Source organism: Mycolicibacterium alvei (assembly GCF_010727325.1).
Taxonomy (GTDB): domain Bacteria; phylum Actinomycetota; class Actinomycetes; order Mycobacteriales; family Mycobacteriaceae; genus Mycobacterium; species Mycobacterium alvei.
Genome location: NZ_AP022565.1, coordinates 3712728 through 3770398, shown reverse-complemented (window position 1 = coordinate 3770398; position 57671 = coordinate 3712728). Strand labels below are relative to the sequence as shown.

Genomic DNA, 57671 nt, shown 5'->3' with positions numbered 1-57671 from the left:
GTCAGACTCGACCAGCCCGCAGCTGGCGATGATGTCATCTACCGGCGTCGGGAGCCGCTCGGCTATATCGGCCCTACGCAGCACCAACTGCGCGATGTCGCGGATCTCGTTGAGGTTATCCAGCGGTTCAATCATGGTCCCTCTTGCGTATTCATGTGCGTTGATCTCGAAGGTGAGCGATAAACGCAGCGACGGCCTTGCGTTCCGCCTCGCTGAGGTCTGAGCTGCTCAAGGCGTGGTCGAATGTGGTGGCAGCGAGTAAGCCGCCCGCTTCGGGCACCACGTATCCGGCCAACTCCATGAGCGCCGAATAGGGCATCTCGAGCACCGCCGCGAGGCGGTGAAGCACGTTCGGATTCGGCTGTTGCACCTCACCTCCCTCGAGTTTCTGCAGATACGCGACCGAGATCTTCGCCGGCTCAGCGATCGCCTTCAACGACAGCCCACGAATCCGTCGGACCTCTCGTAGTTGGTCGCCTAGCGCGTTGCCCATCTCAACCACCTTCCATATATACCAGAGTGGTGGTAGTCCACCACAGTGTTGACAAGACCCGCAGATTTCCACTACGGTGCACTTCTGACACCAGGGTAGACGGTATCGCCCCGCGAAGAAAGGCCACGACAATGACCGCGCAAGACACCCGGATACGATTCACGCTCGACAACCGCCAGTTCACGACCATCGATGGCGACCAGGAAGCGGCCGCCCTGCTACGACTGGCCGGGCGCGACGCATCCCACTTCGACCTCGCCCGCGTTGATGACGAGGGTGACGAGGCATTCTTCCGCGACAGCGACATCGTGCGGATCCACCCCGGCGACGTTTTCGTCAGTCGCCCACTCGTGCCTTTTACGATCGACGGCCTGGGGTACACGACCCACGACGAAGGCCAAGAGGTTGCCGCGTTGCTGCAACTGGCCGGCGTCGACCCCGACAAGCACTACCTGGCCCGGGTTGGCGAAGCCACGCACCTCGATCCCGCGGAGCTGGTCAAGATCCACGCTGGCGACGAGTTCGTCACCGTGCGCCGCGACAGCCCGGTGGCATAACGGTGAGCGTCGATCGCCACGGTCCCGACCGGTTCCTGGCGGACCTCGCGGCCGCGGGAGTGCCAGGACACCGGGAGGGACCGGCCATCGTCTACACCGTCGCGCCGGCGACTGGATCGCTGGCCGGGAGTCAGATCGACACCGCCGTCAGCCTCAGCGAGTTGCAGTCGTGGCCCACCGTGGTCCCGCACTGGCTGCATTTCCGCGAGGCAATTGCCTTCCCTCACACCAACACCGACACCACGGACTGCCTGCCCGGCTGGCTGCGGCACTCGCGTGACGCCGGGCAATGGGACACCTCCGCCCCACCTGCCCGGGCTTGGCTAGCCCACGTTCGGGGGGCGCTCAGCGTGGCGACAAAGCAGAATCAGGAGTAGGCCATGAGATATTCGGTGGCGATGACCGAGGCGGTCGCCGAACAAGCGCGCCAACACCTGTTACGGCCAGATGGACAAGAGGATGTCTGCCTGGCGACGTACACCGTCTCTACGGGCAAGCACCGCACGACGTACTTGGTCACCTCGCTGGTGCTACCCAGAGCCGACGATCGCCTGATCCACGGCAACGCCTCATTCACCGGTCGCTACCTGCTGCGCGGTGCCGCACACGCCGCCAACCAAGACTGTGGTCTGGCCATGTTGCACTCACATCCGGGAGGAACGGGCTGGCAGCGCCTCAGTTCCACCGACTACGACACCGAACTCAGTTATGCCCACATCGCCCACCAATACACCGGAGGCCCGCTGCTCGGGATGACACTGGCTGGCGCAGACGGCACGTGGTCAGCGCGGATCTGGCATCCGGGCGGGACATCGCCGCAGTGGGCTGAGGCTGTCCGCGTCGTCGGCCCCATGCTGAAGATGTCCTGGAACGACGACCTTCGACCGCCGCCACCCCGAACGGCAGCGCAGGTTCGCACGGTGTCCGCGTGGCCAGCATCCCAGGACTCCATTGCCCGGCTGCGTGTACTGGTCGTGGGGGTGGGCAGCGTCGGACTGGACGTAGCCCAAAGGCTTGCCGCCACCGGCATCACCGACATCGGCGTCATGGACCACGACGTCGTCAAAGAACTCAACCGAGACCGGATGATCGGCGCGACCCGGTTAGACGCGCGGCGACGCCGACGCAAAGTCAATGTCGCCTATCGTCAGATGCACATAGCGACAACAGCGCAACGACCACAGTTCAAGCGCTACCCAATGAGCATCTGCACCACCGAGGGGCTAGCTCACGCACTGGACTACGACATCATTGTCTCGTGCGTGGACCGCCCATGGCCGCGCGCAGTCCTCAATACACTTGCTTACGCTGACCTGATCCCGGTGATCGACGGTGGCCTCACACTGGCAGTCTTCCCCGACGGGCACATGCGCTCGGGAAGTTGGCGCGCGCATACCCTGGTTCCAGGACGGTCATGCATGCAGTGCACCCGCCAGCTCGACCCGACCGACATTCAGCTCGATCGTCGAGGTCTACTTGATGATCCGCACTACATCGAGCAGTCTGGCCGCGAACCCGTCTCCGGGGCACCGAATGTGGCCGCCTACTCCGCCGCGGTCAGCGCAGCCCTGCTCACCCAGTTCGTCAGCCTGACTGCGCACCCCGGCCGCCGAGGAGTCCCGGCACCACTGAGATACCTACTCTCAACCCACAGCCTGCAGGCCCTAACGGACACTACCGGCGAGTTCTGTCAGTACGAATTGGACACGGCAATCGGTGACGGCCGAACCCCGTTAGTACTACCCGAAGCACCCCAACCCGATGGCTCGAGGTGGCCTGTTTTCGGCTTCCGCTGGCACCGGGTCGACGTGGGCTCGTTTCCATCGGCCGCAATACGATGGCTTCACTCAGTCATCGGTGGAACCTCGAGCAGGTCGCCACAGGACAGGTAGGTCCATCATTTTGCCTCGCCGGCGGGGTTTCGCGGCGATCTTGATTGCCTGTGGGCTGAAAGGAACTCGACACCGCTGAGTCTGAAGAAGTCGCCTATGACGCCCGTTTCCGTCAGTCGTTGTCAAGTTTTGTCGCCTAGGATCGGATGATGGACGGTATGCGGCGGGTGAATCATCTGCAGGACCTGTCGGCTTCCGAGCGTGGTTACGCGTCGGGCCGGCCGTCCGATCCGCACGATGACTTGGGTCTGCGGGGACTCATCGTGCGCGACCCCTATGCGACCCAGCTTCTTACTGGCGAGAAGATATGGGAAATCCGGGGTAGGCCCACTCAGATCCGGGGGCCAGTGGTTATCGCCAAAGCTGGCACCGGGCAGGTGTACGGTGTCGCGAACTTGGTTCGTGTCCTGGGTCCGTTGGAACTTGACGATTTGGTGACTGCTGAGGAACTGCCGGCCGACGAGCGGGACGAATTCCGCCGTGAAGGCCTGCCATACGACAAGACTTACGCGTATGTGTTCACCAAGCCGCGTCGGTTCTCGAGGCCGCTGGACTACCAGCATCCAAATGGGGCTGTCACGTGGGTGCGGCTTGGGCAGTTCGACCTGGACGATGTGACCTATGATTCGTCTGCCTTTGGGGGCGCACAGCGCGCTGTGGGCTGAGTTCCTTCAGTTGTTGCTGCATGATCTTGAGCCGCTTGGCTTCTCGGTTACCGATGATGGCGATTGCTTGGTCGTTAACGTGTCGGTGCCGACCGAGGTTGACCGTGCTCGAGCATTTTGGGATGACGCCCATCAGCGTCAGCACGCTGGCCTGCTTACTGAGCAGGCGACCGCGATCGGCGAGTTTGAAGCCAATCACCCGGATGTGTTCGTCCGGACTGATCTGTTTTGTCGCCGATTCCTGAAAAGTAGACCGCCGAGGGTCCCGCAATGTTGACCCATCTGGTGGTCTTTTGGAGGGATGCTATCGGTGGAGGATTGGGCAGAGATTCGGCGGTTGCATCGAGCTGAGGGGGTGCCGATCCGCGAGGTCGCCCGCCGGCTGGGGATCTCGCGGAATACGGTGCGGGCAGCCTTGGCGTCGCAGGGGCCGCCACGGTACGAACGCCAACGGCGTGGCTCGGTGGCCGATGCCTATGAGCCGCAGATCCGCGTGTTGTTGGCCGAATGGCCCAAAATGCCTGCGCCGGTGATTGCCGAGCGGATCGGCTGGCCATATTCGATTTCGCCGTTGAAGAAGAAGTTGCAGCAGATCCGCCCCGAGTATGTCGGTATCGACCCGGTCGACCGGTTTGTGTACCGCCCCGGTGAGATCGCCCAATGCGATCTGTGGTTTCCCGCACCCAAGATCCCTGTCGGCGACGGGCAAGAGCGGATGTTGCCGGTGTTGGTGATGGTGTCAGGGTTCTCGCGGTCAATCGCAGCAGTGATGTTGCCGTCACGGCAGGGCGGCGACATTTTGTCCGGGATGTGGGCGCTGATTCGCCGATGGGGTCGGGTCCCGAAGACCTTGGTCTGGGATCGAGAAGCGGCTATTGGCGGAACGGGGCGAGTCTCGGCGGCGGCCACCGCGTTCGCCGGCACTCTGGCTACCCGCATCCAGTTGGCTCCACCGCGCGACCCCGAATACAAGGGCATGGTGGAACGGGCCAACGGATACTTGGAGACCTCATTTCTCCCGGGACGACGCTTCGCATCACCGGCTGATTTCAACACCCAGCTTTCAGAGTGGTTGGTAAGAGCCAACACTCGCACGGTGCGCTCCATCGGGGCCCGACCGGTCGATCTGCTGGAAACTGACTGCCAAGCGATGCTCGAACTGCCTCCGGTGGATCCGCCGATCGGGTTGACACATCGCATTCGGTTGTCGCGGGACTACTACGTGCGCGTGGACTCGGTGGACTACTCCGTTGACCCGCGGCTGATCGGCAGGTTCGTCGATGTTGCCGCCTCGCCGGAGGAGGTAATGGTGCGCTGCGACGGTCAGCTGGTGGGTCGTCACCGGCGATGCTGGGCCACCCACGCCACCATCACCGATGCAGCACACGTCAGCATCGCAGCCGGGCTGCGCAGCGCCCTGGCGGATCAGCGCCGCCGATGGTCCACCGCGACCCGCCGTCATCATGACGGTCACCCGGTGGCATTACGTGCTCTTCCGGACTATGACGCTCTGTTCGGCGTTGACTTCGACTCCACCCCAACAACAGTGAGGAATAGTTCATGAGCACGGCTACCAGATCCGCCAAGCAGCCGCCGCCCGGTAACAGTGCAGCATCGGCTGCTGATATTTCACCGTCGATCTCGCTGCCAGCCGACGGGTTGCCCGCCCAGTTGGCTTATCTCACAAGGGTGTTGAAAACGCCGACGATCGGACGCTGCTGGGAATCTTTGGCGGCGCAAGCCCGTGACGACAATTGGTGCCACGAAGAGTATTTGGCGGCACTACTGCAACGTCAGGTTGCCGACCGGGAGTCGGCCGGCACGATCATGCGGATCCGAACCGCCCACTTCCCGCAAGTCAAGACCCTGGAAGACTTCAACCTCGATCACTTGCCGTCGCTGCGTCGAGACGTGTTGGCGCACCTGGCGACGGGCATGTTCGTGCCGAAGGCAGAGAACGTCATCCTGCTCGGTCCCCCAGGTATCGGCAAGACCCATATCGCGATCGGACTAGGAGTCAAGGCCGCCCACGCCGGCTACAGCGTGCTCTTCGATACCGCTTCAAACTGGATCGCTCGACTCTCCGAAGCCCATCATGCAAACCGGTTGGAGAGCGAACTGAAGAAGATCCGCCGATACAAGCTGATCATCATCGACGAAGTCGGCTACATTCCGTTCGACCAGGACGCGGCCAACTTGTTCTTTCAGCTGATCGCTTCCAGGTATGAGATCGGCTCGATCATGGTGACGTCAAACTTACCGTTCGGGCGTTGGGGAGAGACATTTTCCGATGATGTCGTGGCTGCAGCGATGATCGACCGACTTGTGCATCACGCCGAAGTCCTCACCCTCACTGGCGACTCCTACCGGACCCGGGCACGACGCGAATTACTCGCCAAGGGTCGTGGCAGCGACTAGACCATCGATACTCCAAGACCCGCGCGAGTCCGGTGATCCAAACCCTGGGGGCCAGTTACCTCGGCGACGATAGTGATCCGCCCCGGCGTGTCTGGAGAGTTCTTCCGTTGGGAAGGATGGGCACGTGGGATCGAAGTCATCGAGGCGGTATCCAGACGAGCTGAAGGTGCGGGCGGTGCAGATGGTGGCCGATCTGCGCAGCGAGACAGTTTCGGAGTGGGAGGCGATGGGCCGGGTTGCTGACCTGCTGGGCGTCGGTACTGCCGAAACGGTGCGCAAATGGGTTCGCCAGGCTGAGATCGACGCCGGCTCTCGGGCGGGGCAGACCAGCGAGGAATCCGAGGTCCTGCGCAAGCTGCGCCGGGAGAATGCCGAACTCAAGCGGGCCAACGCGATCTTGAAGGCGGCCTCGGTTTTCTTCGCCGCCGAGCTCGACCGGCCCTCTCAGTAGTCGTGGAGTTCATCAGCGCCCACCAGCACATGCGGGTGGGCGTTGATGGTCTCGGGGTGTCGAGTCGATGTGCGCTGTGCTTTCCGAGTACGGCGTCACGATCGCCCCGTCGACGTATTACGCCCACCGCGCCCGTCAGGGCCCCTCGAAAGCCGACTGGGCCGATGCGCAGGTGATCGATGCGATCTGGCAGCTTCGCCAATCGCAGAGTCTGTACCGAGTCCTGGGCGCTCGTAAAACATGGATTGTATTGCGCACCAATGGTATCGACGTATCGCGCTGTGTCGTGGAACGGGTCATGCGGGAGATGGGTTGGCGGGGTGCGTGCAAGCGCCGGCGGGTGCGCACCACCGTCGCCGATCCGGCAGCGACGCGAGCCCCGGATCGGGTCCGGCGTAATTTCGTCGCCGGTGCGCCTGACCGATTGTGGGTGGCCGATTTCACCTACTGCCGGACTCGTGCCGGCTGGGCCTACACGGCGTTCGTCACCGATGTCTATGCCCGCAAGATCGTGGGTTGGAAGGTGGCTACCGAGATGACCCAGAAGCTGGTGACCGATGCGATCGACCACGCTATCGACACCAGAAAGCGTTCGGGTGCAGCATCTTTGGATTCACTTATCCACCACAGCGACGCGGGCTCGCAATACACCGCGGTCGCGTTCACCGAACGTCTGGCCGCTGAGGGGATCCTGCCTTCAGTCGGATCCGTCGGGGATAGTTTCGATAATGCTCTGGCCGAATCGGTGAACAGCAGCTACAAGACCGAACTCATCGACCGCCAGCCGCTCTATCCCGGTGCCACCGAACTGGCGCTGGGGACCGCCGAATGGGTGGCCTTCTACAACCGTCAGCGACCCAACGGCTACTGCCAGGACCTGACCCCCGATCGGGCCGAAGCGCTCTACTACCATCGCCAACGGCACCCTCATGCCGAGGAGGCACTCAGATAAGAGAACCTCCCGACATGCCGGGGCGGATCAATAGTGCTCTTGTGAGTGCATTTGAGCTTGTCTTGTTGAGCTTCGTTGCGGGGCTGGGGGTCGCAGTCCTAACAGCTCCCGTGGGCGTGTCCGGAGCAGTATTCCTCCTGCCGATCCAGCTCACTGTCTTGCAAGTCCCCAGTCCCGCAGTCACGCCGACCAACCTGCTGTTTAACATCGTGGCGATCCCTGGGGCACTCCTTCGTTATCGCACCCATGCACCCTTGCGCAGCGCGTTGACCACAGTGCTGCTGATCGGCACCCTGCCCGGCGTCGTTATCGGCGCTTTGGTCCGGGTCTTCCTGATCCCCGGCCCCCAGGTGTTTCGTCTAGTGGTCGCTGGATTCCTCCTGCTCCTGGGCATCTGGCTCTGTCTTCAGCGAAACCGAAACGCAACGACACCATCACATCGGCCTTTGTCCCGCGGCTCTACCGTGGCGGTAGCGCTCGGCGTGGGCGTCATCGGCGGAATCTACGGCATCGGCGGCGGATCACTGCTCAGCCCAATTCTGGTGGGCCGCGGGTTACCGATCGCCACCGTGGCACCCGCCACGCTCGTCTCCACATTCATCACGTCAATCGCCGGCGCGATCACCTACGTCATCCTGGCAATCACCACCACAGGACACCACATCGCACCCAACTGGACGATCGGCCTCATCGCCGGCGCCGGCGGCCTCGTAGGCGGCTACCTGGGCGCACGGATGCAACCACACCTACCCGAACGCGCACTCCGATGGGGTCTAGGTGTACTGGCCATCGCAACCGCAACTCTCTACGCCATTCAAGCCCTGCAATAACCCCGACGGGTCAGTTCTTCGGGAACCCCAGAGGGTCAAAATTCGCGAACCGTTGACATGTTTCAGCCCAGCGCCATCCAGCCGACGCTGGAGATTGTTGATTTCGCCGACAGTCGGCATCGGGCGATCGTCGACTATCTGGCTGTAAGCCAGTCGGTCACTTCGCGTAGGCGCGTCGGACGACGGATGGGTCTGTTGGTCTGGGATGACGGCCAGACTGGGCATCGGCCGCTTATCGGTGCTGCAGTGCTGGCGAGTGCTCGGTACTCGCAACGATTGCGTGATCGCCACCTCGGTTGGCGTACGCATTATCCGAAGACGAGTGCGCACTTCGATGAGGATGCGACGTCGATCCGTGAGGCTGGTCTGGCCCGGATAATGCAACTGTCGATTGCCTGCGCGATGCGGCCGTACGATGTGCTGTCCGGGGCGTGGCTTATCGCGGCGGCGCCTTTCACTGAAGTTGGACAGCGTGCGTTCGAGCTGGCGTGCAAGAAGCAGGATGACCCTGACCTGGCTGCTGTCGTGACCACGACGGGTAAAGGCCCGAGCGGCTTCCCGTTTCGCAACCATCGCCTGGGCCAACTATCGCGTCACAGGTTCAGTGCCGATACCGGTGCAAACGGCAACCTGTACACCCACATCCATCCCGCATCCGAATCGGACACATTGTTCGCGTCCTTCGAAGGCCTGGTGAGCGCGAAGACCGTCGACCTGGCATGCGCACTGCTGCAGAATGAACGTCCCGACCGGTTCGCTACCGCCAAGGACGTGCGGCGTTACGCGGTCACCTACGGGCTGCAGCGCACCGGCCACACTCGGCGCCTGTTTCATGGCAATGAGATGGGTGTTCACATCGGCATGCTCGGTGGTGAAACGCGAGATCACCTGACCCAAGGCACATCTCGGCGCGACCGACCGCGGCTGGATTGGGATGACGTCGTGAAGATTTGGACTGGCAAGTTTCTGCCGCCGTCGGACGGATCGGACGAGACCGCGACTGCGGACACCAAGAACGATCACGCTCTGGCGCGTCGGAAACGGCTCGCCAGGGCGCACAAGTACCCGCAGGAGCAGGTGCCGCTGTCGTTCTATATCACCCCTGCCGGCGGCTAGCCCGTCTGTCGTTGGGCGGCCTTGGCTTTAGCCGCCTTTGCCGAATTTGAACTGTCCGCTCCAGGCCCACCATCCGACACCGACCAATACCGCGGCGCCCACGGCGCATAGGGCGAAAATGGTTGGCTGAAGGTGGAATTCCTTGAGGCAGCCGGCGATGGTGCCGATGCCGGCGATGCAGAGAATGCCGACCACCCACCGCCAGGCGGGCTTGCGTACCGCGAATGTGAGCGTGCATGTGGACCCTGGCGGGTACTTTGATTCCCAGTTTGGGGGTTGGGTTTCGAGCAACATCCGTGGGTACCGTGTGGCGGGGCTTCCGCTAGTTGCGACTGTGAAGCGGTGTGCGACATTGCCTTCCGGACGCAGGACGGAAGGCGCTGGTGACAGCTTAATCGACCCGTCTTCGTCTTCGACCGGGGTGAACGCCACGGTGGCACCCGCGGGGAACCGCTGTGTTGGGCCTGGTGTGTGGGTCTGAATCGAGACCTCGTATTTGCCCAGTTCAGCGATTCGATAATCGCGCTGGAAGGCATCTGGATCGCCGACGATGTTCGTTCTGCGACTGCGCAGTGACAATGTGTCGTTGTCGGAGGAGCGCGCTGCAATGCGGCGGACCGACCTGACCCGCCAGAACACGTCGTCGCTGAACTGCGTGTCTCGTTCGTGAAAACGGTCAATGACTGCGGCCCATCGGTCCTGGCTGTCGCTGACCAACGCGTTGCGCGTTGCCGCCAAATCCTCTGGCAGCGTCGCGATCCACGAGAATTGGGTGGCGCGATCGCCGAACGGCAGCGCGTTCTCTTGTTCCAGCGCGGCCACTAATGCTTGCACCGCATCGCTTCTCGGGTCGATGAACCCGCGCAGTTCGAGGTGGAACTTGAACACATCCCGTTGAGGTTCAGCACCCCTGGCACTGGATACCGACACGATGCGAGCGGATCGGGTGGGAATGAACGTGTCTATCGTCGACCGCAGCATTTCGGTCGGATCACTGTCGCCCTTGCGGAATCCTCGTCGCTCGCCGTACATCAGCAGCACGTCGACAGGGGCTGCGTTACGGTCGCCGGCGAGCTCGTCGAGGACTTGGGCTGCGGCTGAGGTCGTGAGGCGGCGTTCGTAGTCGTAGGGCAGCACGGCGCCGGCGGGGGAGGCCAGCACGCGGTGGACGTCGGCGTAGAACTCGGTTTGGGTTGACGTGTCGAAGACGACCAGTAGCGGGTGCTGCGGGTCGGTGGCGCTGTTCGGCATGGCGTTCCCCGGGCAGTTGGCGGTGGGCCATCAAACTCTATGCCTCATGCCATGTTGGTCTGTGTCGAGACGGTGTTTGGCGAGTCGGCGCATAGCGGGCCGCGAACTGAGCGTCGCCTGTTTGTTACGGAACCCAGCGGCGCAGTAGCAGGCACACAACGACAGGGCACCCAGGCGTGTCGCTGGAGATTGTCAAAGTTGCTTGCAAAAGGCCCTTCGCCACAGCTGAAGACGCTTGATTCGCGAGCCATTGCACCCCACACCCAGAGTTCAACACTCCACCAAAGCTCATCGTTATGCGTATGGCGACGGTCAGGCAACCAGCGGCGACGCACAGATCGGCTCAACGTCCGTGGCCTGGACCCCGAGGCGTGGCATACCTCACATGTAATTATCTAACTATATATCCTATTCTGAACGCAGTTGCGCCGCCTTGGTTCGCCGTCGGCGGACCCTACCCTGAGATCGAGGTTGACCATCGTGAGTGATGTCGTTTCCATCGGCACGTACCTTCCGCCGTGGACAACCGCGGTGGGGAACAACATTCGTCGGGCAAAGGGCCCCGACGAGGATGCGGTGACCATGGCTGTGGCCGCCGGGCGTGCAGCCGACCCGACCGCGTCGGCGCGGCTCGTGGTCCTTGTCTCGCGCGACTTCCCACTGTTGGAGGGTGGTAACGGCGCGGTCCTCCTGGCCGGGTTGTCGCTGCCTGCCGACGTTCCGGTCACCGAGGTGCTCGGTGGGGCACCGGCTGTGCTCGACCAGATCACGTCGGCCCCCGCCGGCACGCTTGTCATCGCCGCCGATGACACCGAGACCGTCGCCTCCGCCGCTGCGGCACTGACCGGAGACCAAGGTTCTGGTGCGGCGCTGATCCCGCTCGGTCGGCAGACACGCAGCTTGCCGACGACGGCGCGGGGGCGGGACGGAAAGCATCACGTATATGCCGATGCACGGTTGCAGCGCGAGATCGGCGTGAAGTCGACCCTGGCCCAATTGCGGCTCGACGCGACGCAATCGGTCGCCGCGGTCGCTGGAGTCAAGGCGGGACAACTCGAGGCAGGCTTGGACACGAGCGCCGCGGCCGACGATGCAACAGTATCGGGGGCAGCACTGATTCGCGTTTTGGCAGCAGCCATCGAGAATGGCACTTCGGGTTTGGTGTTGGCTGTCGAGCAGTCCTGCATCACGGCCGCCAGACTAGAGTTGGGTGCCGCTCAGCCGGCGATAACGCGGGATGAGGCGGTGACCGGCGAACTGCCTCGATTCTCGACGGCTGACGGTGTGGGCATTCCGATCTCGCTGGCGGCCTATGCGCGCGCGTTCGAGCCCAAGCTGCGATGGGAGGCCGCGGTATTCGACGAGCGGCCCGGCATCGACTCCGCGCCGCAGTTCCCTCCGCGCGCCCGTGTCGACGACAACGGCATGCTCGCCACCGATTACCGGCTCGTGCCGCTGCCGCGCACCGGCACCGTTTACACCCACACCACGGTGCGAATCCCGGTACCTGACTTGCCTGGCCCGTATTCGCTGGCGGTCATCCAGCTCGACAAGAGCCCGGTCCGAGTGCTGCTCAAGGTGACTGGAGTTCCGGCCGGAGAAGCCACCGTCGGTCAGGCCGGTTCGGTGGTGCTGCGAAAGATCGCCTCCCGCAGCGGAATTCCGGACTACGGCTACGCATTCTGGCCCAACAGGGTCGCAGCCCACCCAAAATCAGCCCTCGATGTGCAAGGAGAATTGGTGTGAGGAACGTCGCCATCGTGGGAGCCGGGATGACTCCGTTCGGTGAGCATTTCGATCTGGGGATCAAGGATCTGATCCCGATGGCGTACGCCGAGTGCGTCGCCAATGTCGATAAGGGCATCAGCAAGTCTGAGTTGCAGGCCGCGTGGTTCGGCGAGTTGACCACGACCGATGGTTCGCCTGCGGCGATTCTGGCCGACACTCTCGATCTCACCGGCATCCCGGTGACCAGGGTCGAGAATGCTTGTGCCACCGGAAATGATGCGATCCGCAATGGCGTGCTGGCGATTGCGTCGGGTGCCTACGACGTGGTGCTGGTGGTGGGTGCGGACAAGGTTCGCGAGACCGCGACGAACGCGACGTTCTGGGAGTGGGCGGGGCTCACGCGTGACACCGCGTGGGACTACCCCCTGGGCTTGGTCGCCCCGGCTAACTTTGCGTTGCATGTCACCCGGTATCTGCACGAGTCGCCGGCCACCAAGGAGCACTTGGCGATGGTGGCGGTCAAGAATCACTTCCATGCTCTAAACAACCCGAAAGCGCAGCTGCGTTTTGAGATCACCGTCGAGCAGGTGTTGGCCGCGCCGATCATCGTGGAACCGTTCGGCCTGTATGACTGCACGCCGCAGAGCGACGGCGCCGCCGCGGTCATTCTCGCCGCCGAGGACGTCGTCGATCGGTACACCGACCGCCCGGTGTGGGTGCGCGGCGTCGGGTTGGGCATGGACCGGGTGATGCATCAGCACAAGTCGGACATGACGAGTTTTCCCCCGACGGTGCGCGCCGCCAAGGCCGCGATGAGCATGGCTGGTCTGACACCGCGCGATATCGATGTCGCCGAGGTGCACGACTGCTTTACTGGGGTCGAATTGATCAGTTATGAAGACTTGGGGTTCGCGAGCCGCTTCGAGGCTTACAAGCTGGTCGAGGGTCGCGAACATTATGTCGGCGGCTCCATCCCGATCAATCCGAGCGGCGGGTTGAAGGCCAAGGGGCACCCGCCGGGCGCCACGGGTGTGGCGCAGTGCTACGAGTTGTTCAACCAGTTACGGGGCGACGCCGAAAACCAGGTCGATGGGGCACGGGTGGGATTGACACACAACATCGGTGGGCCGACCGCGGTGTCCGCGGTGACAATTCTCTCCAGCGACAAGAACTGACGTTGAGGACTCGGCGATGAAGGTCGGCGTGTACTTCGACATGCGCAACCCGCCCGCGTGGCGTCAGAACTGGAGCCAGCTCTACGGGTTCACGTTGGAGATGTGCCAGGAAGCCGAACATCTCGGCATTGACTCTGTGTGGACCAGTGAGCATCACTTGTTCGAGGACGGCTACCTCACACAGCCATTGACGATGCTTGCGGCGATGGGTGCGGTCACCCGGAAGGTGCGACTGGGCACCGCCGTTCTGCTTGCGCCGCTGCGCTCGGCGATTCAGATCGCCGAGGAAGCGACCATCGTCGACGTGATCACCGGTGGGCGGCTCGATCTCGGTCTCGGCGCGGGATACCGCCATCCAGAGTACGAACTGTTCGGGGTAGACATCTCCCGGCGCTACACCACAACAGACCGTCGGGTCACAGAGTTACGTGAGATCTTCTCCGATGACCGGCATGTGCCGGCACCGGTCCAGGGTCGCATCCCGATCTATCTCGGTTATCAGGGACCGAAAGGCGCCAGACGGGCCGGGAAGCTCGGGGCCGGTCTGCTGAGCGCAAACGGCGCTCTGTGGCCGCACTACCGGGAGGGACTCGCCGCAGGCGGCCACGATCCTTCGGTGGGTCGCATGAAGGGTTCCTTCTCGGGTTGGGTGACCGAGGACCCCGAGGCCGACTGGCCGGTGGTGAAGGAACACCTGCAATATCAGCTCGACTCTTACCGGCGGTACATGGTCGAGGGCACCGACATGCCACTACCCCGGCCGGTCGACCCCGACCGCATCCGCAGGGAATCCGACTTGGGCAAAGTGCTCGGCGCGTTCGTCCACAACACCCCCGAGGTCGTCGCCGAGTCGGTGCGACACTACGTCGGGAACGCACCCGTCGAGGAGATCTTCCTGTGGTCATCCATCGCAGGAATGCCAGAGCAGCTGGTGGCCGACCACATCCGACTGATCGCCACCAAACTCAGGCCACTCCTCGCCTGACCAGTGGCCAGCAGCCAAGAAGTTACCCGCACGCTGATTGCCGGCCGTCATCCACGAGCCCACCGCGACCGCCGCGCACTCCTGCAGCGAACCCACGACGACTTGCATAGCAAACGTGCTGGCGGTACGTGCCTTGCTAGCGTCGGGTTCGACCCGTCGACGATGCCGACTACTGCAGTGCGGATTTACCGCGGGCAGATGCGCACCCTCGCGGATATCTCCGAGAAGAAGCGGACCTTCAGGTCGACTGTGATGGTCGCTCGCCAGCCTGTCGGCCGGAAGCGGTTCTCGACCGAATCTTGCCTTTGATCCGAGGTCAGAAGTCCAGCGCGCCCAGGATGATCGCGTCCGCATCCTCGACGGGTTTGAGGCAATGCCGCCGTCCGCGGTGGGTAGCTCTGCTCAGTGCGTTGACGCACGCTCAGAACACATACCGTGCGATCAGGTCCGCGACTGCGGCGGGCTTGTCCGATCCGTCGATTTCGATGGTGTGGCGCACGGTCAGATTCACTATGTTGTCGGCGGCTTTGGCGGCGTCGATCAATTCAGAGCGGATGCGGATCCGGCTGTCCGCGGTGACCGCGGCGACGAAGCGGACTTTGTTCAGCCCGTAGTTGACGCCCATCTTCGCGTTCTGCACAACGTAGTTGTCCTTGCTCATTTTCGGGATCAGCGATAGGAGCAGAAAGCCGTGGGCAACCGTAGCGCCGTAGGGACTGTCGGATGCTGCGCGGTCCGCATCGAGGTGTATCCATTGGTGGTCTTCGGTGACGTCGGCGAAGGTGTCAATGCGCGCCTGGTCGATCTCCTTCCAACCGCTCACTCCGAGTTCGTGACCCACCAGCCGCAACGCATCATCGATGGACGTGATCACCTTCATGGTTGCCTCTTCTCTCCTCCATGCGACGCGGATTTTCGCGTGCCGATGGTCCGATATGGCCGGGGCCCGCTTCAGGGCGCCCGAATCTGCTAGAGCGCGAACAGCTCGGTGATCAGGGTGCGTCGCTGGTCCCAGTCCGCCAAACGCAAATCAGCGCAACCCTTGTCGGTCACGACGACGTCGACGTCGAAAGCCGCCGTCGATGCCGGCCGGCTCAACTGGTCCACCAACGGTGACCGCCCGCTGAAGGTGGACGGAACGGCGATGATGGACAGACCGCCGCGGCTCAGTCGACCCGCCCGGCAGTAGTCGGGGTGCCCACCGATGCCGCCGACGACCTTGTCGCCCGCCCCCTCGACGTTGACCTGCCCGGTGGGGTCGATTTCGATGGCGGTGTTGACCGTGATCAGCGGGTCACCGTGGCTGAGGCGGGTCAGGTCGTGGGTGTGCGCGACGCCCCGCAGGATGGGGCGTCCATCGGCCCACTCGTACAGAACACCGCTGCCCAGCAGATAAGTGGCCGAGGGTTCGCCGACGAGCAGGCCGCCGCGGTCGAGATCGACCACGGCGTCAGTGAGCAGACCGGTATCCAGGCGCAGTGGGACTCGCGCGCGACGGAGCAGAGCAGTGCCAAGCTGGCCCGGCCCGTACTGCAGCCGCGCCCCCGCGGGCACGAATCTGAGCACCTGGTCGGCGAGCGCGTCATGCACCGGTTTAGGTTCCTTCTGCAGGAACTGGAAGGGGCCATCAGTGCTACGTCCGATGATCCGCACCCGATCGGGATTCAGCGGTGACTCAGCGCTGGCAGCCGGGGCTTTGCTGTCAATAACCGCCAGCACCGGGATGCCCGCGTCGAAGAGTTCCCTCTGCCAGGACACCTCGGTACTGAACAAGAGCTGGTCGCCGCGCTGCACCAGCCGGGTGATCAATACGTCGGGCCGCAGCGGGCCGAGCAGCAGCGCCGGCTGAGCAGCGAGGCTGGTGGGCAGGAAACGCGCTGACGGGCTGCGTAGCACCGTACGCACGCCCCAGCCCGGCATCAACGCCACCACCTCGGCGAACGCATCCGGCACGAGGCCATCCCAGGGAGCGGCCAGCCAGCTCAGCACAAGCCGCATCCCACCGATATCGCGTGCCACCGCGCTCAGCGCTACACCGAAATCGGTACCGTCATCGAGTGTGCGCAGCTGGCCGACCCCGTCGCCGACGGCCACCGTGAAACCGGCACCGCCCGCCTTCGAGCGTGCTGCTTTGTTCAGCTCCGTGCGCAGTGCCGCGGCAAAGTCCCCGCGGTGATGGGTTGGTGTCACTTCAGCGCCTCAAGGGACACGCGCGCTGCCGCACAAAAGAGGTTGGGGCCGGATCGTTCCCGTGGTGTGACGCGTGGCGATCGCGATCGCCCGTAGATGATGGTGATGGCAGTTCCTGTCGAATTCAGCTGCGGTGCGTCGGTTTTTGTCAGGCCACCTCGATCACCATTGCTGCGCCCATTCCGCCTCCGGCGCACATCGACAGGACGCCGATGCCGCCGCCGCGGCGGCGCAATTCGTAGATCGCCGAGGTGACCATCCGGGCTCCGGTCGCGGCGATCGGGTGGCCCAGGCTGATGCCCGAGCCATAGACGTTGACGAGGTCTTCGTCCAGGCCCAGTTCGCGGGCGCACGCCACGGCTTGTGCGGCGAACGCCTCGTTAATCTCGAACAGTGCGACGTCCTCGATCTTTCGCCCGGCCAGCTCCAGCGCCTTCGGGATCGCCGTGATTGGCCCGCTGCCGGTGCGGTTGGGCGCCACCCCAACTGCGCTCCAGGACAGCACATTGGCTAGGACATCGTTGTGCGTCGTCGGCGCCGCCAGTGCCACGACGGCGGCCGCGTCGTTGATGCCCGAGGAGTTGCCGGCGGTCACGGTGAAGCCCTCGATCTCGGGGTGGAGCACTTTCAGGCCCGACAGCGTCTCCAGCGTGCTGTCGCGGCGGGGGTGCTCGTCCTGAGCGAAAGTCACGGTGCTGCCGTCGGCCTGCGGGACCTCGATCGGCACGATCTCCTCCACGAAGGACCCTGCGTCGATAGCCGCGATGGCGCGCTGGTGGGAGCGCAGCGCCCACTGGTCTTGCGCTTCCCGCGAGATTCCGAACTGGACCGCGCAGTTGTGGGCCACAGTGATCGACATGTCCATAGCGGGCGCATCGGGGGTCGGCGGATGGGACAGGGAGAACCATGGCTCGACCCAGTCGTCAGCGTCCTTGCCTGTGGTGAACGGCTTGCGTTTGCGCGACATCGGCGCAGTCGAGGCCGATTCGGCCCCACCGGCCAGGATCGCCCGGCTCATTCCCGCGGCGATCTGTCCGGCGGCGAGCGCGATCGCGGTGAGGCTTGATGCGCACTGGCGGTTTACGGCGAGTCCCGGCAGCGCGGTCAATCCGAGATCGACCGCGACGTATCGAGCGATGTCACCGCCGCCCTGCATGACCTCTGCCAGGACCAGGTCGTCGAAATCGGAGGCTCCCAAACCAGACCGTTCGATGGCCGCGGCCGTAACCGGCTTGGCAAGGTCCTTGGACTCGACGTTGGCCAGCGTGCCCCTGCGGGCGGTGCCGATCGCGGTGCGCGCGGCAGCGACGATCGTTGCGCGGCTGGTGGTTTTGGACATTTTCGAACTCCGATGGTTGTGTGGGTCAGGTTGACAAGATGGTGACCGCGGCTGTGCCGGGGGCGCCGTACAGCTGCGCATAGCCGACCCGCGGCGCGTGCACCTGACGTGCACCCGCACGTCCGCGCAATTGAGTCACCAGTTCGTATATTTGGCGCAACCCTGATGCGCCGACAGGTTCTCCGTTGGCGAGCAGGCCGCCGTCGGTGTTGACGGGCAGACGACCGCCGATCTCGGTCTCGCCCGCGGTGATCAGCGCCTCCTGATCGCCATCGGCGCAAAAGCCATTCTCGGCCAGATGAATGACTTCCGAGCCAGCGTCGGTGTCTTGCAGCTGGATCACGTCGACATCCTCGGGACCGATCCCTGCTTCCTCGAAGGCGGCGCGGGCCGCGAAGACCGTAGGACTCGGTGCCGGCGTGAGTGAGATCGATGGGCTCAGCACCTCCAGTGCGCCCGCACGCCGCGAGAACAGCTGCGAAGCCCGCAGATAAATCGGGTGCTTCGTGTACTTGTGGGCCTGGTCGGCTCGGCACAGCACCGCGGCCGCCGCACCCTCGTCAGGTCCGCAGTACATGTATTGGCGCAGTGGATAATTCAATATCGGCGAGGCCAAGATCTCCTCCTCGCCAATGGGTTTACGCCGCCACGCCGAGGGGTTGGCCGCGCCGTTGCGGAATGCCTTCGCCGCGACCCGGGCCAGGGTTTCGTGACTGATCCCGTAGTCGTGCATGTAGCGGTTGATCTTCATTCCGAAGAAGTGGGTGGTCAAGAACAGCCCTGCTTCGCCATACCAGTCGGGCAGACCGGACACGGAAGGATGGTCGGAGAATGCGCCACGGGGATGCTTGTCCAGGCCAATCGCAATCGTCAGGTCGTGGTCGCCCACCCGAATGGCGTTGGCCGCCATGGCCAGTGACGTACCGCCGGTGGCACATCCGGTGAACACTGCTCGAGCGGGTATACCGGTCATGCCGAGCAGTGCGGTGACCGCCTCGGGGTTCTTGACCTCCATACTGCCCGCGTAGAGCGCTTGAATATCGGTCCAGGCCACCCCGGCATCGGTGAGGGCGTCATAGACGGCCTCTTCGCCCATCTGCAGTGCAGACTTGCCGGGGTAACGGCCAAACGGGTGCAGCCCCACCCCGACTATTGCGACCTCACTTGCGGCCATTGTGGACCCCTTCCGTGGCGTCGTCGCCGTCCGCCGGCGCGAACGCGAAGATCATGGTTTGATCGCCGTCGGCGTTCTTGCCGAACGGCACGATCCGAAGCTCCATGGCTTGCCCGATTCGCAGCTTCTCGGGGTCGCTCTCGGTGAGCCGGGCTTCGACCCGCAGCGCCCCTGGCAGCTCCACATAGCCGATCGCGAACGGCGTGAACGTCGTCGCGTCGTCATCACCGGCGTACGGCGGCTCGGGGGGCCGGAACTGCTGGGTCGTGAACGTCCACAACGTGCCACGTCGTGGCAGCTCCACTGGCTCGAGCGCTTCACGTCGATCGCCGACAATACGATGTGAGCGGTACGGGAAGACGATCTGTCCATCGGAGGATCTCCCGCCTATCAGAGCAGGATCCTCCGACGGCCAGGTGAACAATCCTTCAGCTAGCGGAACCTGTTGGTTCACAGTGAATATCCTCTCGGTGCAATTGGGTTCAGCACGCTCGGTGTCGTCGTCGGCATGGACGTCGAGCGCGTCGTCTGTGTGCGGTGAGCTGTTCCACGCCATCCGAGGTCTGGTACGCGCCTTGCCATCTCACCCCAGGTGAAGTCCAACATCGGGTCAAGAAGTCCGGTCATTGCAGCACTCTGCGCGCAGCCTTCACCGCGACGGTGTGGATGTGAAGAACGACAAGGGGCGTTCGACGAATTCGAACAACACCCCATCCGGCGAGGGCAAGAAGGCGATGTAGAGGCCGTCGATCTTGGTGCCCGGCAGTGGGCACCACACCGGATCACCCTGCACGGCAATCCAATCCGGAAGAAGTGCCAGCGCGCGGGCGACGTTTTCCACCCGCAACGCGCAGCGGTACAGTCCTTGGCTGTTGCCGCCTTCAGCCCTTGGATGGCGGGCAGTGTCTGGATGCTCGACCACGGTCAGGGTGAACTGTGCGCCGTCCTCGGGTAGCGCCAGCCGAGCCAGCACGCAATCCGCGATCTGCGCAGTGCCGCCCGGGGCGAGCTGCTCGCCTGAGATGGCGACCCGTCGAGGTGCGTCAACGATAGCGAACCCGATCTCGGTGAGGAAGGCGACCGTCTTCTCCACATCGATGGCTGCGATGCGGATGCCGCCGAACAACCCACCCTGGTGAGGGCCAGCCACGGGAGGTGTCTGGGTGAGCTCGATCACCGCGCCGTCGGGATCCAGGGCGAGCACTGACTCGGCGCCGGAGATGAGCCCTTCGATCGGGTCAGAAACCCGCACCCCGGCAGCACGCAGATCCGCAGTGACCGCGGCGAGATCGGTGACGGTCAGCAACGTCGAGCGGATGCCGGGCCGGGCCGGATCGGTGTTGGTGTCGCGCCGCAGTGGTGGGGTGCTCCACTCGATAGCTTCCAGGGCACAGCTGCGGCGGCCCCCGCGACCGTCGTAGAGGAACGCGGTCTCTGTGTAGATTTGGCCGCCCAGGCCCATAATGCTGCCGTCGGCGGGCACCTTGGGATCAGTCCGCATTCGTGTAGTCAGTCCGAGCAAGCCACCGTAGAGCTTCTCGGTGGCTTGCACTGAGGCGCAGTTGAGGTTCACGTGCAGAAATCGGCGGGCGAGACTCTCGGAGATCGGCATCGCTACAGCACCACCGAGTTGATCTTGAAGTCGATGATCTCGTCCTCGGCGAATCCCAGCTCCGCCAGCACCGCATCGGTGTGCTCGCCATGTCCTGGCGCACAGGTCAGGTTCAACGGCGCCTCATCGAACTGCACCGGGCTGGCCGCCAATGCGAACTCGTTGTCGTTGGCATCGGTGACCCGGGGCAGGTAACCATTGACGATCGCCTGCGGATCGCTGTGCACCTCTCGGGCGGTGTGCATGACGTCCCATACACCGTCGAATCCAGCGAAGGACTGCTCCCAGTGGTTGAGATTTTCGGATTCGAATGTCTTTCGCAGCTCAGCGATGCACGCCTTGCGGTTGCCGAACCGCACCGCGGCATTGGCGAAGCGCTCGTCGTCGATCAGGTCAGTGCGGCCCAGCCGGGTGCAGAAGTCGGACCAGAATCGGTCGGCCTGCAGCAGAACGAAGGCGATGAACCGGTTGTCGCGGCTCTTGTAGATGCTGGCCACCGGATTGGGCATCTCATCCAGATTGAACTTCGGGACACCCGCTCCGGTGACGCCGGCGCCGACGATATCCGGACCGAGTTGCCAGATGGCCGCGTTGAGCAGGGACACGTCGACCACCGACGGTTCACCGGTTCGCTCACGCTTCGCCAATGCCGCAGCGATACCACCGGCGAGCGCGAGTCCACCGTACGAGTCCCCGAATCCCGGTCGCTGGATCGGCGGGTAAGAGCCGGCACCGTCAGAGTAGGCATCACCGATACCGCCTCGGGCCCAGTACGCCGCGAGGTCGAATCCGCCCTGCGAAGCCAGGTCGCCCTTGGTTCCGTAACCATGACCGCGGGCATAGATGATCTTAGGATTGCGCGCCCGAACCTGATCTACATCGATGCCCATGCGTTGCCGCGAATCCGGTAGCAGATTCGTGACGAACACGTCGGCGGTCTCGATCAGCTTCATCAACAGCTCCAGGCCTTCGGGAGTGGAGGTGTCCAGCCCGATGCTGCGCTTGCCGCGGTTGGGCTGTTCGATGAAGTGGTTCACTCCCCCTGCGCCGGTGACTATTCCAGAACTGATCAGACCCCGTTGGGGGTCACCCGTCTCGGGGTGTTCGACCTTGATGACGTCGGCGCCCCAGTCGGCAAGCACCGCGCCAGCCGCCGGCACGAACGTCCATGCGGCCAGCTCGACCACGCGGATCCCGCTCAACACGTCAGTCATATCGGCCGTCGATTCAATTGTCCGGAACGAGCGGCAAGCGCCAGTGGGACGGTAGTGCGGTCAGCGTGTCGACGAGGCGTGAACGCTTGATCACTTGCTTTTCGCAGGCCCTGTGAGGCTCCGGTCGACACAGTCACACGGGCATCGTAACCCGATACTTGACGTTTTTGTCAATCATTCAGGTTTCGGTTCCGCAAGTACTCAAGAATAATGCCATAGTGCCAGTTCAATGCGCCAGGCGTAACTTTTGACAAAGTTGTCAATCTCGGCATTGCAGCCTATGCCGTTCCACGTAGCGATCCGCCGTCAAAGAAAGCGCCCACGTCGTCCTGCCGGATGTGCGGATCGATATCAACCTCATGGCCCCGCATCGTCCCGCCATCCCGCGGGCAGCAAAGGAGGTTCCGATTCGGCCCTGCTCGCCTTGAGGCGAAAGGCACCAGACGCCCAACGCGATGCGCCGTCGGCGAACGCCACGATCACTATTGCGCCGACGACCAATGCGCCGACCCCGATGATGTCTCTCACCCCCGAGCCGCCGCCGGTGTTCGTAGATCCCGCGCGCAAGTCGGCGACGCACTCAGCTACCTGCTCGTACTTTCAGAAGACCAGCGAGGACAAGCGGCGAGCGGAAGTCGCCCGGAGGTTTCAGGCCCCTCCGCCCCACCGCTCAGATCATTTGCCTAGCAGTATGGTTCATTTGCTCTCGTCTCCCTTGGGTCGGGAAGCGAGTCCGGCAAACTGCGCGTCGCGTACGGTTCAGCCGATCTGAAGAGGTGTCCGGCCGTTGTTCAGCGAGTTCGGCGATGCGACCCGAACTGAGTGTGCACCAGCCACGGCCGAGCTGGGTCTTGGCAGTAAACTGCCATAGTTGCTGGCGTAACCGCGGCGCGGCCGCAGGTGTCAACGATTAGCCGGTGCCTGCGGTTGTGACTGTCCGGGGCATTGGACATAGTCAAGGAGATGACAGATGGCACGGGGTGATCGTTCACCGCGCGACGATCATGCTGAACGGACGAGGAATGCGTTGCTCGAGTCGGCCCTGAATCTGTTCAGCGCCAAAGGTTATGACGAGACCACCACCGATCAGATCGCTGAGGGCGCGGGTGTTTCCCCGCGGACCTTCTACCGGTACTTTCCCGGCAAGGAGTCGGTGCTGTTCTTTGGCGAGTACGACTTCATCAACGCCGTCAGCGGCGTGTACCTCGCGCAGCCAGAGGAGCTATCCGACTTCGAGGCGCTGTCGAGCTCATTCATTTTGCTTGCGCCGGGGCTCAAGCGCATTCGCAAACGCGTCGCGCTCTACCGCGAGGCCGTCGCATCGTCACTCGTACTGTTGGGCCGGGAGCGTAAGAATCACCAGGCCAACGCCACGACGGTGGCCAAGGTAATCGCCCAGCGCCGACACCTGTCGGCAGCAGACGACGAATGCCGATTGCTGGCGGCCGTCGGGATGCTGCTGGTCGAACGTGCCCTCGATCAGTGGTTGTCGACACCGGGCCACGCTCTGGAAGATCTGATCCGCCAGGAGTTCGCGGCGCTGCCCACGGTACTGAAGTAGCGGTCCTGCACCGGAGGCTCGGCGCCATGTGCGTACTCGGGACCCGCCGCCCACCCGGCTCCCGAACTCGACTATTCACCATGACCCGCGGTCTGTTGCGCAAAGCCAAATTTGGCATCGCACTGCCGGACCCGTGACTCCACTCGCCGCGCGACGACTACGAGCCCTGGGGCCAAAAAGAGGACGGCCAGTAGCGTTTCACGCTTGATTTCGTTGTGCTGTCAGCCCAGAACCGGGAACCGGCGCTGAGCCGCCAGCCCGTCGAGGGCCTGCTGCATGAGGTGACGGACGTGGGCGTCGACCTGGTCGATGTCGGGATCCGCGCCGAACTGGGCGCGGATGTCGATCGGCTCCAGGACCTGGGTAACGATCTTGGTGGGTAATGGCACATTGACCGGCACCATGATGCTCAGCCCGAAGGGAAAGCCGAACGCGATAGGCAGGATCTTCATTCGCAGCTTATCGAGCCTGAGCAGTTTTGCCAGTCCTTCACCGCGGGACAGATAAAGCTGGTTCTCCTGTCCGCCGATGGACACCGCCGGGACGATCGGCACCCCAGCGTTCAGCGCCGCCGTGACATACCCGGTGCGGCCATTGAAGTCGACGATGTTCGCGCAGCGAGTCGTTCGGTAGACGTCGTAGTCGCCGCCGGGGAACACCACGACCACCCCGCCCGAACGTAGCGCCGCTTCGGCGTTGCCGTGATTGGCGCGGATAAAACCCGTTTTGGACAAGATGTCGTCAGCCGGGCCGGTGAACAGGATGTCGTGGCTAAGGGTGTAGACGGGCCGGTCGTAGCCGAACCTGTCATAGAAACCGATCGCGAACACCGGCACATCGAGCGCGAACAACCCACCCGAGTGATTGGACACGACTAGCGCCCCACCAGGCGGAAAGGACTCCAGGCCGCGCACCTGCGAGCGGTGATAGCCCTTGATGATCGGACGAATCCAACCCATCACCCGCTCGGTCAGCTGCGGATCCCACTTGGTGACCTCCGAGGATCCCGTATCGCGCGAATTCACTTTGCCCCTTCGGTTTCTCGCATCCCATCTCGCGCGCGGCGCGGAATACTACTTCGGGGTGAAGCGCTGCGCGCCGTCGAGCCGCACGACCTCGCCGTTGACGTAGCCATTGGTCAGCAGGAACGTGGCTGCGTCGGCGAATTCCGCAGGGGACCCGAGCCGCTTGGGGAATGGCACGTTCGCGGTGAACTTGGCGATAGCTTCTTCGCCGACCGATTCCATGATCGGCGTCTTCATCGTTCCCGGCGCGATGGTGTTGACCCGGATGCCGACCGAACTCAGGTCCCTGGCGGCCGCGATGGTCAACCCGATGACGCCGGCCTTGGCCGCGGCATAGGCGGTCTGTCCAATCTGGCCCTCATAGCCCGCGATCGATGCGGTCATCACCAGCGCGCCACGCTCACCACTTTCCCGGGGTGGGGCCGTGGCAATCGAAGCAGCTATTAGCCGGGCCACGTTGTAGGTGCCGTTGAGGTAGAGATCGATCGTCTTGGTGAAGCCACTGAAGTCGGCGGGGCTACCGTCCCGCTGCACGATTCGTTGCGCGACACCGAAACCGCCGTGCGCGACGACCGCGTAGCGCAGCTGGCCGAGCTGGTTGGCCTGCTCGATAGCGCCCAGGATGCTGTCCTCGCTCGTTACGTCGGTGCTCACGAACGTGGCGCGGCTGCCCAGCTCGTCAGCCAGCGCCTTACCCTTGTCGGCGGCGAGATCAGCGATCACCACACCCAGGCCGTCGGCATGCAGCCGCCGAACTGTCGCCTCGCCCAGACCACCCGCGCCGCCGCTGACGATCGCCGACGCGCCTTCGAATTGCTGAACCGGTGCCATTATCTGTTCCTTCGCCTCGGACGAACTAGCCGCCGAGATAGTCGTTGTATTCGTTGTCAATCGATTCCATCGCGTGGAGTCGGCGTTCCAGCAGGTTGATCTCCGCAGATTCACCACCCGCCCTGATTTCATCAAGGCGGGTGCGGGTCCGACTGATCTCCTGGACCAGACGCTCGTGCGCCTCGTCCTTGGTGAGCAGATCCTGATCGGTCCAATCCGATTGCGGGAGCTGCTCGACCCGCTCCGCGTCGTCACCGGTGCCGGCCACGCAGATCAAGCCACCCGGGGAAAGTTGTAGAACTGACGGGCGTTGAGCTCGACGATCTTGTGGGCTTCGTCGTCGGGCACGTCCTTAAGCGCCTGGGCGGCCCGGTCCCGGCTTTGCGGCCAGTAAGAGTCCGAGTGCGGGTAGTCGCACTCCCAGGTGATCTGGTCGACGCCGATGTGGTGGCGGATGTGCACGCCGAAGTCATCCTCGATGAAGCAGCCGTGGAAGTGCTTCTTCCACAGGTATGACGGCGGGTGGTCCTGGTTGATGTTGTTGTAGAAGCGGTGCTTGCGCCACACGCTGTCCGCGCGCTCCAAGATGTACGGAATCCAGCCGACGCCGCCCTCACTCAAGCCGATCTTCAACTTCGGGTGCCGGTAAAGCGTGTGGGAGAACAACCAATCGGTCAACGCAGTCATCGACATGGTGCCCATCAGCGTGACAAACACCGCGAACGGAGCATCCGGGGCGATCGGTGGCGGGAAGCCGCCCGAGCCGAAGTGCTGCGCCAGCACCAGACCGGTTTCCTCCATCGCAGACAACAGCGGATCCCAGTGGTCCGAGTGCACCGACGGCAATCCCAGCTTGTCGGGCAGATCCGGGAACGTCACACACTTGGCGCCCTTGGCCGCGACTCGATGAATCTCCTTGACGCTAGCTTCGACATCCCAGAACGGCAGCATGGCAACCGGAATGAACCGGTCGGGCGCGGTGGCCGCCCACTCATCGAGATGAAAGTCATTCCACGCGGCCGAACACAACTTCGCCAGGTCCTTGTCCTCGCCCTCGGCGAACACCGCACCGGCGAACCGTGGGAACGACGGGAAGCAGGTCATCGCCTGCACTCCGTCGATATCCATATCGGCCACCCTGGCCTTGGGGTCATAGCAGCCGGGAATCATGTCGTCATAGCGCACCGGCTCGATGCCATACTCCTCAGGCTTCTTACCCGCCACCGCGTTGAGCCCGATGTACGGATAGATCCGACCTTCGTACTCCCACACCTGACACATCGCCTTGGTGTCAGGTCGCTCCCACTCGATGATCTTCGGCCCGGCTTCCAGGTACTTACTGGGCAGCCGGTCACTCCACACCTTCGGGTGCTCGATCAGGTGATCGTCGACCGAGATCAATTCCATCCAGGGCTGCAACGGCACGGGGGCCTCCTTTGATCGGGTTCAGTTGGGTGGGAAGACGATGGGCACGGCGTCGAGGCCCATGGTGGCGTGCGGCCACGGGACGGTGGGCTGAGCACCCTCGGCGAGGGCGTAGTCGGGGATGCGGTTGTGCCATTCCTCCAGGATCAAGCGCAGCTCGAGGCGGGCCAGGTGGGATCCCAGGCAGCGGTGCGGGCCGCGGCTGAACGCGAAATGAGGTGGCCGTTTGTCGAGGTGCACTGTGTCAGGGTCTGGATATTGGTCGGGGTCGCGGTTTGCGCCGCCCAGACTGATGAGGACGGTGGTGTCCTTGGCCACGGGACACCCCGCGATTTCCACGTCTTCGGTGGCAACACGCGGCGCGAACGGTACCGGGCTGTCGACCCGGAGCTGTTCTTCGATGAAGTACGGAATCAGAGAGTAGTCAGCGGTGAGTGTGTGTCGCAGTTCCGAATCCGTGGCCAGCCTCGCAAAGGAGAACCCCAGAGCAGACGTCACGGTATCGAGCCCGGCAAGGACGAACAGGAAGCACAGCCCGAGAATCTCCGGGTCGGTGAGACCACCTTCGTCGTCGAGCGCTACCAGCTGCGAGAGTAGGTCGTCACCCTGGGGGTTGGCGCGCCGCGCTGCAATGTGCTCGCTGAGATAGGTGTAGAGCTCCAGAGCGAGTCCCAACACCTCCGGTGTCGGCTCGCCGCTGGCGGGGTCGGTGAACTCCAGGATCGAGTCCTTCCAGTGCACCAGGCGGTCGCGGTCTTCCAGCGGCAATCCGAACAGTGTCAGGAAGACCTGGGTGGGGAACGGGACAGCGACGTCGGCGAGGAACTCACACTCCCCCCGTTCCTTGATGGCATCGATCAACTCACCCGCCTGCCGCCGCAGCTCCGGTTCCCGTTCGGCCATCCTTCGCGGACTGAAAAACGGGTCCAACAGCCGCCGGAACCGGGTGTGATCGGGGGGATCGATGGCGATCGGAACCAATGGGACCGGGCTGCCGAGGCGGTCGAACGCCCGGGCAGAAGAGAAGAGTTCGGGCCGCTTCGCCACGAACTCAACGGCCGCCGCGCTGGTCAGTACAACCTGCTCACGACCTTGCACCACCTCGCCGTGCTGGCGGAGCTGCTGCCAGGCCAGTGTTCTGTCCTGCGTGAACGGTAGATCGTCGACGTCGAAATTGGCGTCGGTGCTCATGTCGGTCATGCTGGCGGGGTCCTGTCGTCTGCGAGCCGGATGGTGAATTCGGGTATGCGGTAACCACTGTCACCGAGGTCAACGATCCGGGCCTGCACTGGTTGGCCGATCCGCACGTCGGCCGGGTCGGCGTCGATGACGGCGTTGATCCGCAGGCCGGGCTGTTCGTCGAGTTCGATGAGGCCCACGACGTACGGCGGGACGCGGCCCGGCACCAGTGCTTGGCGTATCACGATGAAGCTGTAGACGGTGCCGCGCCCACTGACTTCTTCGAAGTGCACCGGGCCGCCGGTGTATCGGCTGCGCTCCAGCGGGGGGTGGATCCATTTGCCGGTGTCGTCACAGCGGCACAGCATCAGCTTCCCGTCCTTCAGCGCTTCCCAGTACGGTGCCGAGTCCGGGTCCGGAACCGGGATCGGCGGCATCAACAGTGGATTGATGCCGGACTGATTTGTAGCGGCGGTGGATGTCATGGCTTCTCCCTGCTGTAGACGTTGGCGCCGCCGAACGGGCCGCCGCCGGCGGTGACCAGAGCGAGTCGGGCGTTGTCGACCTGACGCACCCCGGCGGCGTGGCGTAGCTGCAGTGCGGCTTCGTAATGGTGGTTGAGACCGTGGATGTAGCCCTCGGACAGCAGACCGCCGTGCGGGTTGACCACCACGTCGCCGCCATAGGTCGCGCGGCCGGTGGAGAAGAACTTCCCCACCTCTCCCTTCTCGCAGAAGCCGAAACCCTCCATGGTCGCCATCACGGTGTAGGTGAAGCAGTCGTACATACAAGCCAGATCCATATCCGCTGGGGTTAGCCCCGTCTTCTCCCAGATCTTCGGACCGGCCGTGCGCGAATACATCTCAGTGGGATCGCTCCACTCGGTCCAGCCTGCCCCGCCCTGCGAGTTAGACGACCCGACCAGCCACATGGGGTCCTGCTTGGCGTTGCGGGCGATGTCCTCGCCGGTGATCAGGATCGCGACTGCACCGTCGACCTCGGAGGTGCAATCCAGCACTCGGAACGGTTCGTTGATCCACCGGGCGGCCAGGTAGTCGTCCATGGTGAGCGGCTCGCGGCGCAGTGCGTGCTCGTTGGGTCCGGCATGCTTGCGCTGAGTGATGGCGATCTGTCCGAGATCTTCTGCGGTGGAGCCATATTCGTGTTGGTGGCGCCGGGCCCACATGGCGAACCATTGCGGTGGCACCATGTACCCCGAGGCGGTGTCGAACTGGTCGTGGTGCGGTACCTGCATCGGCCCGTCGATGTGACCGAAACGATGTCCGGACCGGCCGTTGAGCGAGCGGTACACCAGCACGGCTTTGCAGATCCCGGCCTCGATGACCGCAGCGGCAGTGGCGATCTGGTCAGCCACCAGGTTTCCGCCGCCGTACATGGAGTTGGCCCAGGCTAATTCCTCGATACCGAGCGCCCACCCGACGAAGATCGGCTGTTCGGAGTCGTTGGCCATGAAGGTGCAGATCCCATCGACGTCGGCTGGCGTGAGCCCGGCGTCGTCGATGGCGTCGCGGCACGCGGCGACGGCCATACCGCGGGTGGTGCGGCCGGAGTTCTTTGAATAGATGGTGCGGCCAATACCGATGACGGCACAGGTCATTTCGTTTCTCCAGTCATCTTGCTACTTCGTGGTCGGCGCGGGGGCGGGGTCCCTGGGTAGACCCAGGATTCGTTCGGCGATCAGATTTCTGACGACTTCGGACGTACCACCGGCGATGGTCAGGCATCGACTGAACAGGTAGTCGTGCACCACCGTCCCAGCAGCCTCCCGACCCAGTGGATCCTCACCGGTGGCCTGGCTGCCGGCGAGCCCGGTCAGCAGGGCAGGCCCGGCGATACGCAGCGCCAGTTCGGCGACACGCTGGGCGTGCTCGGCGCCGAACAGCTTTGCGATGTTGCCTTCGATACCGGGTCCGGATTCGAACACCGCGCGAGCAGCTTGGCGCAGGTTGACCGCCGACAGCGCGTAGGCCTCGATGAGCAGCGCGCCCACCTCGCCGGCCAGCCGATGATCCTCCCCGCGGTGAACAACGAGCAGATCAAGCAGATCCGCAGCGACCATGGTCACCGACCCGCCACCGATCGACACCCGCTCGTTTCCTAGGGCCGCCATCGCCACCCGCCAGCCGTTGTTGACCTCGCCGACCACCATTTCATCGGCGACGAACACCTCGTCGAAGAACACCTCATTGAAGAGGGCTTCGCCGGTGATCTCCCGCAACGGCCTGATGTCGACACCTGGCGCCGACAGGTCAATGATCATCGCCGTAATACCCTTGTGCTTGGGCACATTCGGATCGGTACGCACCGTAGCCAACCCGAGCTGGCAGTTCACCGCATCGCTGGTCCACACCTTCTGACCGGTGACGATCCAGCCGCCGTCGGTACGGACAGCCTTGGTGGACACCGCAGCCGCATCCGACCCCGCACCCGGTTCACTGAAGAGCTGGCACCACCGCAGCTGCCCTTCCAGGCTGGGCCACATGAGCCGCTCGATCTGTTCAGGGCTGCCGTGCTGCAGCACCGTCGGCACCATCCACTCGCCCAGCCCCAGGCTGGGCCGCTCGACACCGTCGAGCTCCTGCTCGATGATCAGCTGCTCGATCGAGCCGGCCGCGCGCCCGTAGGGTTTGGGCCAGTGCGGCACCAGATATCCGGTGCGAGCCCACAACTTTTGCTGCCCGGCGGGCTCGGTCTTGGCCAGCCCTGCCCGAAAGTCCCGCACCGCCTGCCGGTACTGCTCGGCCTCCGGCGGGAGGTCCAACGTCGTGCCTGGGCGTGCACCACCGATCTGCAGGGCCGCGACGTCATCGTGCAGCGCGTCCTCGCCGCCAACGAACGTCAGCAGCACCGTCGCGCGTCGGACGTAGAGGTGGGCGTCGTGTTCCCAGGTGTAGCCAATGCCGCCGTGGATCTGAATGTTCTTCAGCGCCGCGCGTTGATAGGCGGGCAACGCGTGCCCGGCCGCCATCGTCACCGCCAGCTCGGCCTCCGGCGCCGCGGCGCGGGCCGCATCCCAGGTGGCGGCCACGGCGAGCTCGGTGTCCACCAACATGTTGGCGCAGTGATGTTTGATCGACTGGAAGGATCCAATCGGGCGGCCGAACTGTTCGCGCGTGGCCGCATAGGTGCTGGCCATCTCGGTGCAGGCGGCCAGACCGCCGTTGGCTTCGGCGGCGGCGAGCAGGCGCACCGTTCTGGCCGCGACGCGGGCCGCCCCGGGGAAGCTGTCCGCTACCGGTGCCGACCTGAAGTGGGCCACGGTGATCGGGCGCATCACCTGATCAACGGCGTCGCTGCGTGTCGTGTTCACCGCCTCGCCCGCCTCGACGAGCACCAGATCGTCCCCGACCGGAATCAGAAAGAGATCGGCCTGCCGCTCCCCGAGGGTGGGCACGGCCTCAGCCGAGACCGCCGATCCGGACAGCGCGGCATCACTGGTGGTGCCGATCGCCGCCACGACATCGCCGGATACCAGCTTCGGGAGCCAACGCTGCCGCTGCTCCTCGGTGCCCACCTCGGCGATGACCGCCGAGACGACCACTGTGGGAAGGAAGGGTCCGGCGATCGCAACGCGGCCGAGCTGCTCAAGCACGATGGCCAGCTCGGGTAGTCCAAAGCCCTGGCCGCCGTAGCGCTCGTCGACGTGCAAACCCAGCCAGCCCGTGGAGACGATCTCCTTCCACAGGCTCTCGTTCTGCCACCACCGTCCGCTGTCGTCCGCATCGAGCAGGACGCGGCGAGCCGCTGCGGTTCCACTGCGACCAGCGACCAGCGATTTGGCGACGTCGGCGAGCGCGCCGTGGTCGTCAGTTAATGCCAGGGGCATGCTTCAACCTCACTTGTTGGGAAAACAGGGGGACGTCACAGGCGGCGGTACGGGTCAATATCGCCCTCGCACGTGTCGCGTTGACCGACGGCCGAGCGATCATGGCGCTACCCGGCGTTCGCCGCGCGGTGTCCAGCCGGTCAGTGACACGGTGCTCAGATCCAAGGTGTCGCCCAGCGTCAACGTGCCCGCCATGACCCGCTTGAGAAACTCCGCCATCACAGCGTCAGGCTCACGATCAAGCTCATAGACCACCAAATAACGGTGCGCCGGGGGCGGCAACTGCGCCGGGAGGTCTTCATCCTCGGGCACCTTGATCTCCGACAGGCCATAACGCTGCGCAGCCACGACACCAGGGACGTCGAGCACCTCGGGCACATGCGTGGAGTCGTACCACTCATTGAATGTGTCGTCTTTGCCCTCGATGGGGTTGCTCAAGACAAGGAACAGGTTCTCCGCCACGGACACGCCTTTCGGGCCAAGGGTTTCAAGGGTCGGTGCGCAAGCGAGACTATGGCAGTGAACTGCCATAGTCAATACACTATGGCTGGCCGGTCGTTCATTCACTGCTGCCGTGCAGATACCGGCCGCACGGGCGATTGCAGGGATCGCTCAGCGCACTGGCTAACCCAGCCGGGTCGGTGCAACGTGTACGCACGCCGAGCCGGAACTCATTGCAGTGATGCGGTGAATGGTGCTGGAACAGGGCCTCCGTTGACCTGGCATAACTGCTTCGCCGAACTACTCACGAGGTTGCCAATACGTACAGCAGGTCCTCGCCGGCCTTAGCCGGGCGTATCGACACATGGGGCAACCGCTTTCGGTGTCGATGCCGGCGCGGACCGTGGTGGTTGTGACGCGAGTATCACCGCCGATGAACGAATAATATGGCAGTTGCCTGCCATACTGGGCCCGGTCGGCGGGTGCAACCGGGCCGGAGAACTGCTGGGGCCGCCGCCACTCAAACCGGCACAGGGGGCTCGGGGAAAGGTGCGGGAATGGTGCGCGGTGAACGTTCGCCCCGCAGCGATCACACCCATCGGGTGCGGACCACGTTGGTCGACGTCGCGCTCAATTTGTTCAGCGCGCAGGGATACGACGCGACAACCACCGACGAGATCGCCAAGGCGGCCGGCGTGTCTGCCCGAACGTTCTTCCGCTACTTCCCCACCAAGCAGTCCGTCCTGTTTTTCGGAGCGTATGACTTTATCCAGGGGTTCCGGGCCGTGTACCTCGCTCACCCGGCGTCGGTATCGGACATCGAGGCCATGACCGAGTCCTTTGCGTCGCTGACACTTGGCCTCAAGCGGATCCGCCGTCGCGTCGCGCTCTACCAAAACGCTGTCGCCAGCTCTTTGATCCTGCGCGGCCAGGAACGCCACGATCAGGACGCCAAAGCGCAGATCGTGGCGATGGCGGTCGCGGAAAGACGTGGGTTGCCTATCCCCGATGCTGCGGCGGAGGTACTCGCCGGAGTTGGATTGCTGCTGCTCGACCGTGCGATCAAGCGCTGGGTGTCCGGTGCTGATCACGCCGTCGACGCCCTCGTCCGAGACGAGTTCGCAGCGCTATCCGCGGCCTTCCGATAGCCAGAGATGACGAAGCGTTCATGACAGAGAACTGCCATATATTTTCCCAGGCGTGGCCGCCAGTTCGAGTCTGCAGATACCGCGGGCGCGGCGCTCGAGCGTAGGTGTTACCGGGAGTATTCAACACAATAATAGCCATTGTAGTGCGTATATACGTTCCAAATTAAGGCCCGGCTGGGACTTGCGGGCTATGCGCCACCGCAATCTTTCCGACTTCGCGACTCACCTTCTGATGTGGCCGAAACCTACTGACGAACTGCCTTGACTGATGTCATGCGACTGCCATAGTGTCTGATCTGGCAGCGCGGCTGCAGCGAGTGACCTATCAGGTTGTAGAGGCGTCCAGCGGCGGCTCTCGCCAGGCACAAGCTGGCACCCGGCGATAGCCAGATCTGGCACAACAGCGAAAAGAGTTTGAGATATGGGTGCATTGGACGGTCGAGTTGCTTTCATCACCGGCGCCGCCCGTGGGCAAGGACGCGCCCATGCGGTCCGGCTGGCCGCAGACGGCGCCGACATCATCGCCCTGGACATCTGCGCTGACATCGCGTCGATGGACTACCCCAACGCCACCCGATCCGATTTAGATGAGACGGTCAAGCTGGTCGAGGGTGCAGGCCGACGCATCGTGGCGCGCCAGGTCGATGTCCGCAACGGCGACGCGGTAGAGGCGGCGTTGTCTGACGGTCTGGCCGAGTTCGGCCGCCTCGACATCGTGATCGCCAACGCCGGGATCATCCGACTCGGCGGGGGCGGTGACGATCGACAGGTGTTCCGCGACATCGTCGACGTCAACTTGATCGGTGTATGGAACACGGTCCACGCCGCGATCCCGACCCTGATCGAGGGCGGGCGAGGCGGCTCGATCGTCATCACCAGCTCCAGCGCCGGACTCAAAGCTACCGGCACCGACCGGACCGGCGGCCAGGCCTACTCGGCCGCCAAGCGGGGCCTGGTCGGGCTAATGCAGGTGTGGGCCAACGACTTAGGGAAACATTCCATCCGTGTCAACACCATCCACCCGACCGGGGTGGCCACTGGCATGGTCATGAACGAGGCGATGGGCAAACTACTCGAGTCCGGGGATGTCGCGATGGAGGCAATGCAGAACGTGCTGCCGATCCCGATTCTGATGCCTGAAGACGTGGCGAATGCGGTTGCCTTCCTCGTCTCCGATGACGCCAAGTTCATCACCGGAACGGCCTGGCCTCTTGATGCCGGCTTCGCTGTGCGCTGAGCGACGCTGCTCGACCGACCGTGCAGCGATTGCGATCGGCGTCGCCGCGTGAGTGACCTATGCGGCCTAGTCAAGACCTTCGTCCGCGCTGGGTTTCTGACGGCGCTGCGCCCCGACAAATACGTCCGGATCTTTTCTGCGGTCCGGCGAGAGGGAATGTCGGCGACGACCGGTTTCGCCATCGCAGCGGTGCGATGCCCGCACCGGCCCGGTCTCATCGATGAACTCGGGACACTGACCTGGCGGCAACTCGATCAGCGTTGCGACGCGTTCGCGGCGGCTTTGCAGGCACAACGTGGCGGGCCTCCCACCGTGATCGGTGTCATGTGCCGCAACCATCGGGGCTTCGTCGAAACGGTCACGGCGGCCAACAGAGTGGGCGCTGATGTCCTGCTATTGAACACGTCGTTCGCCGGCCCCGCCTTGGCAGAAGTCGTCGCGCGCGAACGCGCCGACGTGGTCGTCTACGACGAGGAATTCACCGAGACCGTTGATCAGGCACTGACGAACACTCGGCACATACACCGCATCTTGGCGTGGACCGATGGTCCCACCGCCTACGCGGTCACCGTCGAGAAGATGATCACCGCCCACCGCGGGCAACGGCCCTGGCCGGTAGCGCGCACCGGCAGACTGATCCTACTGACCTCCGGCACGACGGGAACTCCGAAGGGCGCCAAGCATTCCGGTGGCGGAATCCGCGCCGTCGAGGCGATCCTCAACCGGACACCATGGCGTGCCGAAGAGACCACCGTCGTGGCGGCACCGATGTTTCACGCGTGGGGTTTCGGGCAGCTGGTGCTGTCGGCGATGATGGCCTGCACCGTGGTCACGCGACGCAAGTTCGACCCCGAAGCCACCCTGGAGCTGATCGACCGCCACCGGGCGACCGGCCTGGCCGTGGTTCCGGTGATGTTCGACCGGATCATGGAACTGTCCGACGATATCCGCAACCGCTACAGCGGTCGGTCGCTGCGGTTCGCCGCCGCATCCGGTTCGCGGATGCGCCCTGATGTGGTGACCGCCTTCATGGACCAGTTCGGCGATGTCGTTTACAACAACTACAATGCCACCGAGGCCGGGATGATCGCCACCGCCACCCCGGCGGATCTGCGGGTGGCGCCTCATACCGCCGGCAGACCGGCCGAGGGCACCGAAATCCGCATCCTGGACGCCGATTTCACCGAATTGCCGCCCGGCGAGGTGGGCAGCATCTACGTCCGGAACTCGACGCAGTTCGACGGCTACACCACGGGTGCTACCAAGGACTTCCATCAAGGGTTCATGTCATCCGGGGACGTCGGCTACCTCGACACCGCTGGCCGGTTGTTCGTCGTCGGGCGCGATGACGAAATGATCGTCTCGGGTGGTGAGAACGTCTACCCGATCGAGGTGGAAAAATCGCTCACTGCACATCCCGATGTCGTGGAGGCTGCGGTGATCGGGGTGGACGACGCGCAGTACGGGCAGCGACTCGCCGCATTCGTGGTGCTGACCGATGACGCCGCGGCCACGCCTGACGCACTCAAACAACACGTCCGCGACACCCTGGCCAACTACAAAGTGCCGCGTGAGATCACCGTGCTGGCGGAGTTGCCCCGCAGTAGTACGGGCAAGATTCTGCGCGCCGAACTGCAGGGGCGCGCGTCCACCGCCGACAGCAGCTGACCCCCGTGCTGCCGCGAGGTGGCCCCGCCGCGGCGTAAGGCTCAGCCATCGCCCACCGAACGAAACGGAACCCATGGCACCCACCGAACGGCAATCGATCTCCCAGTCGACGCAGCGAAACCACTATGTCTGGCCGAGCAAGTATGCCAGCGCCCACACCGATAGTTCGCCGTCAAGGCACAAGAGGTGACCGCCACCGACAGGGAGTGCGCCATCCCGGGCCTGCGGTCAGTGGCCAAGTGGATCGTCCGCGCCCGCGCCACGGATTATGTTGTCGCGCTGGCGACGTCGTATGGGTCCATCCCGCTGGTCGGCAGGTACCTTCAACCGTTCGGCGGTGCCGCCGCCGTGGGCGTGTGGGGCTATCGGCACGCCCCTGATTTCCTGGCCGCGGCAGTGCGGTCGCGGCTCACGCAAGGGGCGGGCGAACTGCGTCAGCGGGAGCGCGATCAGACCCGAACTGTCGCAGAAGCCGTCCTGGACGACATCACGCCCGGCCGAACGCCCGTCGAGTGGCCCGCTCCCGACCGGGTTGCACCCCTGTTCAAAGCCGGCCAGCACCGCGGACAGTATCTCTATCGACGGTCAGTCCCCTACGGCGAAAGCCCCGGCCAAGTCCTCGATGTGTGGCGGCGGCGCGACCTGCCCGCCGAACCCGCACCGGTACTGGTCTTCGTGCCTGGCGGCGCCTGGGTGTACGGCAGCCGCGTCATGCAGGGCTATGCGCTCATGTCACACCTGGCTGAACGAGGCTGGATCTGCCTGTCGATCGATTATCGCGTTGCGCCCCAGCACCGCTGGCCGACGCACCTGCTCGACGTCAACGCCGCCGTGGCGTGGGCCCGCGCGAACGCACAGCAGTTCGGCGGGGACACCGAGTTCGTTGCCATCGCGGGATGTTCTGCTGGAGGTCACCTCTCGGCCTTGGCCGCCCTCAGCGCGGATGACCCCCGCTTCCGCGGTGACCTACCCGCGGATGCCAAGACATCGGTGGACGCAGTGGTCAGTATGTACGGCCGATACGACTGGGAGGACCGCTCCACACCGGAACGTGACACATTCGTGGACTTCCTCGAACGCGTGGTGGTGCGGCGTCGCTACGCGCGCCATCGCGACATTTTCCGCAGCGCCTCACCGATCGCGCGGGTGCGGCCCGACGCACCGCCGTTCCTGGTGGTGCACGGCACGGCCGATACAGTGATCCCGATCTGGCAAGCACGCGCCTTCGTCGACAAACTCCGTGGCGCATCGCAATCGGTGGTCGGCTACCTCGAACTGCCTGGCGCCCATCACGGATTCGATATGACCGACGCGACACGGACCGCCACTGCCGCAACCGTCATCGGCATCTTCCTCGAGAAGATTCGGCAAAGCCACGTCGAGCGAACAGCACAACAGCTATACAGGCAGCACTGACAGTCGGCGTCGACAGGGAGGTGTGAATAGTGAAGCGGCTCAACGGTTGGGATGCGTTGCTGCTGTATAGCGAGACACCTAACATCCACATGCATACCCTCAAAGTCGCCGTGATCGACGCGTCCAACTATCAGGGCGACTACACCTTCGAACTATTCCGTCGCACGCTGGGCCGCCGCCTGCATCTTCTAGAGCCATTGCGTTATCAGCTCATCGACATGCCCTTCAAACTGCATCGCCCGATGTGGCTGGAAGATTCACGGATCGACCTGGACTACCACGTACGTCGGGTCCCGGTTGCAGCTCCGGGAGGTCGCCGTGAACTCGACACCCTGATCGGCGAGATCACCGCTACCCCGCTGGACCGCACCCGGCCGTTGTGGGAGTTCCACTTCGTCGAAGGCATGGCCGACAACCGGTTCGCGGTGATCGGCAAGGTGCACCACGCCCTGGCCGATGGGGTGGCCTCAGCCAACCTCATGGCCCGCGCTATCGACACCCGCGCCAGCAGCCGCACCGAACGTAACAACGACGGCGGCAGCGTTGTGCCATCCACCGGGGTCCTGCTGCGCGCAGCGGCCCGCGATCACCTCGACCAGATCCGTGAACTTCCCGCCCTGATCACCAGCACCGTGGATGGAATCGCCCGCGTTCGCCGACGGTCTCGCCAACGCGACCACAGCGCTGCCATGGCCACGAACTTCAGTCCACCCGCGACGTTTCTCAACCATCTCGTGCCACCCGGCCGCACGTTCGCCAGCGCTACGCTGTCACTGGCCGATGTAAAGTCGACCAGTAAACATTTTGGGATCACGATCAACGATCTGGTGCTGGCAACCGCAGCGGGGGCGCTGCGCGAACTACTGCTGCGCTACGACAGTCACGCCGACGAACCAATCATCGCATCGGTGCCCGCCAGCCTCGACACCTCACCGGATCGCATCGTCGGCAATCAGCTGGGAGCGATGCTGGTGTCGCTGCCGGTACACCTCGACGACCCGCTAGAACGGGTTGCGCTCAGCCACGCCGCCGCCGGGATCGCCAAGGAGAACTTCCACCTGCTGGGGCCCGCGATCATGAGCCGGTGGTCGGCCTACCTGCCGCCGCCGGTCGCTCCCCGAGCATTTGCCTGGTTGGCCCGCCACGAAGCGCAGAACATGCTGATGAACGTGCCGATCTCCAACGTGCCCGGGCCGCGGGAGCGAGGAACCATCGCCGGGGCGCCGATGAGCGAAATCTACTCCGTGGGACCGCTCATCAACGGCAGCGGCATGAACCTCACGGTGTGGAGTTACGTCGACCAGTTCAACATCTCCGTGATTGCCGACGACCAGACCTTCGCCGATACCCACGAGGTCACCGATGCAATGACCCGTTCGTTTGCCGAAATTCGCAGTGCCGCTGGGCTTTCCGGATCGCTCACCGAGGTGGACACAGCGATGGCGCACGTCACCCCGGACGCGCGCAAGCAGACTCGATAAGCCACAGCTTCCCAGATGGTGTGCCATCAGCTTGTCTAGCTGCGCGTTTGGGTAATTGCCGGTGCGTGTTGCTGCGCCGCCGCATAACCGCCGAACCGCGCACCAGTACTACATCGCGGTGTATCCGGCGTCGATGGGTAGGCATACCCCGGTGACGTAGCGGGAGTGGTCGCTGGCCAACCAGACCACCGCGTTGGCGACGTCCTGGGCCTCGACGAACGGGACCGGCAGTAGGTTGGTGGCCAGCTTCGCCGCCGATGGATGCTCGGCAAACACCTGCGCCATATGCTCGTTGGCTACCATTGGGGTGAAGACCCCCGTCGGGTGCACGGTGTTGACCCGAATGCTGTGCTCCGCATAGGACGTGGCGGCCACCCGCATTAGTCCGACGACCCCATGCTTGGACGCGGCATAGGCGAATGCTGCCGCACTGCCGTCGCCGCCTCGCCCGACCAGTCCCTGCGTCGAACTAGTCAGGATGATTGAGCCGCCGCGCCCCTTGCGAATCATCGAAGGCACCGCGGCCACCAGAGTGTTCCAGACTCCGAATAAGTTCGTCTCCACAATGTCGCCGTAAACTGCTTCGTCGGCGGGATCGATCTTGCCCGTGGCCACCACGCCGGCATTGGCCACCACGATGTCGATATCGCCGAGTTCGTCGACTCCTGCGTCAACGGCTGCGCGCAGTTCGGTCAGTTGGCGCACGTCTACGACCGACGTATGGATCCGCCGACCCAGATCGCGGACGAGTTGTGCGGTCTGCTCGAGATCCTCGCGGCTGGCCAGGGGATACGGAATAGAATCCATGTCAGCCGCGCGGTCCACAGCGATGATGTCAGCGCCCTGCTCGGCCATCGATACCGCATGGCTGCGGCCCTGCCCGCGTGCCGCGCCGGTGATCAGTGCGACCCGGTTTTCAAGCAAACCCATCTGTGCCCCTGTCCTAGGTTTTCGGCGGTGCGGCGGCGACGCTGGGCTCGTTATTCTTAAGCTGTAACGGTTCACCACATACGGCTGCATCCGTGGCTGTGGGAATCATATAAGGCAGGTTAGTGTCAGCATGTGTTTTTGATGAACACCGCTTAGGACGCACCGACAATTTGAACCCGCCCACTGGGACGTCCGCGCACCTCGACGGCCATAGCGACTAAGTTCCTTTAAACTTCAACGTTTCCCGGTGTGATTAGGCGGCGTCCTCACCAAGGCGCGCGTGCCCGACGACACCGCAATGCCGCCTATATGCACCACGAGTTTGACACTGTACTGTCAATTGTGTGGGTCTGATTCATCCTCGGGTCGATGCCGGTCCTTTGCCGATTTCGCCCAACATGCCTGGCGCTCCGGAGAACAACAGGCCGTGCTGATCGATAGACAGAACCGACACATCCAAAGCGGACCCATGCTTACTCCACGCACGACGCCGCCACCCCGGGCGGACCGGCGAGGCCGCCGTAACCGTTCCGCCGCTGCTGCCAGTACGGCGCACTGCCGCCGCGAGGGCCACCAGGCAACCCACGCAGATACCGTTGATAATGAGGCGAATTCGGCCAGCTTGCAGTGACATGCATCGATCTCCCCACGGTTCATCACGCCTGTCGTAGGCGCACAACAGCGAGAGGGCACATGCCATGGTCACTGACGCCACAGCCACCAGTCAGCTCATCGGGCTGATCCGGGACGTCAAATTCGAGAATCTCCCGGCCCAAGTCGTGCACGACACTAAACGGCTGATCGCCGACACCATCGGATGCGCGCTTGGTGCCCGCAACCATGAGGCAGGACGGATCGTTGCCGCCGTTGCCGCCGAGATGGGCGGCCCGGGCATCGGCGATGGGGCGACCGTAATGGGCACCACAGTCAAGGCTTCTCCCGCTGCCACCACCGCCGCCAACATGTACCTGGGTAACTATCTCGACGCCGACGACACTTACTTGAGTTTCAGCCACCCCGGCGTTGCGCCAGTATTCTCCGGCCTCGCTTTCGCCGAAAGTTTGGGCCTATCGGGTAGAGCGTTAATCACAGCGGTGGCCCTAGGTTTCGAAGTGGGCTGCCGGGTCGGTGGTGCACTGGAATTCATCCGGGTGACACCTGGCGACATCGAAGTGGTTCCGGGATGTCTCGGGTGGTACGGATTCTGCGTCGCGGGCACGGTAGGCAAGCTGTTGAACTTCACGCCTCGCCAATACAACAACGCGTTTGGCCTGGCGGGCTGGATGGCGCCGATCGAGACCGGTCAATTCTTCGCGCCGATACAGCGGCCGGGCAAACACATGCTGAAGTATTCCCCCGTCAGCTCGATGGGCATCAATGGGGTGCTGGCCGCGCAACTCGCCCATAAGGGCTTCGACGCCGAGAAAGACATCTTCGACGCGGCGGAGGAGTTTTGGCGTGCCTTCGGTGCGTTGGGCCTTGACCGGGACCGCCTGCTGACCGGACTGGGCGATATCTGGCAGGTGTCACGAACCTCGTTCAAACCCTATTCGGCCTGCCGCTATGGCCACCCGGCGATCGCGCTGTTCAATACCTTGGTGTCACGGCACGGACTGCGCCCTGAGGACATCGATCACGTGGTGGTCCGGACTTTCGACCGCGGCGTGGACTGGCTGGGCCCCATCTACGCGCCCCAGACACCGTCGGATTTGCAGTTCAGTATCCCGATGGCGCTGGGAGCCGCAGCCTACGGATCTGACTTAGGTCCTTCTTGGCAGGACGAGGACAGCATCCGCGACCCGCGCTACCTCACCTTCGCCAGCAAAGTCTCCATCGAAGCTCACCCGGATAGCCGACAGGCGATCGCCGAACAGATGCTGGCGACGGGGCGCTTCACGAGGATCCCCAACGAGGTGCAGATCAGTGCGCGCGGCCAAGAGTTTCGCGAAAGCTGTGATTATGTCTGGGGTGACCCGTGGTCAGAGGACACGAGGATGACCGACGACCAGCTGAAGGCCAAATACCGCAGGTACGCCCAATTCGCACTGCCCGCAACGCGCGTCGAACGCTCCCTTGACGCGTTGTTCAATCTCGACGAGCTGGGCAACATTGCCGAGGATCTAACGCCGCTGTTAGCGGAGTCAGATTGACGGCAATGCTGGCGTTAGGTAGCCCCAAAGTGCATTGGTCCCGTTATGGTATTGCGAAGTCTTACGCCGACTGAGAAATACCCACAGTGATGAACGGCCTGAGAACTGTTGGCCGGACCTGTTGAAAACCCCGACGTAGCTAATCACTATCGGTCGACTTTTTGACTCCGGAACGCGGCTTGGCTGATTCCGGAACGCGCCGGCCTGACAATCACTCGTACTGTCACTTCTAGCCGGAACAACAATAGGCGGTCCGGTTGGCCACGTCATTGCTGCTCCGTGTTGGTCTTGTTGCGTGCGTTACAAGTCGGCGACGGTCTCCCGAATGCGTTTCTTGTCGATCTTGCCACTGGGCAGGACGGGCAGTTCGTCGACTATGGCGAGGCGGCGCGGAACCTTGTACCGCGCCAGCGTGTCCCGCAGGCGCTCCTGGACGCGGTCCAGGGTCAGCTGCGCGTCCGGCCGCAGCACAACGACGGCGGTGACGGCTTCACCCCACCGGGAGTCCGGCGCGCCGACCACTGCGCAGTCCATCACCTCGTCAAGGCCGCGCAACGCGTCCTCGACCTCTGGGGAGTACACATTTTCCCCGCCGCTGATGATCACGTCCTTTTTCCGGTCGACCAAGTACAGCAGCCCGTACTCATCCATGCGCCCGACGTCACCGGTATGGCACCATCCGTCCTTCAACGTTGCCAGCGTGGCCGGTTGATCGTTCCAGTAGCCGCGGAACAGCGAGTCCGACTGAACAAGGATTTCACCCGGCTGCCCGGGTGGGACGTCGAGACCGTTGTCGTCGATGATGCGTACCGAGACACCAGGAAACGGAAATCCGACAGACCCCAGCCTGCGCTCAGCCTCGGGGGTGTCGAGCGAATGTAGTTCGCGCGGTAGCCCCGAGACGATGGCTTCGGTCTGCCCGTAGAGATTCAGGAATCCGGTGTGCGGCATGGTCTCCAATGCCTGACGCAGGGTAGGTGGCGACATCGGCGCGGCCGAATAGACAACGGTGCGCACCTGGCCGAGCACCTGGTGGGCACCGCGTTCGTCCAGGAGTCCCTGGAGCATCACCGGGGCGAGATGGAGCAGGCTAATGCGCTCATCGGTGACCAGCCGGAGGGCTTCTGCAGTATCGAATTGCGGTTGGAGCACCGCGGTTCCGCCGCGGGAGTGCAGGGCGCTGATGATGGCCAGCGCGCCGAAGTGGAACATCGGCATGTTGATCAGCCCGCGGTCGTCGGAGCCGGTGCGCATCTCTACGTTGGCCGTGAAGGCGATCCGGCGCAGTTCGCGATGTCCGAGCATGCAGCACTTGGAGGGGCCGGTGGTGCCGCTGGTGAACAGCAGGCAGGCGATGTCATCAGATCGGGCGGAAAACGGGAGTTCATCGGGGACACCCTGGGCGATGAAGGCATCGAATCGCGTCATCCCCGGCGCGGGGGCGGTACCGAGGCTGACGATCTGCCGGACCCCGCTCAGCTGGGGCGCGAGCTGGCTGACGATGGGGGCGAATTCGTCGTCGCAGAACACGATGGACGGGGTGACCCTGTGCAGGGCGTCGAGGATTTCAGGTGGGGAGAGCCGAAAGTTGATCGTTGCCATGATGATTCCGCTCAGCTGGCTGGCGGCGAAGAGCTGACCGTATTCGATGCTGTTGCGGCCGAGCACGGCGATGCGGTCTTGTCGGCGCAGCCCCTGCTCGGCCATTGCCGACGCCAGTCTCACGCCGTGGTCGCGCAGTTGGCGATGGCTGACAAATCGGGATCCGAGTCGGTAGGCGGCAACGTCGGGAAAGCGGTTGGCGTTGTCGATGACGATGTCGCCCATCGTCATTCCCACATCACCGCCGGAACGTAAGAGGGCGGTCGACGTCCGCTGCGGCGGGGCGGTTGTGACAGCGGGCTCGGGCAGCGGGGCTATGTCGAACCGTTGTGCCGACGGCGTCGTCTCGACGGGTCGCCTCGATTCGGTCGTAGGCGAGGTGTCGGCGAGGACAGCCATGATGAGCGAGGCGACTGTAGTGACCATGTCGTCGTCCTCCACCGGCAGGCCTTCCGGTCGCACGAAGTACCACGCACGGTCCAGCAGGGCGAGAACTGCCAGTCCCAGCGTTTCCGTTGACGAAGTTGGCACGCGTCGGCGCGCTTGCAGCGCGCGCCCCAGCGGGGCGGCCACGTGCATCTCCATCCGACGCGCCCCCTCCCGGAAGGCATTGCTGCTGAAGGACCAACTGCTCGACGACAGGACGAACGCGCCGTGGATATCCATGTAGGCGAAGTAGGCGCTCACCCATGACTTGATCTCGTCCAGCGCTGGATGAGCGCCGAGCGTCTCCCATGCCCTGACTACGGTCTGCGCGTCGCGGTAGGCGTCCTGGCCCAGTGCGGAGAAGACCTCGGCCTTGTCCTTAAAATAGGTGTAGAAGCCGGCGCGGGATATACCGCACTTGTCGGTGATGTCGTTGATGCGGGTGCCGCCGTAGCCGCGACTGAGGAACAGGCTGCGGGCCGCCTCCAGAATTGAGTCCCGCGTTTGCAGTGCGCGAGGACTCATAGGGGTGTCGTTGTGCTGTAGGTCCACAGTCCCGTCGCGGTTTCGTGAGGCCGTCATATCGTCCGATGATGGTACTCCACGGCCGCCGCTGACTGGATCAGGCATCTCTCCAAAGTCCGCACATGCGCGCGGCATCAGCGCAGTTCACACGCCGTTTATCCAGCTTGGCGTTTCTGTCAAAATTACTTGGCGTTTGTGTCAACTACCGCTAAGGTCGTGCCGTGGGCACGGCGCTCGGGTGCCCACCGAACGATGCCGCCGCTCCACGACGGTCCGGTCGCGGTCGCAGCCGAGCGCCCTTCGACACAAGGAGACCTGTATGGCGGACGCCGCCGATGCCGGCCGCGCTGACGCGGTGGCAACCCTGCTGCACCACTTCTCAGCGGGTGAGTTCGACACCGCGATGGCGCTGTTCGCCGAGGAGATCGAAGTGCGGCTGCCGTTCCAGGATGAACGCACCGGGTTCTGGTCCCACATCCGCGGCCAGCGCGGTGTCCGGCAACTATTCGCGGGGGTGGCTGCGTTGTTCGATCCGCATCCGCTGCTGCTCGACGAGGTGTTTCCCGCTACCGACGGCAAGACTGTCGTGGCCCGGTATCACGGTGACTTCGTCGCCCGCGGCACCGGAAAGCCCTATCAGAACACCTATATCGCAGTGTTCGAATTCGATGACGGCCTGATCAGGTCGTGGACGGAATTTCACAATCCTATGGTGTTGGCCGAGTCGTTGCGCCCCTAGGTCGGCTCACACTGCACGCGTCTCGCGGGGTAGTCCGAGGATGCGTTCGGCGATGATGTTGCGTTGGATCTCCGAGGTTCCGGCGTAGATGGTGCCAGCCATCGCGTTGCATAGATGTACCGACAGCCAGGAGCTGGAATCATTAGGAGCGCCAGCATCGTCGGCGCGGAACCATCGCATGGGCGTATCCCCGTCCCAGACCAAGGCGTCCCTGCCAAGGATGTCGACGGCCAGCCGTGTGGTGTTCTGGTGATACTCGCTCCAGTAGAGCTTGGCCACGGACGCCTCAGGCCCCAGCGACCCGTCGCGCATATACGCCGCCAGGATCTTGTCCCCCAACGCTTTCATCACCGCAACGCCAAGATAGGCCCGTCCGAGCCGTTCCCGGGTGATCGGCTGGCAGTCAGCGCCGCGTTCTTTTGCCAGCGCGAAGACGCGTTCCAGTTCGTGGGCGAACAGGATCGGGTTGACCGCCGCTTCCTCGCCACGTTCATGGCTCAGCAGCGAATTGGCCACCGCCCAGCCATTGTTGACCTCCCCGACGACCAGGTCGGCCGAGGTGCGGGCGTCAGTGAGGAAGACTTCGCAGAAGTCCTGGGTGTCGTTGAGCATGGTGATCGGCCGGACGTCAACACCGGGTTGGTCCATGGGCATCAGCAGCATGCTGATGCCCTTGGACTTCGGCGCATCCGGGTCGGTTCGCGCCAGCAGGAACATCCAATTGGCGTTCAGCGCATTGGAGGTCCAGATCTTCTGGCCGTCGATGTGCCATTGATTACCGTCGCGACGGGCACGAGTCCGCAAACTGGCCAGGTCTGAGCCCGCCTCGGGCTCGGAGTAGCCCTGGCACCAGATGTCCTCGCCACTGATGATGCGGGGCAGGAATCGCAACTTTTGCTCATGGGTTCCCCACGCCGCCAACGTGTTTCCCAACAGCTTCATTGACAGGGTGTCACCTGGGGTTCCGACCGGCACTTTGGCACGGGAGAACTCCTCGACCACCACCAGGTGGTCGAGTTTGGTCAGACCCCGCCCGCCGTACTCCACCGGCCACGTCACGCCGAGCATTCCAGCCTTAGCGCACAGACCCCGCCATCGGTCGACGAAATCACGGCGCCGGGTCCCGGGCAGCGCGCCGACGCCTTCCCATTCTGCGGGAAGGTTGTCGTGCAGAAACGCCCTGACCTCGTCACGGAACCCGGGTGTCTCGGCGGGTCCAGGCGCGGTCACCGGTCCACTCCCCGGGTGTTGCAATTAATCATATAGAGGATAGTAATCTATTCAACGACGAATCCAATATGGAGCTTTGATGTGGAGGAGGGGCCATGCCCTTGCTGACTGATGCGGACCGCATGCAGTTCCGGACCTGGGTCCGTGACGCCCTGGAACAGTTGGCCCCACTGGACCAGACCCGGATATTGGCCGAATCGGGCCGCCGCGACGATCCAGCTCTGCACGGGAGTCTCGCAGAGCTGGGGATGTTCGGACTGGCGACACCTGAGGAGTACGGCGGCGGTGACGTAGGTGCGGCAGGCCTGGCCATTTTTCTCATGGAGGCCGGCCGATGTCTGCTACCGGCCCCGTATCTGTCGACCGCCGTGCTTGCGCCGACGGCGATCCGCTGGGCCGGCGCCGAGAAACATTTCGCCGAGCTGCTCAGGGGCATCGCCGCGGGACGGGCGCGGGTGGCGCTTGCGGTGAGCCCGTCGGGCGACACTGCGCTGCGCGCCGCACGCGATGGGCAGTTCTGGCAACTCACCGGCGCGTACCCGGCCGTGCTGGAAGCCGACGTGGCGGATTGGCTGATCGTAGCCGCCGAAACAGACACTGGCCCTGGGCTGTTCGTAGTCGACCGGCACGACGCTGGCGTGCACATAGCTGCGCTTCACTCGGTGGATGTAGCCCGGCCGGTGGCCGCGGTCACCTTCACCTCCGCACCCGGGGTTGCGCTGGGTGATCTCGACAGCGCCGCGGCGTTGCAGGCCCGGCTGCAAGACCTCGTGCGCTTGGCGATCGCCGCCGATGCGGTCGGAGGGGCTCAACGGCTGCTGGACATGTCGGTCGAGTACGCCAAAGCGCGGGTTCAGTTCGGCCGGCCGATCGGCTCATTTCAGACCATCAAGCACCGCTGCGCCGATCTGTTTGTGGCCGTGCAGGCCGCGACCGCCGCCGTAGAAGGCTCGTTTGACCACCTCGACCAGACACCGGGGACGACCCCGGTGTCGGTCGCCGTCGCCGCAGTCTGCGCGCACGAGGCGAACTGGCAGGCAGTCCGGACCGCGATGCAGATTCACGGTGGGCTCGCCCTGACCTGGGAGCATGAGGTGCAGCTCTACCTGAAACGCATGACCGCCTCGCAACATCTGTTGGGCAATCCCGACCACGAGCTCGCCCGACTTACCGATCTGGTGCTCGCCGCAAACTACGACGTGGTGCGAGAGATCATCGGATGAGCCCGCGCCCGACGACCATCCACCTCGGCGTGTCCGCCGGCGAATCAGCCGAGCATCTCCACCACCGTCTTGGCCAACGGGCGCGCGGTGTAATGATGCTCGATCTCGTCGAGGTGCTTGTTCCACAGGTCGATCGCGGCGTCGGTGTCGCGGCGTTTGATCAGCGTCACGAAATACGCATGCGTGCGATGGACTTCGCCGTACTCGATGCCCAGCTCACTGGGCGCCAGCGCCTCGACGTACCGGTTTCGCGCCGGCAACAAGATGTGGTAGAGCACCTCGACAGTGGTGCGGACGGTCTCGTTGCCGGCGAGTTCGGCCACCAGCAGGTGAAAGTCGATGTCGTGGCACGCGTACTCGACCGGGTTCGTGATGTGCGGGGTCGCCTCAGCGATCGCCTCGCTGAGCCGGGACACGGTCTGGCGGCGCTTATCTCGTGCCACCGCCTCGCCCAGCGGTCGCTCCAGCGCGCTGCGAGCGCGGTAGACATCGGCCATCGTGGTGCCGCGATACTGCAGCAGGTATCCCAGATGCCGTGCCGCCATGACGCCGTCGGGCGGTTTGACCCGTGCGCCGCCCAGAGCGCCGCGCCGCACCACGATCAACGCCTCGGACTCCAGGATGCGGAACGCTTCACGCAGGGTGGGCCGGCTGACGTCAAACTGCTCCATCAACACCGCTTCAGCGGGCAGCAGCGCGTCCACGGGAAGCTCACCAGTGATGATCTGGCCCCGCAGGCTGGCCGCCACCAACTCGGCGGCCTTGGGAACCCGAACAGCACCAAAAGACGCTGCCGTCATGGATATACCCCCCTGCCTCGGGTCGTTGGCGGCGATGTCGCACCAGCCGTCGTCATTAATCGTCTAGAGCATCATAATCCTCCACCTTATTTCGATCGGTTCGATGTTGGCCGGTGCGCCCCACGCCCCGGCGCTCCCCCTTGCGTCATCACCGCAACTACCCACACCAATTCAACGAAGGATGGATCGTGCGAAAAATAGAGGGCCCAGACGAATTGCGCTCGCTGATCGGCCAGGAAATCGGTATCAGCGGGTGGTTGGACGTCGATCAGGATCGCATCAACCTGTTCGCCGACGCCACCAACGACCACCAGTGGATCCACGTCGACCCAGAGAAAGCCTCCAAAGGGCCTTTCGGCGCGCCGATCGCCCACGGATACCTCACCCTCTCGCTGCTGCCGCCGCTGATGAACGACGTGTTCGAAGTGGCCAACAAACGGATGGGGGTGAACTACGGCCTCAACAAAGTTCGCTTCCCCGCACCCCTTCCGGTCGATTCCCGGGTGCGGGTGCGGCTCGGCGTCGCCAACGTCGAAGACGTACCCGACGGCATCCAGGTGACCTGGCTGGCCACAGTGGAGCGCGAGGGCGGCGATAAACCGGTCTGCGTCGCGGAGTCCATCACCCGTCTCTACTTCTGACCCGCGGCCCTGATGAACGGAGACCGATAGTGGTGGTGAACCACAGCGCCGATCGGCGCGCAACGCCCACGGCGGCGGGTACGGCTCGGTGTCAACAATGACGCACCCGAGGACGCTCTGATGCACACCCCGCACGATTCGGATGGCACAGGCAGTGAGCACAGTCTTGCGCCCATGCTGCGTAGTCGGCTCCGCGCCTACGGCTCGGCACCCGTTATCGAGTTCGGCGGTGCGTGGTTGCGCGGCAACGATCTCACCGATTACGTCGATAGAATCGACGACCTCATCGGAGAGGCCGGCGTCGGTGAGCGCAACGAGATCGCGCTGGTGGTGCGAAATCGACCACAACACGCCGCCGCGATCATCGGGCTGCTGGCACAACACCGGTCGTTTTCACTCATTTACGCGTTCCAGTCGCCGACTGCCATTGCGGCGGACATCGAGGCGATGAGGCCCGCGGTGGTGATCGCCGACCGTGAGGACTGGACCGCGCCAGTGATGACGGCGGCTGGACGGGCCGGATCGATCGGCATCGCGGTGCAATCGGCCGGCGAGCGGGCAGCGCTCCTATCCGAACTGTCCGGCCGCGGCAACGCACGGGATACCGCAACGCCCAGGCAACCCGCCATCGGTGTCCTGACCAGCGGCACCACCGGCCCACCCAAGCGCATCAGTTTGCCTATCGCGGCGCTGCAGCGCGCGGTGCTCAGTGCCACGGCGCTGTCGCCTAGTAACGGCAACGCGGCACCGGAACTGGTGTTCTGGCCTTTCGCCGGGATCGGCGGTATCGCTCAACTCGTCGGCGCCATATACAGCGGCAAGCGACTCGTCCTGCTGGAGAAGTTCACAGTCGACGATTGGGTCAGCGCAATCAAGCGCTACCAGATGCCGTACGTAGGTGTGCAGCCCGCCGTAGTGCGGATGGTGTTGGAAGCGCGGGTACCGCCGGACGATCTCGCTTCGTTGAAGTTCCTGTTCGGTGGTTCTGGCCCGTTGGAGCCCGAAGCTCGCCAGCTGTTCGAGAAGACCTACGGCATTCCCGTGCTATGGGCTTACGGCGCAACCGAATTCGCAGGCACCGTGCTGGCTTGGACACCGGACCTGTATGCAAAATTCGGCCACGCGAAACCGGCGGCATCAGGCCGGCCCACGGCCGGCACCGAGGTACGTATCGTCGATCCGTCCGCCGGAACACCAGTACCCGACGGCCAGCAAGGGCTCCTCGAGGCCCGCGTCCCGCTGGTCAATCCAGACTGGATTCGGACCACCGATCTCGCTTCGATCGATGCCGATGGCTTTGTCACGCTGCACGGCCGCGCCGACGGCGCCATCAACCGTGGCGGATTCAAGGTACTGCCGGAGACCGTCGTCACTGCTCTGGTAGATCACCCGGCGGTCCGGGACGCAGCCGTGGTCGCGGTGCCAGATTGGCGCCTGGGTGAAGTTCCGTTCGCGGCCGCCGAGCTCCATCCCGGCACCCCGGCACCCAGCGTCGATGAGCTGAAAACTCATCTGCGGCAACGGCTTCCAGCACATCACATCCCGGTGCACGTCCGGATCGTCGATCAGCTGCCGCGCACCCCGTCGCTCAAGGTGAGCCTGCGCGAGGTCGCCGCCCTCTACGACCCCGACTCCGGCACCCCGCCGCAGTCAGCCTCACACACCCCCACAGGAGGAAGCACATGACCACTACCGCACGACTGACCGGTCGCGTCGCCGTGGTGACCGGCGCCGGCCAGGGACTCGGCCGGGCGATCGCCATCCGCTACGCCGCCGAGGGCGCACGGGTCGCTGTCGTGGATATCAACACCGATACCGCGCAGAACGTGGCCGCGGAGATCACTGCCTCCGGCGGCACCGCCATCGCCGTTGCGTGTGACGTCTCGCAGCGTGCCGCGGTCAACGACGCCGCGGCATGCATCGCCGCCGAACTGGGCACCATCAGCGTGCTGGTAAGCAACGCGGGCCTGACCCGCCCGGCGATGTTGTGGAAGATGACCGACGAGCAATGGTCGACCGTCCTGGACATCCACCTCAACGGAGCCTTCTACTGGCTGCAGGCGGTGGTGCCGGGCATGCAGGAAACCAGGAAGGGTTCCATCATCTTTACGACGTCCTCGGCCGGCCTCAATGGAACCATCGGGCAGATCAACTACGCGTCGGCCAAGGCGGCGCTGCTGGGCATGACGCGGTCAGCTGCCCGGGAACTCGCCGGCTACAACATCGTGGTCAACGCGGTCGCCCCGGCCGCGGCGACCCCGATGACCGAAGGGCTGCGCAACAACGACAAGCTCAATGACAACTACCTGCAACGTATTCCGTTGAAGCGGTGGGCCGAGCCGGAGGAGATCGCCGGCACCTACGTGTTCCTGGCCTCCGACGAGGCCACCTACATGACCGGGCAGGTCCTGGGCGTCGATGGCGGTCTGGTGATGGTGCGGTGATGACCCGATGAGACTCGAAGCGACCGAACTCAGCACAGACGAACAGCGGTTGCGCGACGAGGTCCGGGCCTTCCTGGCCGAACGTCTACCACCGGGCGGCTATGACGTCGGCTTGGGTTTCGCCGCCGCCAGCGATCCCGCCTTCTCCCGCGACCTGGGTGCGCGCGGCTGGCTCGGCATGGCCCTGCCGAAGGAATACGGCGGCGGCGGACGCACCGCAGTGGAACGGCTCATCGTCGTCGAGGAGCTACTGGCAGTCGGCGCACCGGTGGGCTGGCACTGGGTCGCCGACCGTCAATCAGGTCCCAACATCGCCGCGAACGGCACCGAGGAGCAGAAGCAGTCCTTTCTTCCCGGCATCGCCAGCGGCGAGCTCTCGTTCGCGATCGGCATGAGCGAACCCGACGCCGGCTCAGACCTCGCCGCCGTGCGCACCCGAGCAGTCAAGGTCGACGACGGGTGGCTGCTCAACGGGACCAAGATCTGGACCTCCGGTGCCGCCGAGGCGACCCATGTGTTGGGGTTGTTTCGCACCTCGGAGGACCGGTATCGCGGATTGACCCAGTTCATTGTGGACCGCCACGCCGACGGGCTTACGCCCTCGAAGATCACCTTCATCGACGGCACCCGCCATTTCTGCGAAGTGGCGTTCGAGGACGTCTTCGTGCCCGACTCCCGGCTGCTGGGTGAGGTGGGTGCCGGTTGGGGGCAGAACACCGCCGAACTGGTCCTCGAGCGCGGCGGGGTCGACCGGTGGATGTCGGTGATGCCGGTGCTGAATCACTGGGCCGGCACGCTACATGGCGCCGCACCCGGTTGGGCGCAGGCAGAACTTGGATCGGTGGCGGCGCGTGCCTGGGCATTCCACGGCCTGTCGTTGTCGATCGCACGAGCAGTGGACCGCGGCGAATCGCCGACGGTCGAGGCCGCATTGGCCAAGGAAATGGCCACCCGTTTCGAACAGGAGTGTATCGAGATCGTGCTCAGGCACTTCGGCCGCACACCGGAACTCTCGTCACCGGACCCGTACGAATCCCTGCTCGCCAGGGCGGTACTGACCGGGCCGTCGTTCACCATCCGGGGCGGGACCACCGAGATCATGCGCAACATCATTGCCAAGGCGCTGATCGCGTCATGACCACCAACCAACGCGACCCCCAGCTCATCGGGCTGGTCAGGGACTACTTCTCCCAGACCTTCACCGCCGACGTCGTCGGCGCAGTGGAGCGCGACGGCATGACCGCCGCCTTGTGGCAGTCGGTGGCAGAGCTCGGCTTGCCGCTGGTCGGGGTCGGTGAGGAGCACGGCGGCTCAGGTGGCTCATTGCTGGATCTGCTCGCGGTGCTGGAAGGCACCGGCCGCCACGCGGTACCCCTGCCGCTGGCCGAGACCAGCCTGGCCGCATGGCTGCTGGCCCGCGCCGGCGCCGAGGTACCGGCCGGCCCGATGACCGTCGTCCCCGATCCCAGCGGCCTGTACCTGGACGGTGGCCGGTTGACGGGCACCGCGGCACACGTGCCCTGGGTGCGCGGCGCCACCAGCGTGGTGGCGGCGCTACCGACCGGGGTGGTGCTCATCGACGCCGGCCGGTTGCAAGTGGCTGCCGGTGCGGATCTGGCGGGGATGCCCCGCGACGCCATCACCGCCACCGGAATCGAGATCGACTTCTACCCGGCCGATATCGGCGCCGACGACGTGCTGCTGCGTGGCGCACTGCTGCGATCCGCCCAGATAGCCGGGGCAATCACCGGAGCGTTCGAGCTGACCACAACCTATGTCGGACAACGTGAACAGTTCGGCCGCCCGATCGGCAAGTTCCAGTCCGTTCAGGCTCACGTCGTTGAGCTGGCACAGGCATCCGCCCTGACCACGTTGTCCGTCGAGCGCGCGGGTACTGCGGCACAGACCGGCGCGGGAACTTTCGAGATCATCGCGACGAAGTCATTGGCCAGCCGCAATGCCGGGCTGGCGGCGCGTGCCGCACATCAGGCGCACGGGGCCATCGGCGTCACGCAGGAATACGGCCTGCAACTGTTCACCCGACGCCTGCAGACCTGGCGCGGCGACTTCGGCGACGAGGCAACCATGAACGCCCGGCTCGGTGCGGCGATGGGTCGCATCGGTGACATCACCACAGCCGTCACGGCCGTGGGATCAACGATCGGAGTATGAAGTGGCACAGGATATTAATGTGAGCACCGCAGGCCAGGTCAGCATCATCGAAATCACCCGGCCTCCGGCGAATTACTTCGATCGCCAGCTCATCGGCGAGATCGTGGATGCCGCCGCCAAGGTGCACGCCCAAGGGACGCGCGCCATCGTATTATGCTCAGACGGCAAGCATTTCTGCGCCGGAGCCAACTTCGCCCAGGGCGAGATGGACGACGACCGGGCGCGCTTCTCAGAGCTGCTGTACCGGGAGGCGGTTCGGTTGTTCGACGTCCCGGTGCCGATCATCGCCGCGGTTCAGGGTTCGGCTGTCGGGGGCGGCCTCGGTCTGGCGTGCGCAGCCGACTTCCGCGTCGCCGCGCCATCGAGCCGTTTTCACGCCAACTTCTCAAAGCTGGGATTTCATCACGGCTTTGGGCTGAGCGTGACCCTGCCCGGCATCGTCGGTTCCCAGCACGCCATGGACCTGCTCTACACCAGCCGACGCATCAACGGTCAATACGCCTTCGAGATCGGGTTGGTTGACAGACTGGTACCGGAAGAGGACGTCCGGGACGAGGCTCTGATCTGGGCCGTCGAGATCGCTGCGGCCGCACCGCTTGCGGTGCAGTCGATCCGGCAAACTCTACGGGCACCCCTGGTCAGCCAGGTCCGAGCAGTGCTGGACCGAGAGCTGGCCGAACAACGGAAGCTGTGGGCCACCGAGGACAGCAAGATCGGGATCGCCGCCAACCTGGCCCGCGAGAAGGCGGTGTTCGTCGGGCGATAGCGCCAGGCGACGGCGGCCCCGCGGTTAGATGCCGAACGCCTGCAGGACTCGTTCGTGGTAGACCGCGGGGCCGCCGAAGCACAGTTGGGATGCCTTAGCCCGCCGAAAGTACAAGTGGGCGGGGTGCTCCCAGGTGAATCCGATCCCGCCGTGCACCTGAATGTTCTCCGAGGCCACGAACATCAGCGCCTCCGAACACACCGAATGCGCCACCGCGGCAGCAACTCCCAGGCGCGGTGCATCGGGGACGCCATCGGCGGCATCCGCCGCTTCAAGGGACGCAGAGTCGGCCAGTGAGACCCTCACCAGCATGTCGGCGCACTTGTGTTTGACGGCCTGAAAGCTGCCGATCGGGCGGCCGAACTGGGTGCGTTCCCGGGCGTAGTCAGTCGCCGCCTCTAGGCAGGCGCGGGCGGCACCGCACTGTTCGGCGGCCAACCCGGTCATGGCCAGATCCAGAACATGTTCAATCAGTGCCGCGGCCTGGCCTGGTTCGCCGACCAGCACGGCCGGGGTGTGGTCGAACGACACGACGGCCTGGTGCCGGGTCATGTCCAGTGTGGTCATAGGGTGCCTGGTCAGACCCGCCTGTTCGGCCTCGACAGCGAACAGGCCCGGGCCGGCCTCGGTGGCGGCAACGACCAGGATCAGGTCGGCGGTGGCACCGTCCACGACGAACATTTTGCGGCCACTGACAGTCCAGTTGTTCTCCGCGGGGACGGCCCGGGTGTGGAGCGCATCGGTCCGCCAAAGGCCATCGGTCTCGGCCACCGCGACCGTCGCGGTGAGCTCCCCCGCGGCGATCCGCGGCAGGTAGGTCGCGCACGCGGCGGCATCCCCGGAAGCGAGCAACGCTGAACTCGCCAGCACCACGGTCGAGAAGAACGGGGACGGCAGCAATGCGCGCCCCATCTCCTCGAGTACCACACGTAGCTCGCGGAACCCACACCCATCGCCGCCGTAGTCAACCGGTATCGCCATCGCCTGGACGCCGAGCTGACTGGTCAGCTGCGACCACACCACGGGATCCCAGCCGCGAGCCGACTCCATTGCCGACCGCAGCCGGTCCTCGGGGGACTTCGCGGCCAGGAAGTCGCGGACGCTGCTCCGCAGCTCGGCGAGGTCGTCCTGGCTCATGGTGTCCGTCATCGTGGGTTGTCCTTGCCTGACGTCGGCTCTTTGGGCAGGCCCAGCACCCGCTCGCCGAGGATGTTTTTCATGATCTCTTCGGTGCCGCCGAGGATCCGCAGTGCCGGGACCGACAACAGCAGTTCCGACCATGCGTAGGTGCCCCACTCGCCGGTATCCGCACCAAGTTTCGGTCCGAGCACCTCGGCGGCGAAATGTGCTGCCCGCGTGAGATTTTGGGCGAACATCAATTTGGAGACCGACCCCTCAGGGCCGGGATCCCGGCCGGACTGTAGCCGTCGCGATGCCTGGTGGTTGAGGTACTGGCTGGCGGTCAGATCCGCGAGTAGCTTGGCCAGTTCGCGACGCAGCGCGCCATCGTCGAGGCGGCCATTGACGTCCATCAGTTTGGCCAGGAAGGGTTGTGAGAGTGCGCGGGTTACCGAGTCGGAGCCCTCACCGCCGACGGTGGCGCGTTCGTTCATCAGTGTGGTCAGTGCGACACGCCAGCCGTCGTTCACCGCGCCGAGGCGGTGATCGTCCGGCACCCGCACGTCGGTGAGGAAGACTTCGTTGAAGTCTGCGCCGCCGGTCATCTGTCGCAACGGGCGCACCTCGACGCCGGGAGCCGACATGTCCACGAGAAACGCGGTGATCCCCTTGTGCTTGGGGGCCTCGGAATCGGTGCGGCACAACGCCATTCCGATCTGCGCGTGCTGGGCGATCGATGTCCAGACCTTCTGTCCGTTGAGGACCCACCCGTCCCCGTCGGGAACGGCTTTAGTCTGGACGCTGGCCAGGTCCGATCCGGCGGCCGGTTCGCTGAACAGTTGACAGGCGATGACTTCCCCGGAGTACATGGCCGGCAGGTAGCGGTCCTTGATGTGATCGCGGGCATGGGCCAGGATCGTCGGGCCGATCATGCCCAAGCCGATGACCGCGAGCACACCGGTGTCAGGGACTTCGTACTGCGCTTCGATGCCGTCGTAGACCAGGTCGTGGACTGCGGTCAAACCGCAGCCGCCATACTCGCGGGGACCAGTGATCCAACCGAAGCCGGCGTCGTAGCGCCGGCGCTGCCACGCGCGGGCTGCCGCCACGTTGGCATGATCGATCTCCGGCGGATCGCTGCTGAAATAGGCGATCCGATCCGGTCCCACACCCCACTCCACGGCCGCAGCCTGGTCAGATCGGCGCTCGGCGTTGTCCCGGAGGAACTGTCGCGCCGCATCGGCGAACAATTCCAGATCTACTGGCGCTGCGACGCTCGGCACTGTCGTCTCACCTACCTTTCGGGTCGTTGATGCGGTCATAGCAGCTCGAATGCCGCGTCGATTTCCTGGCTGTCGAGCACCGCACTGCCGATCACTTCGGTCAACGCCTGGTGTCCCCCGAGCAGCGCGTCCAGGGCCGCGGCCCGCTCGACGTAGCGGTGGATGTCACTTTCCCCAGTCAGGCCGATCGCCCCGGACACCTGAACGGCGTGGCGCATCAGGACGGCTTGGGCCTGGCCGGCGCGCATCTTGGCGACGAGTGCCGCCCATGGGGCACCGTCACTGCCCATAACGGCGTAGGCGTTGTCGAGCACCGACCG

At 64.3% G+C, this 57671-nt stretch carries 53 protein-coding genes and 2 pseudogenes (2 of these 55 cut by a window edge); 28 read left to right on the top strand and 27 right to left on the bottom strand.

Features of this window, described 5'->3' with window-relative positions:
- Nucleotides 1–135, bottom strand: the 5' end (the start) of a protein-coding gene (locus G6N44_RS17920) for a M78 family metallopeptidase domain-containing protein (RefSeq protein ID WP_163666192.1). 774 nt of this gene lie to the left of the window's left edge; 135 of the gene's 909 nt are visible here — the first part of the coding sequence; it begins with the start codon at nt 133–135; its stop codon lies beyond the left edge, outside the window.
- A 16-nt stretch (nt 136–151) separates the two neighbouring features.
- Nucleotides 152–493 carry a helix-turn-helix domain-containing protein gene (locus G6N44_RS17915; RefSeq protein WP_163666190.1) on the bottom strand — a complete coding sequence of 114 codons (342 nt, stop codon included), beginning with the start codon at nt 491–493 and terminating at the stop codon, nt 152–154.
- Nucleotides 494–624: 131 nt separating this feature from the next.
- On the opposite strand from G6N44_RS17915, the gene G6N44_RS17910 reads away from it, so the two are divergent.
- The 10 genes and pseudogenes from G6N44_RS17910 to G6N44_RS17865 all read left to right on the top strand — a co-directional run bounded on the left by G6N44_RS17910 (nt 625) and on the right by G6N44_RS17865 (nt 9374).
- Nucleotides 625–1050 carry a hypothetical protein gene (locus tag G6N44_RS17910; RefSeq protein WP_163666188.1) on the top strand — a complete coding sequence of 142 codons (426 nt, stop codon included), beginning with the start codon at nt 625–627 and terminating at the stop codon, nt 1048–1050.
- Nucleotides 1051–1052: 2 nt separating this feature from the next.
- The gene (locus G6N44_RS17905) at nt 1053–1427 is read left to right on the top strand and encodes a hypothetical protein (protein WP_163666186.1); all 375 of its coding nucleotides are present in this window, start codon (nt 1053–1055) and stop codon (nt 1425–1427) included.
- Nucleotides 1428–1430: 3 nt separating this feature from the next.
- Entirely contained in the window at nt 1431–2942 is a 1512-nt protein-coding gene (locus G6N44_RS17900) for a ThiF family adenylyltransferase (RefSeq protein ID WP_163666184.1), read from the top strand.
- Between the two features lie 149 nt (nt 2943–3091).
- Nucleotides 3092–3607, top strand: coding sequence for an ASCH domain-containing protein (locus tag G6N44_RS17895; RefSeq protein ID WP_163666182.1), 516 nt, complete (start codon nt 3092–3094; stop codon nt 3605–3607).
- Nucleotides 3564–3884, top strand: a complete 321-nt coding sequence (locus G6N44_RS17890; RefSeq protein ID WP_163666180.1) for a hypothetical protein — start codon at nt 3564–3566, stop codon at nt 3882–3884. The genes G6N44_RS17895 and G6N44_RS17890 overlap by 44 nt, the downstream gene beginning before the upstream one ends.
- A 24-nt stretch (nt 3885–3908) precedes the next feature.
- Nucleotides 3909–5171, top strand: a complete 1263-nt coding sequence (gene istA, locus G6N44_RS17885; protein WP_163666178.1) for an IS21 family transposase — start codon at nt 3909–3911, stop codon at nt 5169–5171.
- Nucleotides 5168–6025: an IS21-like element helper ATPase IstB gene (gene istB / locus G6N44_RS17880; protein ID WP_235682774.1), complete on the top strand. Its 858-nt coding sequence runs from the start codon at nt 5168–5170 to the stop codon at nt 6023–6025. Before istA ends, istB begins: the two co-directional genes overlap by 4 nt.
- Before the next feature lie 181 nt (nt 6026–6206).
- Nucleotides 6207–7428, top strand: a pseudogene (locus G6N44_RS17875) (IS3 family transposase).
- A 41-nt stretch (nt 7429–7469) separates the two neighbouring features.
- Nucleotides 7470–8258: a sulfite exporter TauE/SafE family protein gene (locus G6N44_RS17870; RefSeq protein ID WP_197907469.1), complete on the top strand. Its 789-nt coding sequence runs from the start codon at nt 7470–7472 to the stop codon at nt 8256–8258.
- A gap of 57 nt (nt 8259–8315) precedes the next feature.
- Nucleotides 8316–9374 (top strand): hypothetical protein, encoded by a 1059-nt coding sequence (locus tag G6N44_RS17865; protein WP_163666174.1) that lies wholly within the window; start codon nt 8316–8318, stop codon nt 9372–9374.
- 27 nt (nt 9375–9401) lie between these two features.
- Here G6N44_RS17865 and G6N44_RS17860 read toward each other — a convergent pair whose 3' ends face one another.
- Complete coding sequence (locus G6N44_RS17860; protein WP_163666172.1) at nt 9402–10625, bottom strand: hypothetical protein; 1224 nt, start codon at nt 10623–10625, stop codon at nt 9402–9404.
- Between the two features lie 480 nt (nt 10626–11105).
- Here G6N44_RS17860 and G6N44_RS17855 point away from each other — a divergent pair, with 480 nt between their 5' ends.
- From G6N44_RS17855 to G6N44_RS17845, 3 genes are read left to right on the top strand one after another with little or no spacing between them, the layout of a single operon-like run.
- A complete protein-coding gene (locus tag G6N44_RS17855) occupies nt 11106–12371 on the top strand; it encodes a Zn-ribbon domain-containing OB-fold protein (protein WP_163666170.1) in 1266 nt (421 codons plus the stop codon).
- Nucleotides 12368–13528, top strand: coding sequence for a thiolase C-terminal domain-containing protein (locus G6N44_RS17850; RefSeq protein ID WP_163666168.1), 1161 nt, complete (start codon nt 12368–12370; stop codon nt 13526–13528). Before G6N44_RS17855 ends, G6N44_RS17850 begins: the two co-directional genes overlap by 4 nt.
- 16 nt (nt 13529–13544) lie before the next feature.
- On the top strand, nt 13545–14513 hold the full coding sequence (locus tag G6N44_RS17845; protein ID WP_163666166.1) for an LLM class flavin-dependent oxidoreductase: 969 nt from the start codon (nt 13545–13547) through the stop codon (nt 14511–14513).
- A gap of 421 nt (nt 14514–14934) precedes the next feature.
- Here G6N44_RS17845 and G6N44_RS17840 read toward each other — a convergent pair whose 3' ends face one another.
- From G6N44_RS17840 to G6N44_RS17810, 7 genes are all read right to left on the bottom strand, one after another.
- A complete protein-coding gene (locus G6N44_RS17840) occupies nt 14935–15393 on the bottom strand; it encodes a MaoC family dehydratase (protein WP_163666165.1) in 459 nt (152 codons plus the stop codon).
- A gap of 89 nt (nt 15394–15482) precedes the next feature.
- Nucleotides 15483–16703 (bottom strand): acetyl-CoA hydrolase/transferase C-terminal domain-containing protein, encoded by a 1221-nt coding sequence (locus G6N44_RS17835; protein WP_372508195.1) that lies wholly within the window; start codon nt 16701–16703, stop codon nt 15483–15485.
- Nucleotides 16704–16851: 148 nt separating this feature from the next.
- The gene (locus G6N44_RS17830; protein WP_163666163.1) at nt 16852–18042 is read right to left on the bottom strand and encodes a thiolase family protein; all 1191 of its coding nucleotides are present in this window, start codon (nt 18040–18042) and stop codon (nt 16852–16854) included.
- Between the two features lie 25 nt (nt 18043–18067).
- On the bottom strand, nt 18068–19216 hold the full coding sequence (locus G6N44_RS17825; RefSeq protein WP_163666161.1) for a thiolase family protein: 1149 nt from the start codon (nt 19214–19216) through the stop codon (nt 18068–18070).
- Nucleotides 19203–19772, bottom strand: coding sequence for a Zn-ribbon domain-containing OB-fold protein (locus G6N44_RS17820; protein WP_197907468.1), 570 nt, complete (start codon nt 19770–19772; stop codon nt 19203–19205). The genes G6N44_RS17825 and G6N44_RS17820 overlap by 14 nt, the downstream gene beginning before the upstream one ends.
- A 93-nt stretch (nt 19773–19865) precedes the next feature.
- Nucleotides 19866–20828 carry a VOC family protein gene (locus G6N44_RS17815; protein WP_163666159.1) on the bottom strand — a complete coding sequence of 321 codons (963 nt, stop codon included), beginning with the start codon at nt 20826–20828 and terminating at the stop codon, nt 19866–19868.
- Between the two features lie 2 nt (nt 20829–20830).
- Nucleotides 20831–22042 carry a CaiB/BaiF CoA transferase family protein gene (locus G6N44_RS17810; protein ID WP_163666157.1) on the bottom strand — a complete coding sequence of 404 codons (1212 nt, stop codon included), beginning with the start codon at nt 22040–22042 and terminating at the stop codon, nt 20831–20833.
- A gap of 970 nt (nt 22043–23012) precedes the next feature.
- On the opposite strand from G6N44_RS17810, the gene G6N44_RS17805 reads away from it, so the two are divergent.
- Nucleotides 23013–23603 carry a TetR family transcriptional regulator gene (locus tag G6N44_RS17805; RefSeq protein ID WP_163666155.1) on the top strand — a complete coding sequence of 197 codons (591 nt, stop codon included), beginning with the start codon at nt 23013–23015 and terminating at the stop codon, nt 23601–23603.
- A gap of 221 nt (nt 23604–23824) precedes the next feature.
- On the opposite strand, the gene G6N44_RS17800 is transcribed toward G6N44_RS17805, so the two are convergent.
- The 9 genes from G6N44_RS17800 to G6N44_RS17760 all read right to left on the bottom strand — a co-directional run bounded on the left by G6N44_RS17800 (nt 23825) and on the right by G6N44_RS17760 (nt 32372).
- Entirely contained in the window at nt 23825–24562 is a 738-nt protein-coding gene (locus G6N44_RS17800) for a 1-acyl-sn-glycerol-3-phosphate acyltransferase (RefSeq protein ID WP_163666153.1), read from the bottom strand.
- A 114-nt stretch (nt 24563–24676) separates the two neighbouring features.
- Entirely contained in the window at nt 24677–25459 is a 783-nt protein-coding gene (locus G6N44_RS17795; RefSeq protein WP_163666151.1) for an SDR family oxidoreductase, read from the bottom strand.
- A gap of 25 nt (nt 25460–25484) precedes the next feature.
- Nucleotides 25485–25727, bottom strand: a complete 243-nt coding sequence (locus G6N44_RS17790; RefSeq protein WP_163666149.1) for a hypothetical protein — start codon at nt 25725–25727, stop codon at nt 25485–25487.
- Between the two features lie 5 nt (nt 25728–25732).
- Nucleotides 25733–26884: an amidohydrolase family protein gene (locus G6N44_RS17785; RefSeq protein WP_197907467.1), complete on the bottom strand. Its 1152-nt coding sequence runs from the start codon at nt 26882–26884 to the stop codon at nt 25733–25735.
- 21 nt (nt 26885–26905) lie between these two features.
- Nucleotides 26906–28084 (bottom strand): cytochrome P450, encoded by a 1179-nt coding sequence (locus tag G6N44_RS17780; RefSeq protein ID WP_163666147.1) that lies wholly within the window; start codon nt 28082–28084, stop codon nt 26906–26908.
- Entirely contained in the window at nt 28081–28548 is a 468-nt protein-coding gene (locus tag G6N44_RS17775) for a Zn-ribbon domain-containing OB-fold protein (RefSeq protein ID WP_179964401.1), read from the bottom strand. The genes G6N44_RS17780 and G6N44_RS17775 overlap by 4 nt, the downstream gene beginning before the upstream one ends.
- Complete coding sequence (locus G6N44_RS17770; protein WP_163666145.1) at nt 28545–29681, bottom strand: thiolase C-terminal domain-containing protein; 1137 nt, start codon at nt 29679–29681, stop codon at nt 28545–28547. Before G6N44_RS17770 ends, G6N44_RS17775 begins: the two co-directional genes overlap by 4 nt.
- A 21-nt stretch (nt 29682–29702) precedes the next feature.
- Nucleotides 29703–31910: an acyl-CoA dehydrogenase family protein gene (locus G6N44_RS17765; protein ID WP_170309404.1), complete on the bottom strand. Its 2208-nt coding sequence runs from the start codon at nt 31908–31910 to the stop codon at nt 29703–29705.
- A gap of 99 nt (nt 31911–32009) precedes the next feature.
- Nucleotides 32010–32372 carry a DUF4286 family protein gene (locus tag G6N44_RS17760; protein WP_163666143.1) on the bottom strand — a complete coding sequence of 121 codons (363 nt, stop codon included), beginning with the start codon at nt 32370–32372 and terminating at the stop codon, nt 32010–32012.
- A 593-nt stretch (nt 32373–32965) separates the two neighbouring features.
- Here G6N44_RS17760 and G6N44_RS17755 point away from each other — a divergent pair.
- The 5 genes from G6N44_RS17755 to G6N44_RS17735 all read left to right on the top strand — a co-directional run bounded on the left by G6N44_RS17755 (nt 32966) and on the right by G6N44_RS17735 (nt 39301).
- Nucleotides 32966–33499, top strand: a complete 534-nt coding sequence (locus G6N44_RS17755; RefSeq protein ID WP_308213828.1) for a TetR family transcriptional regulator — start codon at nt 32966–32968, stop codon at nt 33497–33499.
- 421 nt (nt 33500–33920) lie between these two features.
- Nucleotides 33921–34736: a mycofactocin-coupled SDR family oxidoreductase gene (locus tag G6N44_RS17750; RefSeq protein ID WP_163666139.1), complete on the top strand. Its 816-nt coding sequence runs from the start codon at nt 33921–33923 to the stop codon at nt 34734–34736.
- A 48-nt stretch (nt 34737–34784) separates the two neighbouring features.
- Nucleotides 34785–36404 (top strand): acyl-CoA ligase FadD12, encoded by a 1620-nt coding sequence (fadD12, locus tag G6N44_RS17745; protein ID WP_163666137.1) that lies wholly within the window; start codon nt 34785–34787, stop codon nt 36402–36404.
- Nucleotides 36405–36590: 186 nt separating this feature from the next.
- A complete protein-coding gene (locus tag G6N44_RS17740) occupies nt 36591–37820 on the top strand; it encodes an alpha/beta hydrolase (RefSeq protein WP_308213827.1) in 1230 nt (409 codons plus the stop codon).
- 29 nt (nt 37821–37849) lie between these two features.
- A complete protein-coding gene (locus tag G6N44_RS17735) occupies nt 37850–39301 on the top strand; it encodes a WS/DGAT/MGAT family O-acyltransferase (RefSeq protein ID WP_163666135.1) in 1452 nt (483 codons plus the stop codon).
- Between the two features lie 108 nt (nt 39302–39409).
- On the opposite strand, the gene G6N44_RS17730 is transcribed toward G6N44_RS17735, so the two are convergent.
- On the bottom strand, nt 39410–40231 hold the full coding sequence (locus G6N44_RS17730; protein WP_163666133.1) for a mycofactocin-coupled SDR family oxidoreductase: 822 nt from the start codon (nt 40229–40231) through the stop codon (nt 39410–39412).
- 698 nt (nt 40232–40929) lie between these two features.
- Here G6N44_RS17730 and G6N44_RS17725 point away from each other — a divergent pair.
- Nucleotides 40930–42381 carry an MmgE/PrpD family protein gene (locus G6N44_RS17725; protein ID WP_163666131.1) on the top strand — a complete coding sequence of 484 codons (1452 nt, stop codon included), beginning with the start codon at nt 40930–40932 and terminating at the stop codon, nt 42379–42381.
- A 300-nt stretch (nt 42382–42681) separates the two neighbouring features.
- Here the strand turns inward: G6N44_RS17725 and G6N44_RS17720 are convergent, their stop codons facing one another.
- Nucleotides 42682–44214, bottom strand: a complete 1533-nt coding sequence (locus tag G6N44_RS17720; RefSeq protein WP_235683103.1) for an AMP-binding protein — start codon at nt 44212–44214, stop codon at nt 42682–42684.
- 606 nt (nt 44215–44820) lie between these two features.
- Nucleotides 44821–44934, bottom strand: a pseudogene (locus G6N44_RS29895) (TetR family transcriptional regulator); the annotation flags it as partial.
- 319 nt (nt 44935–45253) lie between these two features.
- Between G6N44_RS29895 and G6N44_RS17715 the strand changes: the two are divergent.
- On the top strand, nt 45254–45673 hold the full coding sequence (locus tag G6N44_RS17715) for a nuclear transport factor 2 family protein (RefSeq protein ID WP_163666127.1): 420 nt from the start codon (nt 45254–45256) through the stop codon (nt 45671–45673).
- A gap of 6 nt (nt 45674–45679) precedes the next feature.
- Here the strand turns inward: G6N44_RS17715 and G6N44_RS17710 are convergent, their stop codons facing one another.
- Nucleotides 45680–46903 (bottom strand): acyl-CoA dehydrogenase family protein, encoded by a 1224-nt coding sequence (locus tag G6N44_RS17710; RefSeq protein WP_163666125.1) that lies wholly within the window; start codon nt 46901–46903, stop codon nt 45680–45682.
- Between the two features lie 95 nt (nt 46904–46998).
- Between G6N44_RS17710 and G6N44_RS17705 the strand changes: the two genes are divergently transcribed.
- Complete coding sequence (locus tag G6N44_RS17705) at nt 46999–48126, top strand: acyl-CoA dehydrogenase family protein (RefSeq protein ID WP_163666124.1); 1128 nt, start codon at nt 46999–47001, stop codon at nt 48124–48126.
- Nucleotides 48127–48170: 44 nt separating this feature from the next.
- Here the strand turns inward: G6N44_RS17705 and G6N44_RS17700 are convergent, their stop codons facing one another.
- Nucleotides 48171–48926 (bottom strand): FadR/GntR family transcriptional regulator, encoded by a 756-nt coding sequence (locus tag G6N44_RS17700; protein ID WP_163666122.1) that lies wholly within the window; start codon nt 48924–48926, stop codon nt 48171–48173.
- A gap of 188 nt (nt 48927–49114) precedes the next feature.
- Here G6N44_RS17700 and G6N44_RS17695 point away from each other — a divergent pair, with 188 nt between their 5' ends.
- The 6 genes from G6N44_RS17695 (at nt 49115) to G6N44_RS17670 (ending at nt 54949) form a co-directional block, all read left to right on the top strand.
- Complete coding sequence (locus G6N44_RS17695) at nt 49115–49567, top strand: MaoC family dehydratase (protein ID WP_163666120.1); 453 nt, start codon at nt 49115–49117, stop codon at nt 49565–49567.
- 174 nt (nt 49568–49741) lie between these two features.
- Entirely contained in the window at nt 49742–51253 is a 1512-nt protein-coding gene (locus G6N44_RS17690; RefSeq protein ID WP_163666118.1) for an ANL family adenylate-forming protein, read from the top strand.
- The gene (locus G6N44_RS17685) at nt 51250–52011 is read left to right on the top strand and encodes an SDR family NAD(P)-dependent oxidoreductase (protein WP_163666116.1); all 762 of its coding nucleotides are present in this window, start codon (nt 51250–51252) and stop codon (nt 52009–52011) included. The genes G6N44_RS17690 and G6N44_RS17685 overlap by 4 nt, the downstream gene beginning before the upstream one ends.
- 7 nt (nt 52012–52018) lie before the next feature.
- Complete coding sequence (locus tag G6N44_RS17680) at nt 52019–53149, top strand: acyl-CoA dehydrogenase family protein (protein ID WP_163666114.1); 1131 nt, start codon at nt 52019–52021, stop codon at nt 53147–53149.
- Nucleotides 53146–54183 carry an acyl-CoA dehydrogenase family protein gene (locus G6N44_RS17675; protein ID WP_163666112.1) on the top strand — a complete coding sequence of 346 codons (1038 nt, stop codon included), beginning with the start codon at nt 53146–53148 and terminating at the stop codon, nt 54181–54183. Before G6N44_RS17680 ends, G6N44_RS17675 begins: the two co-directional genes overlap by 4 nt.
- 19 nt (nt 54184–54202) lie before the next feature.
- Nucleotides 54203–54949, top strand: coding sequence for an enoyl-CoA hydratase/isomerase family protein (locus G6N44_RS17670; protein ID WP_235682765.1), 747 nt, complete (start codon nt 54203–54205; stop codon nt 54947–54949).
- 24 nt (nt 54950–54973) lie between these two features.
- Here G6N44_RS17670 and G6N44_RS17665 read toward each other — a convergent pair whose 3' ends face one another.
- The 3 genes in view from G6N44_RS17665 to G6N44_RS17655 are tightly spaced (at most 35 nt apart) and all read right to left on the bottom strand, a layout consistent with a single transcriptional unit that may run on beyond the window.
- A complete protein-coding gene (locus tag G6N44_RS17665; RefSeq protein ID WP_163666108.1) occupies nt 54974–56098 on the bottom strand; it encodes an acyl-CoA dehydrogenase family protein in 1125 nt (374 codons plus the stop codon).
- The gene (locus tag G6N44_RS17660) at nt 56095–57351 is read right to left on the bottom strand and encodes an acyl-CoA dehydrogenase family protein (RefSeq protein WP_235682763.1); all 1257 of its coding nucleotides are present in this window, start codon (nt 57349–57351) and stop codon (nt 56095–56097) included. Before G6N44_RS17660 ends, G6N44_RS17665 begins: the two co-directional genes overlap by 4 nt.
- Before the next feature lie 35 nt (nt 57352–57386).
- Nucleotides 57387–57671: the 3' portion of an acyl-CoA dehydrogenase family protein gene (locus tag G6N44_RS17655; protein WP_197907466.1), read on the bottom strand. It continues 723 nt past the right edge of the window; 285 of the gene's 1008 nt are visible here — the last part of the coding sequence; the start codon falls outside the window, past its right edge; its stop codon occupies nt 57387–57389.

Bases quoted from the DNA above. Each gene is read 5' to 3' on its own strand.
- G6N44_RS17915 (WP_163666190.1), bottom strand. From the start codon at position 493: ATGGGCAACGCGCTAGGCGACCAACTACGAGAGGTCCGACGGATTCGT.
- G6N44_RS17910 (WP_163666188.1), top strand. From the start codon at position 625: ATGACCGCGCAAGACACCCGGATACGATTCACGCTCGACAACCGCCAG.
- G6N44_RS17900 (WP_163666184.1), top strand. From the start codon at position 1,431: ATGAGATATTCGGTGGCGATGACCGAGGCGGTCGCCGAACAAGCGCGC.
- G6N44_RS17895 (WP_163666182.1), top strand. From the start codon at position 3,092: ATGGACGGTATGCGGCGGGTGAATCATCTGCAGGACCTGTCGGCTTCC.
- G6N44_RS17890 (WP_163666180.1), top strand. From the start codon at position 3,564: ATGATTCGTCTGCCTTTGGGGGCGCACAGCGCGCTGTGGGCTGAGTTC.
- istA (WP_163666178.1), top strand. From the start codon at position 3,909: ATGCTATCGGTGGAGGATTGGGCAGAGATTCGGCGGTTGCATCGAGCT.
- istB (WP_235682774.1), top strand. From the start codon at position 5,168: ATGAGCACGGCTACCAGATCCGCCAAGCAGCCGCCGCCCGGTAACAGT.
- G6N44_RS17865 (WP_163666174.1), top strand. From the start codon at position 8,316: ATGTTTCAGCCCAGCGCCATCCAGCCGACGCTGGAGATTGTTGATTTC.
- G6N44_RS17860 (WP_163666172.1), bottom strand. From the start codon at position 10,625: ATGCCGAACAGCGCCACCGACCCGCAGCACCCGCTACTGGTCGTCTTC.
- G6N44_RS17845 (WP_163666166.1), top strand. From the start codon at position 13,545: ATGAAGGTCGGCGTGTACTTCGACATGCGCAACCCGCCCGCGTGGCGT.
- G6N44_RS17840 (WP_163666165.1), bottom strand. From the start codon at position 15,393: ATGAAGGTGATCACGTCCATCGATGATGCGTTGCGGCTGGTGGGTCAC.
- G6N44_RS17830 (WP_163666163.1), bottom strand. From the start codon at position 18,042: ATGTCCAAAACCACCAGCCGCGCAACGATCGTCGCTGCCGCGCGCACC.
- G6N44_RS17825 (WP_163666161.1), bottom strand. From the start codon at position 19,216: ATGGCCGCAAGTGAGGTCGCAATAGTCGGGGTGGGGCTGCACCCGTTT.
- G6N44_RS17820 (WP_197907468.1), bottom strand. From the start codon at position 19,772: ATGGCGTGGAACAGCTCACCGCACACAGACGACGCGCTCGACGTCCAT.
- G6N44_RS17815 (WP_163666159.1), bottom strand. From the start codon at position 20,828: ATGCCGATCTCCGAGAGTCTCGCCCGCCGATTTCTGCACGTGAACCTC.
- G6N44_RS17810 (WP_163666157.1), bottom strand. From the start codon at position 22,042: ATGACTGACGTGTTGAGCGGGATCCGCGTGGTCGAGCTGGCCGCATGG.
- G6N44_RS17805 (WP_163666155.1), top strand. From the start codon at position 23,013: ATGGCACGGGGTGATCGTTCACCGCGCGACGATCATGCTGAACGGACG.
- G6N44_RS17800 (WP_163666153.1), bottom strand. From the start codon at position 24,562: ATGGGTTGGATTCGTCCGATCATCAAGGGCTATCACCGCTCGCAGGTG.
- G6N44_RS17795 (WP_163666151.1), bottom strand. From the start codon at position 25,459: ATGGCACCGGTTCAGCAATTCGAAGGCGCGTCGGCGATCGTCAGCGGC.
- G6N44_RS17780 (WP_163666147.1), bottom strand. From the start codon at position 28,084: ATGACCGACATGAGCACCGACGCCAATTTCGACGTCGACGATCTACCG.
- G6N44_RS17775 (WP_179964401.1), bottom strand. From the start codon at position 28,548: ATGACATCCACCGCCGCTACAAATCAGTCCGGCATCAATCCACTGTTG.
- G6N44_RS17770 (WP_163666145.1), bottom strand. From the start codon at position 29,681: ATGACCTGTGCCGTCATCGGTATTGGCCGCACCATCTATTCAAAGAAC.
- G6N44_RS17765 (WP_170309404.1), bottom strand. From the start codon at position 31,910: ATGCCCCTGGCATTAACTGACGACCACGGCGCGCTCGCCGACGTCGCC.
- G6N44_RS17750 (WP_163666139.1), top strand. From the start codon at position 33,921: ATGGGTGCATTGGACGGTCGAGTTGCTTTCATCACCGGCGCCGCCCGT.
- G6N44_RS17730 (WP_163666133.1), bottom strand. From the start codon at position 40,231: ATGGGTTTGCTTGAAAACCGGGTCGCACTGATCACCGGCGCGGCACGC.
- G6N44_RS17725 (WP_163666131.1), top strand. From the start codon at position 40,930: ATGGTCACTGACGCCACAGCCACCAGTCAGCTCATCGGGCTGATCCGG.
- G6N44_RS17720 (WP_235683103.1), bottom strand. From the start codon at position 44,214: ATGACGATGGGCGACATCGTCATCGACAACGCCAACCGCTTTCCCGAC.
- G6N44_RS17715 (WP_163666127.1), top strand. From the start codon at position 45,254: ATGGCGGACGCCGCCGATGCCGGCCGCGCTGACGCGGTGGCAACCCTG.
- G6N44_RS17705 (WP_163666124.1), top strand. From the start codon at position 46,999: ATGCCCTTGCTGACTGATGCGGACCGCATGCAGTTCCGGACCTGGGTC.
- G6N44_RS17700 (WP_163666122.1), bottom strand. From the start codon at position 48,926: ATGACGGCAGCGTCTTTTGGTGCTGTTCGGGTTCCCAAGGCCGCCGAG.
- G6N44_RS17690 (WP_163666118.1), top strand. From the start codon at position 49,742: ATGCTGCGTAGTCGGCTCCGCGCCTACGGCTCGGCACCCGTTATCGAG.
- G6N44_RS17685 (WP_163666116.1), top strand. From the start codon at position 51,250: ATGACCACTACCGCACGACTGACCGGTCGCGTCGCCGTGGTGACCGGC.
- G6N44_RS17680 (WP_163666114.1), top strand. From the start codon at position 52,019: ATGAGACTCGAAGCGACCGAACTCAGCACAGACGAACAGCGGTTGCGC.
- G6N44_RS17675 (WP_163666112.1), top strand. From the start codon at position 53,146: ATGACCACCAACCAACGCGACCCCCAGCTCATCGGGCTGGTCAGGGAC.
- G6N44_RS17665 (WP_163666108.1), bottom strand. From the start codon at position 56,098: ATGACGGACACCATGAGCCAGGACGACCTCGCCGAGCTGCGGAGCAGC.